The 42,681-nt window shown below is 69.2% G+C and carries 34 protein-coding genes and 2 pseudogenes; 20 read left to right on the top strand and 16 right to left on the bottom strand.

The window, feature by feature from the left end:
* Together ABT085_RS10205 and ABT085_RS10200 are read left to right on the top strand one after the other, a co-directional pair.
* Nucleotides 1–1,882: pseudogene (locus ABT085_RS10205) on the top strand (D-alanyl-D-alanine carboxypeptidase); the annotation flags it as partial.
* 191 nt (nt 1,883–2,073) lie between these two features.
* On the top strand, nt 2,074–3,945 hold the full coding sequence (locus ABT085_RS10200) for a DUF8823 domain-containing protein (protein WP_351604266.1): 1,872 nt from the start codon (nt 2,074–2,076) through the stop codon (nt 3,943–3,945).
* 58 nt (nt 3,946–4,003) lie between these two features.
* Here ABT085_RS10200 and ABT085_RS10195 read toward each other — a convergent pair whose 3' ends face one another.
* Complete coding sequence (locus ABT085_RS10195) at nt 4,004–4,849, bottom strand: hypothetical protein (RefSeq protein WP_351604264.1); 846 nt, start codon at nt 4,847–4,849, stop codon at nt 4,004–4,006.
* Nucleotides 4,850–4,999: 150 nt separating this feature from the next.
* Here ABT085_RS10195 and ABT085_RS10190 point away from each other — a divergent pair, with 150 nt between their 5' ends.
* Both ABT085_RS10190 and ABT085_RS10185 read left to right on the top strand, forming a co-directional pair.
* Entirely contained in the window at nt 5,000–5,800 is an 801-nt protein-coding gene (locus tag ABT085_RS10190) for an SDR family oxidoreductase (protein ID WP_351604262.1), read from the top strand.
* 217 nt (nt 5,801–6,017) lie between these two features.
* The gene (locus ABT085_RS10185) at nt 6,018–7,598 is read left to right on the top strand and encodes a sodium:solute symporter family protein (RefSeq protein ID WP_351604260.1); all 1,581 of its coding nucleotides are present in this window, start codon (nt 6,018–6,020) and stop codon (nt 7,596–7,598) included.
* A gap of 129 nt (nt 7,599–7,727) precedes the next feature.
* On the opposite strand, the gene ABT085_RS10180 is transcribed toward ABT085_RS10185, so the two are convergent.
* The 4 genes from ABT085_RS10180 to ABT085_RS10165 all read right to left on the bottom strand — a co-directional run bounded on the left by ABT085_RS10180 (nt 7,728) and on the right by ABT085_RS10165 (nt 11,017).
* A complete protein-coding gene (locus tag ABT085_RS10180) occupies nt 7,728–8,630 on the bottom strand; it encodes a hypothetical protein (RefSeq protein ID WP_351604258.1) in 903 nt (300 codons plus the stop codon).
* A 110-nt stretch (nt 8,631–8,740) separates the two neighbouring features.
* Entirely contained in the window at nt 8,741–9,160 is a 420-nt protein-coding gene (locus ABT085_RS10175; protein ID WP_351604256.1) for a DUF1622 domain-containing protein, read from the bottom strand.
* 15 nt (nt 9,161–9,175) lie between these two features.
* Nucleotides 9,176–9,877 carry a cysteine hydrolase family protein gene (locus tag ABT085_RS10170; RefSeq protein ID WP_351604254.1) on the bottom strand — a complete coding sequence of 234 codons (702 nt, stop codon included), beginning with the start codon at nt 9,875–9,877 and terminating at the stop codon, nt 9,176–9,178.
* Nucleotides 9,878–9,994: 117 nt separating this feature from the next.
* Nucleotides 9,995–11,017 (bottom strand): LacI family DNA-binding transcriptional regulator, encoded by a 1,023-nt coding sequence (locus tag ABT085_RS10165; protein WP_351604252.1) that lies wholly within the window; start codon nt 11,015–11,017, stop codon nt 9,995–9,997.
* Nucleotides 11,018–11,156: 139 nt separating this feature from the next.
* Between ABT085_RS10165 and ABT085_RS10160 the strand changes: the two genes are divergently transcribed.
* Genes ABT085_RS10160 through ABT085_RS10145 form a run of 4 tightly spaced genes read left to right on the top strand, consistent with a single transcriptional unit; the run spans nt 11,157 to nt 16,617 of the window.
* The gene (locus tag ABT085_RS10160; RefSeq protein WP_351604250.1) at nt 11,157–12,461 is read left to right on the top strand and encodes an ABC transporter substrate-binding protein; all 1,305 of its coding nucleotides are present in this window, start codon (nt 11,157–11,159) and stop codon (nt 12,459–12,461) included.
* A gap of 7 nt (nt 12,462–12,468) precedes the next feature.
* Nucleotides 12,469–13,425 (top strand): carbohydrate ABC transporter permease, encoded by a 957-nt coding sequence (locus ABT085_RS10155; protein WP_351604248.1) that lies wholly within the window; start codon nt 12,469–12,471, stop codon nt 13,423–13,425.
* The gene (locus ABT085_RS10150; RefSeq protein WP_351604241.1) at nt 13,422–14,240 is read left to right on the top strand and encodes a carbohydrate ABC transporter permease; all 819 of its coding nucleotides are present in this window, start codon (nt 13,422–13,424) and stop codon (nt 14,238–14,240) included. The genes ABT085_RS10155 and ABT085_RS10150 overlap by 4 nt, the downstream gene beginning before the upstream one ends.
* 7 nt (nt 14,241–14,247) lie before the next feature.
* Nucleotides 14,248–16,617, top strand: a complete 2,370-nt coding sequence (locus ABT085_RS10145; protein ID WP_351604239.1) for a beta-xylosidase/alpha-l-arabinosidase — start codon at nt 14,248–14,250, stop codon at nt 16,615–16,617.
* Between the two features lie 132 nt (nt 16,618–16,749).
* Here ABT085_RS10145 and ABT085_RS10140 read toward each other — a convergent pair whose 3' ends face one another.
* Nucleotides 16,750–17,235 carry a VOC family protein gene (locus ABT085_RS10140; protein WP_351604237.1) on the bottom strand — a complete coding sequence of 162 codons (486 nt, stop codon included), beginning with the start codon at nt 17,233–17,235 and terminating at the stop codon, nt 16,750–16,752.
* A 200-nt stretch (nt 17,236–17,435) separates the two neighbouring features.
* Complete coding sequence (locus tag ABT085_RS10135; protein WP_351604235.1) at nt 17,436–17,795, bottom strand: winged helix-turn-helix transcriptional regulator; 360 nt, start codon at nt 17,793–17,795, stop codon at nt 17,436–17,438.
* A gap of 81 nt (nt 17,796–17,876) precedes the next feature.
* On the opposite strand from ABT085_RS10135, the gene ABT085_RS10130 reads away from it, so the two are divergent.
* Nucleotides 17,877–18,581, top strand: coding sequence for an SDR family NAD(P)-dependent oxidoreductase (locus ABT085_RS10130; RefSeq protein WP_351604233.1), 705 nt, complete (start codon nt 17,877–17,879; stop codon nt 18,579–18,581).
* A gap of 402 nt (nt 18,582–18,983) precedes the next feature.
* Complete coding sequence (locus ABT085_RS10125) at nt 18,984–19,592, top strand: superoxide dismutase (protein ID WP_351604231.1); 609 nt, start codon at nt 18,984–18,986, stop codon at nt 19,590–19,592.
* A gap of 139 nt (nt 19,593–19,731) precedes the next feature.
* On the opposite strand, the gene ABT085_RS10120 is transcribed toward ABT085_RS10125, so the two are convergent.
* A complete protein-coding gene (locus ABT085_RS10120; RefSeq protein ID WP_351604229.1) occupies nt 19,732–20,412 on the bottom strand; it encodes an NAD(P)H-binding protein in 681 nt (226 codons plus the stop codon).
* A gap of 20 nt (nt 20,413–20,432) precedes the next feature.
* Nucleotides 20,433–21,476 carry a zinc-dependent alcohol dehydrogenase family protein gene (locus ABT085_RS10115; protein WP_351604227.1) on the bottom strand — a complete coding sequence of 348 codons (1,044 nt, stop codon included), beginning with the start codon at nt 21,474–21,476 and terminating at the stop codon, nt 20,433–20,435.
* 111 nt (nt 21,477–21,587) lie between these two features.
* On the opposite strand from ABT085_RS10115, the gene ABT085_RS10110 reads away from it, so the two are divergent.
* Nucleotides 21,588–22,526, top strand: a complete 939-nt coding sequence (locus ABT085_RS10110; RefSeq protein ID WP_351604225.1) for a LysR family transcriptional regulator — start codon at nt 21,588–21,590, stop codon at nt 22,524–22,526.
* A gap of 127 nt (nt 22,527–22,653) precedes the next feature.
* Here ABT085_RS10110 and ABT085_RS10105 read toward each other — a convergent pair whose 3' ends face one another.
* Entirely contained in the window at nt 22,654–23,610 is a 957-nt protein-coding gene (locus tag ABT085_RS10105) for a GlxA family transcriptional regulator (RefSeq protein WP_351604223.1), read from the bottom strand.
* Between the two features lie 60 nt (nt 23,611–23,670).
* On the opposite strand from ABT085_RS10105, the gene ABT085_RS10100 reads away from it, so the two are divergent.
* Together ABT085_RS10100 and ABT085_RS10095 are read left to right on the top strand one after the other, a co-directional pair.
* Entirely contained in the window at nt 23,671–24,495 is an 825-nt protein-coding gene (locus tag ABT085_RS10100) for a crotonase/enoyl-CoA hydratase family protein (RefSeq protein ID WP_351604221.1), read from the top strand.
* 14 nt (nt 24,496–24,509) lie between these two features.
* A complete protein-coding gene (locus tag ABT085_RS10095) occupies nt 24,510–24,713 on the top strand; it encodes a hypothetical protein (RefSeq protein WP_351604219.1) in 204 nt (67 codons plus the stop codon).
* Between the two features lie 151 nt (nt 24,714–24,864).
* Here ABT085_RS10095 and ABT085_RS10090 read toward each other — a convergent pair whose 3' ends face one another.
* Nucleotides 24,865–25,536 (bottom strand): TetR/AcrR family transcriptional regulator, encoded by a 672-nt coding sequence (locus tag ABT085_RS10090; RefSeq protein ID WP_351604217.1) that lies wholly within the window; start codon nt 25,534–25,536, stop codon nt 24,865–24,867.
* Nucleotides 25,537–25,601: 65 nt separating this feature from the next.
* Here ABT085_RS10090 and ABT085_RS10085 point away from each other — a divergent pair, with 65 nt between their 5' ends.
* On the top strand, nt 25,602–26,570 hold the full coding sequence (locus tag ABT085_RS10085; RefSeq protein ID WP_351604215.1) for a hypothetical protein: 969 nt from the start codon (nt 25,602–25,604) through the stop codon (nt 26,568–26,570).
* Nucleotides 26,571–26,646: 76 nt separating this feature from the next.
* Here ABT085_RS10085 and ABT085_RS10080 read toward each other — a convergent pair whose 3' ends face one another.
* Together ABT085_RS10080 and ABT085_RS10075 are read right to left on the bottom strand one after the other, a co-directional pair.
* Nucleotides 26,647–28,143 (bottom strand): carboxylesterase/lipase family protein, encoded by a 1,497-nt coding sequence (locus tag ABT085_RS10080; protein ID WP_351604213.1) that lies wholly within the window; start codon nt 28,141–28,143, stop codon nt 26,647–26,649.
* Nucleotides 28,144–28,185: 42 nt separating this feature from the next.
* Entirely contained in the window at nt 28,186–28,833 is a 648-nt protein-coding gene (locus ABT085_RS10075; RefSeq protein WP_351604211.1) for a TetR/AcrR family transcriptional regulator, read from the bottom strand.
* Nucleotides 28,834–30,022: 1,189 nt separating this feature from the next.
* Between ABT085_RS10075 and ABT085_RS10070 the strand changes: the two genes are divergently transcribed.
* Nucleotides 30,023–30,580: an HXXEE domain-containing protein gene (locus ABT085_RS10070; RefSeq protein WP_351604268.1), complete on the top strand. Its 558-nt coding sequence runs from the start codon at nt 30,023–30,025 to the stop codon at nt 30,578–30,580.
* A gap of 521 nt (nt 30,581–31,101) precedes the next feature.
* On the opposite strand, the gene snpA is transcribed toward ABT085_RS10070, so the two are convergent.
* On the bottom strand, nt 31,102–31,866 hold the full coding sequence (snpA, locus tag ABT085_RS10065) for a snapalysin (protein ID WP_351604209.1): 765 nt from the start codon (nt 31,864–31,866) through the stop codon (nt 31,102–31,104).
* Between the two features lie 810 nt (nt 31,867–32,676).
* On the opposite strand from snpA, the gene ABT085_RS10060 reads away from it, so the two are divergent.
* The gene (locus ABT085_RS10060; RefSeq protein ID WP_351604207.1) at nt 32,677–33,282 is read left to right on the top strand and encodes a TetR/AcrR family transcriptional regulator; all 606 of its coding nucleotides are present in this window, start codon (nt 32,677–32,679) and stop codon (nt 33,280–33,282) included.
* Nucleotides 33,283–33,351: 69 nt separating this feature from the next.
* Here the strand turns inward: ABT085_RS10060 and ABT085_RS10055 are convergent, their stop codons facing one another.
* Complete coding sequence (locus tag ABT085_RS10055; RefSeq protein ID WP_351604205.1) at nt 33,352–34,686, bottom strand: MFS transporter; 1,335 nt, start codon at nt 34,684–34,686, stop codon at nt 33,352–33,354.
* Between the two features lie 466 nt (nt 34,687–35,152).
* On the opposite strand from ABT085_RS10055, the gene ABT085_RS10050 reads away from it, so the two are divergent.
* Nucleotides 35,153–36,076 (top strand): TauD/TfdA dioxygenase family protein, encoded by a 924-nt coding sequence (locus tag ABT085_RS10050; RefSeq protein ID WP_351604203.1) that lies wholly within the window; start codon nt 35,153–35,155, stop codon nt 36,074–36,076.
* A gap of 187 nt (nt 36,077–36,263) precedes the next feature.
* A complete protein-coding gene (locus ABT085_RS10045; protein WP_351604201.1) occupies nt 36,264–37,970 on the top strand; it encodes an aldehyde dehydrogenase family protein in 1,707 nt (568 codons plus the stop codon).
* Nucleotides 37,971–38,003: 33 nt separating this feature from the next.
* Here ABT085_RS10045 and ABT085_RS10040 read toward each other — a convergent pair.
* Nucleotides 38,004–39,217, bottom strand: a pseudogene (locus tag ABT085_RS10040) (RNA-guided endonuclease InsQ/TnpB family protein).
* Nucleotides 39,218–39,372: 155 nt separating this feature from the next.
* Here ABT085_RS10040 and ABT085_RS10035 point away from each other — a divergent pair.
* Both ABT085_RS10035 and ABT085_RS10030 read left to right on the top strand, forming a co-directional pair.
* Nucleotides 39,373–40,842, top strand: coding sequence for a long-chain-fatty-acid--CoA ligase (locus tag ABT085_RS10035; RefSeq protein ID WP_351604199.1), 1,470 nt, complete (start codon nt 39,373–39,375; stop codon nt 40,840–40,842).
* Between the two features lie 223 nt (nt 40,843–41,065).
* Nucleotides 41,066–42,681: SpoIIE family protein phosphatase (locus ABT085_RS10030; protein WP_351604197.1), on the top strand; the 1,616-nt coding region annotated here is incomplete at its 3' end.

The raw sequence follows: 42,681 nt of genomic DNA, 5'->3' as shown, positions 1-42,681 counted from the left end.
GGCGAGCCGACATCCACGAAGCGTTCCTGAAACTCGCCTGCTGCCTCATCGCCCCACCGACGCCGAGACCGACGCGGCCGACGGGGAGTCCGACGCACGGACCCCGGACGCCGAGCCGGACACCGACGCCGAAACCGAGCCCGAGGCGGAGGCGGACGCCGACGCCGACGCCGGTCCGGAGGCCGGTGACGGGTCCGGTGCCGCCGCCGAGCGCTTCGTCGACCAGCCCACCGCCGTCTTCAAGGCCGTGCGGCCCGCCCGGCCCGCCGTCGACCAGCCCACGACCATGCTGAAGCTGGGCGGCGCCACCAAGCGCCCCGAGCCCGGCACGGCCCCGGAGAAGCCGGCCGCGAAGGCCCCCGAGAAGCCGGCCGCGAGCGCCCCGGAGAAGGCCGCGGAGAAGGCTCCGGAGAAGGCCGCCGAGAAGCCCGCCGCCAAGGCCCCGGAGAAGGCCGCCGCAGCCGACCCCGAGCGCACCAGCAGGTTCGTCGCGCTCAAGCCGCTGGACGACGCGGAGACCCGTAGGCCCAGGCCCGCGGACGTGACCACCGTCGTGCCGCAGGTCGGGCCGGAGCGCACCACGCAGCAGCCGCTGCCGCCGAAGCCGCCACTGGATCTGCTGGCCGAGCTGACGAACACTCCGCCGCCGCCCGCGACGGCCCTGCGGACGACCTTCCGCCGGGTGAAGATCTGGACCCCGCTGGTCCTCCTGCTGGTGATCGTGTTTGCGATCGTGCAGGCCGTACGTCCGCTGCCGGCCGCGTCCCTGACGCTCACCGCCAAGGACTCGTACAGCTTCGACGGCGACAAGGTCGACCTGCCGTGGCCGAGCGAGGGCCAGGGCTGGATGGACGTCAACGGCATCGGCTCGATGGACGACTTCGGCAAGCAGACGCCGGTCGCCATCGGCTCGGTCGCCAAGGCGATGACGGCGTACATCGTGCTCAAGGACCACCCGATGAAGCCGGGCGAGGAGGGCGAGAGCATCCCCGTCGACGCCACCGCCGAGAAGGAGGGCGGTTACGACAAGGACGGCGAGTCCACGCTCAACACCGTCAAGGAAGGCGACAAGCTCACTCAGAAGCAGGCGCTTTCGGCTGTCATGATCCCGTCGGCGAACAACATCGCGCGGCTGCTGGCCCGCTGGGACGCGGGCAGCGAGGCGGAGTTCATCAAGAAGATGAACGCCACCGCCAAGCAGCTCGGGATGACGAACACCACGTACACCGACGCCTCCGGCCTGAAGGAGACCACCGTCTCCACCGCGCAGGACCAGGTGAAGCTGGGCCACGAGCTGGTGAAGATCCAGGCCCTCATGGACATCACCAAGCTGCCGAGCTGGACCGACCCGTCGGGCCAGAAGCACCGCAACTACAACACGCTCGTCCCCTACAACAACGCCCTCGGCATCAAGACCGGCTCCACCACCAAGGCCGGCGGCAACCTGCTCTTCGCCGCCACCCAGGACGTCGACGGCGAGACCGTCACCCTGGTCGGCGCGGTCCTCGGCCAGCACAAGGCGCCGATCATCGACACGGTCAACGCGGTCAGCAAGACCGCGCTGCTGGCCGCGCAGGGCGCGATGACCTCGGCGAAGATCCTGAAGAAGGGCGATGTCGTCGGGTACGTCGACGACCGGCTCGGCAACCACACCCCGGTCGTCGTCACCAAGGACGTCTCGGCGGTCGGCTGGGCCGGACTGAAGGTGAAGCTGACCTTCGACTCCGACGACGTGCCGCACTCCGCGAAGGCCGGCACCAAGGTCGGTTCGCTCACCGTCGGTGACGGCTCCGGCGACTCGGTCGGGGTGCAGGTTCCGGTGGCTCTGCAAACGGATCTGACCGAACCGGGCTTCATGGACAAGGTGACACGTCTCGGCTGATCCCGCCCGGCCGACCGGCCGCCCGCACGCCCGCGCACCCCGTCGCACGGCCCCACCCGGGAGCCCGTCGGCGGGGTGCGTGCTAGCGTCGCGAAACAGGACAGGTCGCCTGTCGTGGAAACGCCGCCGTGAAGCCGAGGAGAACGGCCAGCGGACGGGAACGGAAGACAGGACACGGGGAGTGCCTTCAGGTGGCCACAGCGGAGCCGACACGCGCCGACGACACCGGTCCGGGAGCGGACGACGTCCCGGGCTCGGACACCGACCCGCGAATACCGCTGTCCGGTTCCGGGTCCGGTAGGACCGGCTCCGGGGGCGACGTCGGCAACGCACGGCTGAGGATCGCCTTCTACCTTCTGCGGCAGCGCCTGCTCCAGCACCCCGTCCTGTACGTCACCGCGCTGGCCGGAATCCTGCACGTCGTCTGGTTCTTCACGTTCGCGAACAGTGGCGGGGACCTCGCGGCACAGGACGCGTGGGCCGAGTTCGTCGGCCGGCACCCGGACTCGGCGTACAACCTCGCCTGGTACGGCGGTATGCACGCGGTGTCCTACAGCGTGGTGTCGCCGTATCTGATGTCGGTGCTCGGCGTCCGGACGACGATGATGATCGCCGGGACGGTGTCGGCCGGGCTGCTGACGCTGGTCCTGCTGCGCAGCCGGTCGGTGCGAAACCCGCTGTGGGCCTCGCTGGCCGGTGTCCTCGCCTTCCTGTGCAACGCCATCTCGGGCCGGGTGACCTTCGGGCTCGGCACGATGTTCGCGCTGGCCGCGGTCGCCTCCGTGTTCTGCTGGCCGTACCGCTGGCGCCACAAACGGTGGGCGAAGGCCTGCTGCGCGGCCCCGCTGGCCGCGCTGGCCACCATGTCCTCGCCGGTCGCGGGTCTGTTCGTGGGGCTCGTGGCGGCCGCGCTGTTCCTCCAGAAGCGGCGCCCCGGCGCCTGGGCGCTGGGCCTCGGCCCGACCGCCGTGGTCGCGGTGTCGGCCTGGCTGTTCCCGTTCTCCGGCACCCAGCCGATGTCGTTCGGGTCGGTGATCCTGCCGCTGCTGTGCGCGGGGGTCGCCTACGCCGTCGTACCGGCCGAGTGGAAGACCGTCCGGATCACGGCCGCGGTGTACGGACTCGCGGTGCTGCTGGTGTGGCTGATCAGCTCGCAGATCGGCTCCAACATCACCCGGCTGGCGATGCTGTTCGCCGGGGTCGTCCTGGTGGCCGCGCTGCCCTTCACGGTCCGGCGCTCGCGCAAGTGGTACGCGCTCGTGCTGGCCCTCGCCTCCTTCACCGGCTGGATCGGCTTCAAGACGGTCGACGACATCATCCACACCACTCCGGCCGCGTCCTGGGCGCGCGAGCTGGCCCCGCTGGTCAACCAGCTCCAGGTGGCCGGTGCCGAGAAGGGCCGCGTGGAGGTCGTGCCGGCCCGCTCGCACCGCGAGGCCTCCGCCCTCGCCCCGTACGTCAACCTGGCCCGCGGCTGGAACCGCCAGGCCGACATGGAGCGCAACCCCGTCTTCTACGACGACACGCTCAACTCCGCCAACTATCACGAGTGGCTCCAGCGGTGGGCCGTGCACTACGTCGTGCTGCCCAAGGACGAGCCCGACGGGGACGGCGGGCAGCGCGAGCGGCAGCTGCTGCGGCGCGGGCTGCCCTATCTGAAGCAGGTGTGGGGCGACGACAACTGGCAGCTGTTCCAGGTGACCGACCCGGCGTCGCTCGCCGAGCCGAACGCGGTCGTGGACCGGGCCGAGCAGGGCGAGCTGACCATGGAGGTGAGCAGGCCGGGCCGCATCACCGTCCGGATCCCGTACTCGCCGTGGCTGAGCATCGTCGACGCCGACGGCAAGAAGCTGCAGCCGCCGCAGGAGACCAAGGCGTCCAAGCACCGGGCCGAGGGCGAGCCCAGGTCGTACCACAACGTCAACGGCTGTCTGATGGAGACCGAGGAGGACGCCCAGGGCGACCGGTGGACGGTGCTGCTGGCGCCGAAGGCGGGAACCTACCGGCTGGCGGCCCCGTACACGGTGCCGCGCGGGACGCCCTGCCCGGACGAGTGGAAGTGACGCCGGTCCGGACGGGTCGAGGCGACCCCGGTCCGGGGTCGCTCGGGGCCCGGAGCTCTCAGCGCAGCCGGTCGACGTACCGGTCCGTGCCCGGCACCGTGGGGACGAACGGCGCCACCAGCTCCACCCGGCCCAGACCCGACTCGGCGAGGGCCGTGTCGAGTCCGGTGAAGTGCTCCTCCCAGCAATCCCGCGGGTCCGTCTCCAGGAACCACAGCAGGGTCAGCCGGGTGTCGACGCCCTCGACCTGGCGTACGTAGGTCATGCGGTCGCCGGGCAGCGGGGTCGGGCGGAAGACGGTCACCATGGCGGCCGGGGAGCCCGCGAGGCGCCGGGGCAGATGGCGGGAGCGCAGCCAGTCGAGGAGTTCGGCGCGCCGGGCGCCGGACTCCGCGTCGACGACCTCCAGCACCAGGCCCGGGTAGGGGTGGTCGAGGGCGTGCTGGTCCCTCGGGCCGGCCGCGCCGTCGCGGTAGACGGTCGTCGCGTGGTCCTGGAACGCGGTGAGGACGTGGGTGCGGTCGTGGTAGACGCGGGCGTCCCGGTTGAGCCGTCTGTTGATCGCGACGGTCCACTTCATGTGCTCGTCGTAGCGGCCCTCGGTGATCCAGTACGTCGACAGGTAGCAGCCCGTGGTCACCGGCTGCGCGACCGCCGACTTCTCCGGGTAGCGCAGGAGTTGCAGGTCCCTGGTGGCGACCCAGCGGCGGCCCGCGTACATCCAGGGCATGGCCATCGCGCCGGCGTAGTAGTGGTCGTCCTCGTACCAGCGGTTGTAGGCGTACTCGTGGCCCGGGTGCGGCTCGACCATGGTGATCAGGGCGTGGCCGGGGCGGACGCCGTAGGGGCCGGTGGCGGCCAGTTCGGCGTACGCGTCCACGTCACGGCGGGTCTCCTCGCTCATGCCGTTCCCCTTCCTCGCTCCCGCGGCCCCTCCCGGAGCCCTGCGGCCGCTCCCGGCCCCTTCCGGAGCCCTCCGGCCTCTTCCGTCCGCTCCCGGACGCCCATACTCTGACGCTCCGTCAGACAATGCGCCATACCCGGGAGGTACGCGATGTCACTGCTGGACGGCAAGACCGTCGTCGTCTCGGGGGTCGGGGCCGGGCTCGGTCATCAGGTGGCGGCGGCGGTGGTACGGGACGGCGGCAACGCCGTGCTGGGGGCGCGCACGGAGGCGAACCTCGCCAAGAGCGCCGCCGAGATCGACCCGGACGGCGCGCACACCGCGTACCGGGCGACCGACATCACCGACGAGGGGCAGTGCGCGGCGCTGGCGGGGCTGGCCTCGGAGCGGTTCGGGCGGATCGACGCGGTGGTGCACGTGGCGGCCTGGGACTCCTACTTCGGCGGCCTGGAGGACGCGGACTTCACGACCTGGCGTTCGGTGCTCGACGTGAACCTGCTGGGCTCGCTGCGGATGACGCGGGCCTGTCTGCCGGGGCTGAAGGCGGGCGGCGGGGGCAGGGGCGGCGGGTCGGTCGTGTTCATCGGGACCCAGTCGGCGGTGGCCGCCCCCTCACAGGTGCGGCAGGCGGCGTACGCGGCATCCAAGGGGGCGCTGACGAGCGCGATGTACTCGCTGGCGCGGGAGCTGGGCCCGTACCGGATCCGGGTCAACACCGTGCTGCCGGGCTGGATGTGGGGACCACCGGTGCAGGCGTACGTGCAGTTCACCGCGCACACCGAGGGGGTGCCGGAGGGTGAGGTGCTGTCCCGGCTGACCGACCGGATGGCGCTGCCCGAACTGGCGACGGACGGGGACGTGGCGGACGCGGCGGTGTTCCTGGCGTCCGACCGGGCGCGGGCGATCACGGGGCAGTCGCTGCTGGTCAACGCCGGGGAGCTGATGCGCTGAACCCTTCCCGCACCCCTCACAGACTGTTCATATAGGTGAACCAAGGTCAGCTAGCAGAACTATTTTACCTGCTCTTGACCTACCGCTTGCTTGTCGTGCCCACGCACAGCCACCCACGATGAGCGGGCACTTCGCGGCCTGAGGAGCCCATTCCCCGCTCAGGCGAAGTGCCCACCAGCTGAGCGGAGTTCACAAGGCGGACCCTGGAAGGGGGCTCATGAACAGTCTCGACTGGGCCGTGCTCATCGGGTACTTCGGCGTGATGGTCGCGATCGGCGTCTGGTCGCACAAGCGGGTGGACGACGTCAGCGACTTCTTCACCGCCGGCGGGAAGATGCCGTGGTGGCTGTCCGGCATCTCGCACCACATGTCGGGCTACAGCGCGGTGATGTTCACCGGGTACGCGGGCATCGCCTACACCTACGGCGTGACGTCGTTCGTGACCTGGTCGTTCCCCATCGCGCTCGGCATCGCCATCGGGTCGAAGCTGTTCGCGCCGCGGATCAACCGGCTGCGCTCCCGGCTGCACGTGGCCTCGCCGCTGGAGTACCTGAAGAACCGCTACAACCTCCCCACCCAGCAGGCGCTGGCCTGGTCCGGCATGCTGCTGAAGATCGTGGACGTCGGCGCGAAGTGGGCCGCGATCGCGACCCTGCTGTCCGTGTTCACCGGGGTCTCGCTGAACCAGGGCATCCTGATCACCGGCGGCATCACCGCCGTGTACTGCACCATCGGCGGGCTGTGGGCCGACGCGCTGACCGAACTCGGCCAGTTCGTCATCCAGTTGCTGGCGGGCGTCTCGATGTTCGTCGCGGTGGTGCTGAAGCTCGACGACAAGGGGATCGGGTTCTTCGACGCGTGGGACGAGCCCGCGCTGCACGGCCACGGCGACGGGCTGGCCGGCCCGTACGGCACGGTGTTCCTGCTCGCCTTCCTGTTCATCAAGCTCTTCGAGTACAACGGCGGGATGCTCAACCAGGCCCAGCGCTACATGGCCACGGCCGGACCGCGCGAGGCCGAGCGCTCGGCCCGGCTGTCCGCCGCGCTGTGGCTGGTGTGGCCGGTGGTCCTGTTCTTCCCCATGTGGATGTCACCGCTGCTGGTGCACGCCCAGAAGCCGGACGGCTCCGACTCCTACGGCCTGATGACCGAACAGCTGCTGCCGCACGGTCTGCTGGGCCTGGTCATCGTCGGCTTCTTCTCGCACACCATGGCCATGTGCTCCTCCGACGCCAACGCGATCGCGGCGGTGTTCACCCGGGACGTGGCTCCGGTCCTGTCGACGCGGGCCCGGGCCTGGAACGCGCGGTCGGGGCTGGTCGCGGCCCGGATCACCACGGTCGTGTTCCTCGCCCTGTCGATGTCGGTGGCGACCCAGGTCAACTCGCCGACGTTCAAGGACATCATCACCGTCGTCATCAAGTGGGTGGCCGGCCTGATGGGGCCGATCGCGATCCCGATGATGCTCGGCCTGCTGCGGCCCTTCCGCCGGTCGGGACCGACGGCCGCGCTCACCAGCTGGGCGATGGGCCTGCTGGCCTTCTGGCTGGTCAACTACCCGATCAACTGGAACGTCGACGGCGGGGTGCCGTTGCAGTACCAGGTGTCGGTCCCGCTGGCGGTCTCCCTGGTCCTCTACGTCCTGATCGGCTTCCTGCGGCCCGAGGACACCCCGGAGCGGCTGGCCGTCATCGAGCGGATCAACTCCGACGGGGACTCGGCGGCGACCACGGCGGCCGTACCGGCTCCGGCGGCCGGGGGTGCCGGGGCGGCGGTGACGGACGACGTCGGCCGCTGAGCCCGGCGACCCGGGGGCAGCGGGGGGGCGGCCGGCCGGGAAGCCGGCCGGGGGGGGGGGGGGGGGCGGGCGCGGGGGGCGGACCCGGGCGGCGGGGGCCCCGGCGGCCGGTGACCGAGGCAGTGGGCTTCAGCCGTGCAGCGGGACATAGCGGCGGCCGGCGGGTGAGGGGGGCCACCGCAGGTGTACGCCGGTCATGCGGGCGATGAGGCGCAGATGGGCGCCCGTGTTGCCGACGTACCAGAGCGGGCGTTCCGCCCTGGTCCAGACGTACGCCGGCACGCCTGCGTCCAGGAGGGTCATCAGGCGGGGCTCTTCGAGCGTCGCGGCCGAGAGTGCGTACAGCACCGGCAGTCTGGGGGCGATCACGCCGTAGTCGAGCATCCGGGCGAGGGCGTGTTCGTCGAGGATCGTGTCCTCGGTGGGCAACGCGACGGGGTACACCGGCGGGAAGGACCGGCCGAGGTCGAGGAACCACTTCACGGTCGCGTAGCGGGGGTCGACCAGCCGTGGCCCGAACGGGGCCAGCCATCCCAGCATGAGCCGCGGTCGTACCAGCATGGCGTGGGTGAACAGGACGCGGAGCAGCGCGACGTTCATCATGAACCGCTCCACCTGTGCTTCCGGCGCGGCCAGCTTCTCGTGGCGCAGGTAGCCGGCGACGATGCTGGCGTTGTGGGCGCGGTACCAGGCGGCGGGGGACGGCCTGCGGATGCAGTCCACCCAGTACTCGACGCTTCTTGCGCTTGCCTCGCCCGGGGCACCGGCGCACAGCAGACGCGCCTCCACCTTGTCCCTGAGAAGGCCCTCGTTCACGGCACGCCACCATGCGCTGCCCGGGCGCGTACCGGACTCTGTGGCGAGCACTCCGCGTGCGGCTGACCATCGCAGAAAGCTCAGCTCGGCGTGACCGTACCGGCGCAGGGGCTCGCAGGCCTGTGCGTAGAACTCCTGCGCCAGTGCCAGGCGTGCGGCCACATCGTCCCGGACCTGTGCGATCCGCTGCTCGGCTCGGGATGCTGCATCGGACATGAGTTCAGGATCCGTGGTGGTGGCGCGTTCGGCCACCGGCTCGAGGACCTCGTCTTCGGCCCGGCGCAGCGGCCTTGCTCGCTCCGGGGCGTCGCAGCATGGCCACGGGTTCAGTCCTTGGCTTCGCCCATTGGTTTTTGCCACGGCCATCGTCCGGTGATCTCGAGCTCGAGAGAAAAGCTCAGGAAGGTTCGGATGACTACGATCAGGGCCAGCACTCCGACGCTTTCATACGTCGGCGCGACGGCGACTGTACGGATGATATCGCCGGCTACGAGAAACTCCAGCCCCAGCAGGATCGACCGCCCGACGCGACGGCGAAGGTCGCGGTACACACCCGCCTGTCGGCGACTGAGCCGGACAGCCGCGAGAACGGTCGCCCAGAGCATTCCCGCGATTATGATGGCCACGCCTGCGGCGTCAACGGCTCGACCGACCAGCTCCACGATGGGTTGGAACTCCACAGCATCCCTCTTGCGCCGACCCGAATCCGCTCGTTTGTGGTCCGCAACCTCAGTTGCTACCTGCACCAGGCCGTGAGCTCCTCAGTGCATTGCGTCGAGCACTTCGGCGGTCGACAGTAATGCATGCGCGAAGAAACGATAATTGATGATCGCCGCCTGATACCCGTCGCCCCAAACCGGGTGTCGGGGTCCAGCTGTCGCGTCCCTGACCACGGCGACTTCAAATCCCTCCTCGATGAGGTGGCGCATATGGGACTCGACGCACATGTTCGCCAGCATCCCGCCAAGAATGATCCTTTGAATTCTGCGTTTGCGCAGTTGCAGTACCAAGTCGTTGGTTTCCGGTCCAAATACCTTGTGCGGGCTGGCGACCACCGTTTTACCGTCTTCGATATAAGGTTTGAATCGGTCCAGCCAGTCTGCCCCAGAGTTTCGGAATCCCGTCAGATCGAGCTGCCCCGCCCGTGCGAAAGTGCGGGTCTCGAGCTCGCTTGTCTCGAGTGGCCCGTTCATTCGCCATCCGTCGTCGGTCGGGTAGAAGTAGTGAGGCGATATGAAGACCTCGTATTCACCTTCCTTCGCCGCCTCGAAGATTTTCTCCATGTTCTCGACGGTCTTGTTCTCCGTGACGCTCGCTCCCACCACGTCCCAGTTCGCCCCGTCCTCGCTCAGCACGTCGTTCTGTGGGTCGATGAACACAACCGCCGTGTCGGTCCTCTTAATTTCCATCTGCCGCTCCTCACGTAATGACACACCATTGGTGCGAAATATTTCGGTGCGCATCCTTTTGGAACAGCCTGACGGGACAAAGCGCCACGGCACGTGGAACGGGTGCGTTCGAGTGAATCGGCTCGCGCCACGCACCCGCTCGGCGCTGTGGCCGGGGCGGGGTCGGGGTCCTCACGACTTGTCGGGCGGGGCCGTGCTCTGTCGCTCCACCAGATGCGTGGCCAGCTCGATGCGCTGGGCGCCCTTAGCGGATTCATCCTGCTTGAACAGCATGCGCGACGCTTCCTCGGCCATCTGGCGAAGTGGCTGGTGCACCGTGGTCAGCGGCGGGCTCGACCACTGCGCGAGCGGGACGTCGTCGTAGCCGACCACCGACAGGTCCTGCGGTACACGCAGTCCTTTGAGCCGGGCCGCCTCGAGCACGCCGAGCGCCTGGAGATCGCTGCCCGCGAAGATCGCCGTCGGCCGGTCCGGTTCGTCCAGCAGGCTCATCGCGTGCTCGAAACCGCCCTGCACATGGAAATCGCCGAACCGTACCAGCCGCGGGTCCACCTCCAAGGACGCCATCGCCATGGCGGAGCGGTAGCCGTCGAGGCGGGCGCGTGAGCACAGCATGTCCTTGGGTCCGGTGATGATCGCGACCCGCTCGTGGTTCAGTGCCGTGAGATGCCGGGTGGCCGCAAGACCGCCGGCCCAGTTCGCCGAGCCCACCGACGGCACATCGGGGTCGGGGTCGCCTGCGGGGTCGACGACCACGAAGGGAATGGCCGCTGACCTGAGCTGCCGCTTGACGTCCTGCGGAAGCGTGGAGAAGACCAGGACGACGCCCAGCGGCCTTCGTTGCAGCACTCCTTCGAGCCATTCCGGCCCGGGTGTATGCCGTGTGCCGCTCACGGTGAGCACCACTGTCGCATGGTTCTCCCTCGCGACCTGCTCCACCCCCTTGACCAGCTCCATCGCCCAGATGCTGTCCAGCTCGTGGAACACGAGTTCGACAAGCCCGGGCCACGGTGCCGTCCGGGGGCGGCGGCGGTAGCCGTGGGCCTCCAGCAGGCCCTCGACCTTGGCCCGGGTCGCACGGGACACGTCGGCACGGCCGTTGAGGACCTTCGAAACTGTCGGAAGCGAGACTCCCGCAAGTTTCGCCACCTCAGCCAGGGTCACCCGGCCGCTCGTCTCGTCGTCATTGCCCATGTGTGCAGCGTATAGGCATCGACGTCGGTAACGGTTCAGACGCGTGCATGCATGACTGTTGACCGAGTCTCAGGCCTGACCTAATGTCCCCACCGCAGAGACTTTCGGTAATGAGGCCGAAACTTTCGAAAGGCGAACGATGAAGACACGCGCACGCTTGCCCAGACTGGTCGCCTGCGGTGCGACGCTTGCCCTGGCGTTGCCCCTGTCCGCCTGCGGCACCGGCAACGGCCAGGCGTCGTCGGACGACGGCAAGATCCATGTTCTGGTCTACGGGGACGCCAGCAACAAGGTTGAAAAGCAGATAGTCAGCACGTTCAACAAGACGTCCGACGTCAAGGCCGTCCTCGACACCATCCCCGGTGCCGACTATCAGCAGAAGCTCCAGACGATCATCAACACCCCGCAGGCGCCGGACATCTTCTTCAACTGGGGCGGCGGCAGCATCCAGCCGTTCGTCAAGGCCGACCTGCTGCTGCCGCTGGACGACTTCATCAAGAAGAACCCGGATCTGGACAACAAGTTCCTCCCCTCGGTCTTCAACAGCGCAGTGGTCGACGGCAAGCCCTACGGCGTGCCGATGCGTGGCACCCAGCCCGTCCTGCTGTTCCACAACAAGAAGGTCCTCGACCAGGCGGGAATCAAGCCGCCCCAGACCTGGGACGAGCTGCTCGCCGCGGTCAAGAAGCTCAAGGCCGAAGGTGTCACGCCCATCGCCCTGGGCGGCGGTGACAGATGGCCGACCCTCATGTGGTTCGAGTACCTCTACGACCGCGTCGCCGGACCGGGCCTGTTCCAGAAGGCCATCAAGGGCGACAAGTCGGTGTGGGAGAGCGCCGACAGCAAGAAGGCACTGAGCATGCTCAGGGACCTCGTGGACGCCGGCGCCTTCGGGAAGAACTACGACTCGGTGAAGTACACCAACGGCGCCTCACCGGCACTGCTGGCGTCCGGCAAGGCCGGCTTCGAGCTCATGGGCTCGTGGTACTACGCCCAGCAGCAGACGGACGCCAAGGACTTCGCGGAGAAGGACCTCGGCTACACCACGTTCCCGGCCGTTTCCGGCGGCAAGGGCGACGCGGCGAACGTCGTCGGGAACACCAACAACTTCTACTCGGTGCTGAAGAAGACCAAGCACCCCGAAGCCGTCGCCGAGTTCCTGAAGCTCATGTACTCGGATGAGTTCGTGAAGGCGCAGCTGGCCATCGGCAACCTGCCGACGACCACGAACACCGCGTCCTTCCTGGGCTCCTCGGCCAATCCCGACTACTCGCGCTTCCAGTACGACCTGGTCGCGAAGGCCCCCGCGTTCCAGCTGTCGTGGGACCAGGCGTACCCGCCGTCGGCCGGCACCCCGATCCAGCAGGCCGTGCAGCAGTTCTTCAACGGTCAGATGGACGCGGACGGCTTCATCAAGGCCATGCAAGCACTTCCGAACGAATGATCGGCTCATGACGACACAGATCACGAGCACCCAGCCCGCCGCCAGGTCCCGCAAGGAGGCCCGGCGGCGGCCGGTCGGCTCGTCCGCAGCAAACGTGGGAAGGCCCGGCTTCACCTGGGCTCTGCCCGCCACCTTGTTCTTCGCTGTCTTCGCGATCGTTCCGCTGGTCATGGTTGCGGTGCTGTCCTTCATGAGCTGGAACGGGCTCGGGTCGCCTCAATTCGTCGGCACGGACAACTGGTCACGGCTTCTGGACGACCCTGTGATGCTCAAGAGCATCTGGGTGACCCTGCTCCTGACGGCACTCGGCATCCTCATACAGACGCCGCTCAGCATCGTCCTGGGGGTCTGGGCTGCCGGCTACCAGCGCAATCGGGCCGTGCTGTCCGCCATCTACTTCGTCCCGCTGCTGCTGTCGGCCACCGCCGTCTCCGTCCTGTGGCGAGCGCTGCTCGACCCCAACTTCGGCATCCCCGCCGATGCCACCTGGCTCTTCGGTGACGGCAACCTGTTCGGCGAGCAGACCACGGCCATCGGGGTGCTGGCGTTCGTGAGCACCTGGCAGTTCACTCCGTTCCACACCCTGATCTACCAAGGTGCTGCCCGAGCCGTCCCGCAGGTGCTCTACCAGGCCGCAGAGATCGACGGAGCAGGCCGCTACCGGCAGTTCTTCCACATCACGCTGCCGCAACTGCGCAACGCGATGATCACCTCGATGATCCTGATGACGGTCGGCGGTCTGACCACGTTCGAGACGGTCCTCATCCTCACCCAGGGAGGCCCCGGCACCGACACCACGATCAGCGCCTACTACATGTACGAAAAGGCCTTCAAGAGCTTCGACTTCGGTACCGGGTCCGCCATCGCCCTCACCCTGGTCGTCGCGTCGACCATCATCTCGCTCATCGTCGTCCGCGTATCGGGCTACGACAAGATGCGCAGCTCCATGGAGGGTGTGTCATGAGGCGCCGTCCCAACTACCTGGCCGGCGTCGGCTCCGTCGTCTGGCTGTTCCTGGTCGGCCTGCCCCTGTACGTGATGCTCGCCGCGACCCTGCGCACCCGCGGCGACTATGCCTCGAACGGCCCGGTGTCGGTGCCTGACACCTTCACCTTCGACAACTACCTCAGCGCCTTCGACTCAGGCTTCGGCCGATACTTCGTCAACACCATTGTCGTCACGGCAGCCGTGGTGGGCCTGGTGCTGGTACTGGTACCGCCGCTCGCCTACGCCATCGTCCGCAGCCGCAGCAAAGTGACCTCTCTGGTCTTCCGCCTGTTCCTGCTGGGCCTTGCCATTCCGGCCCAGGCCGTCATCGTCCCGATGTTCTACCTCATCAGCCAAGCAGGCCTGTACGACAACCTGCTCGGCGTCATCCTGCCGACAGCCGCGTTCTGCCTGCCGATGTCGGCGCTGATCCTCAGCGGCGCCATGCGGGACATCTCCCCCGAACTGTTCGAGGCCATGGCCGTGGACGGTGCGACGCCGCGGCGCATGTTCTTCCAGTTGGTCGTACCACTGTCCCGCGGGGGCCTGTCCACGATCACCGTGTTCTCCGCGCTCCAGGCATGGAACGGCTTCCTCTTCCCGCTCGTGCTGACCCAGTCCGACTCCACCAAGGTGATCACGCTGGGTCTGTACAACTTCCAGACCGAACACGGCATCGACATCCCCGGCCTCCTCGGAGCCGTGATGCTGTCCATGCTGCCCGTCCTGCTCGTCTACCTGTTCGCCCGTCGTGCCCTGGTCCAGGGCCTGATGGGCGTCGGAGGAAAGTGACCGCCCCGTGGCCGTAGAGACCTCCCCCCGAACCCCGCCCTGGAACGATGCGGCCCGCCCCCTCGCCGCCAGAGTGGCGTCCCTGATAGACGCGATGACTCTGGAGGAGAAGACAGCCCAGCTCTACGGCGTATGGGTCGGCGCCTCCGCCCACGGTGGCGAAGTGGCTCCCCACCAGCACGACATGGAGGACCCTGTCGACCTGGACGCGCTGATGCCCACCGGACTGGGACAGCTGACCCGGCCCTTCGGCACCGTGCCCGTCGACCCCGCGCTCGGGGCCCTTTCCCTTCAGCGCACCCAGGCCCGCATCGTCTCGGCCAACCGCTTCGGCATCCCCGCTCTCGCACACGAGGAATGCCTGGCCGGCTTCGCCGCCTGGGGGGCCACCGCCTACCCCGTCCCGCTGTCCTGGGGTGCCACATTCGACCCTCAGATCGTGCGGCGCATGGCCGCGACCATCGGCCGTGACATGCGCTCGGTCGGCATCCATCAGGGACTCGCGCCCGTCCTCGACGTGGTGCGCGACGCCCGCTGGGGCCGCGTGGAGGAGACGATCGGCGAGGACCCGTACCTCGTTGCCACCATCGGCACGGCGTACGTGCAAGGACTGGAGACGGCAGGAATCGTCGCCACCCTCAAGCACTTCGTCGGCTACTCCGCCTCCCGCGCAGGACGCAACCTCGCTCCCTCGGCGATCGGACCCCGGGAACGGGCCGACATCCTGCTGCCCCCGTTCGAGATGGCCATACGCGAGGGCGGCGCCCGCTCCGTCATGCACGCCTACAACGACAACGACGGCGTACCCGCCGCCGCTGACAGGCGGCTGCTGACCGACCTGCTCCGCGACACCTGGGGATTCGACGGCACGGTCGTAGCGGACTACTTCGGCATCGCGTTCCTCAAAACCCTGCACGGCGTCGCGGCAGACTGGGCCGGCGCCGCAAACACGGCCCTCACAGCGGGCGTCGACGTCGAACTGCCCACCGTCAAGACCTTCGGTGAACCACTCGTCGAGGCGGTCAAGGACGGCCGCATCCCGGAGTCGCTCATCGACGGCGCCCTGAGCCGGGTCCTCCACCAAAAGGCCCAGCTCGGCATGCTCGACCCGGACTGGAGTCCGGTGCCGGCCGCACTGAGCGGTGCCGACCTCGACGACCCCGACGCACTGCGCGGCAAGGTCGACCTGGATCCTGCCTCGAACCGCGAACTGGCCCGCGAAATAGCCGAGAAGGCGGTGGTCCTCCTCAGCAACGACGGTGTGCTGCCGCTGGCAGCGCCACGCCGCATCGCCCTGATCGGCCCCAACGCGGCAGAGGCCACAGCCGTCCTCGGCTGCTACTCCTTCCCCATGCACGTCGGCGTTCATCACCCGGACATCCCCATCGGGATCGACCTGCCCACCCTCCACGACACCCTTGCGGCCGAGTTCCCCGACACGGACATCACCCTCACCCGTGGCACCGGCATCGACGACGGAGACCTCTCCGGGATCGACGAGGCAGTACATGCTGCCCGGAACGCGGACATCGTCATCGCTGTCCTCGGCGACCGCGCCGGCCTGTTCGGCCGTGGCACCAGCGGCGAAGGATGCGACGCGGAGTCACTCACCCTCCCCGGAGCCCAGCAGCACCTCCTCGACGCACTCCTCGACTCCGGCCGCCCGGTCGTCACCGTGCTGCTCGCGGGGCGGCCATACGCTCTCGGCCGTGCCGTGGGCGAGTCCGCGGCGATCGTGCAGTCCTTCTTCCCGGGAGCCGAAGGCACCCGCGCGATCGCCGGCATACTCAGCGGCCGCACCGATCCCTCGGGACGCCTGCCCGTCAGCGTGCCCCGGAGCCCCGGCGCCCAGCCGACCACATACCTCGGCGCCCGCCTGGCCCAGGCCAGCGATGTCTCCAATATCGATCCGACCCCCGCGTTCGGCTTCGGCCATGGCCTCAGCTATACGACATTCGCCTGGAGCGATCTCACGGTTCAGACGCAGCAGGCCTCAACAGAAGGCGAGTTCACCCTCGCCTGCACCATCCGCAACACAGGCGAACGGCCCGGCACCGAAGTCGTCCAGCTCTACCTCCACGACCCGGTCGCCTCCGTCGTCCAGCCGGTACAGCGCCTCATCGGCTACAGCCGAGTCCCGCTCGCACCGGGCGAAACCAGTCGCCTTCACATCACCGTTCCCGCCGACGTCGCTTCCTTCACCGGCCATGACGGCTACCGCATCGTCGAACCAGGCGACCTGGAGCTCCGTCTGGCGTCATCCAGTACGGCTGCTCGTCTGACGGCAACCGTCACCCTGACCGGCCCGAGCCGCATCGTGGACGAAACACGCCGATTCCACGCCACCTTCGACCAGCGATCCACCCACGACGCATGACCTGGACTGGAACCAAGCACGCGGGGACGCGCACGAAGTGAATCGCGTCCGGGTGACGTTCGGACGAGAGGACACCTGACGGGGTGGCTCTGCATCGCTGTGGAGCCACCCCGGGTGCCGCCCTCGCCGGAGTCAGCCAACTGCGGTCAGGCGGCGCCGGAGCTCCTCCTGCGAGACGTCCTCCACGTGGGTCAGAAATACCCAAATATGCCCCGAAGGGTCCTTGAGGATGACGGTGCGGTCACCGTGGAACATGTCCTTCGGAGGCTGGAGGATCTCGGCGCCGGCGGCTTCTGCGCGCTCCGCCAGGCTGTCGACATCCGGCACGAAGACGTGCAGCGTGACGGACGTACCTCCGCCGAGCGAGGTCGGTGCGGCGAAGGAGGCTTCCTCCGCCTCGTCCACGCCGGCATCGCCCAGCATCAGGGCCGACCGTCCGATGGTGATCTCGGCGTGCAGAATTCCGCCGCCCGGAGCATCGATCCTGAAGTCCTCACGGGCGCCGAACGCCCGCTGGTAGAAGTCGATCGCCGCGGCGGCATCGTCGACCATTATGTGCGGGATCACGGCATATCGGTACCGGTCGGGGATCTCGATATGGGCTGTGCGCTCGGTCATGGCGAACCTCCTGGAGAGGCACCGCTGGTCGGTTCCTGCGGCTCCGGAAGGAACCTAGAAGTTCAAGTCTGGTTGAGGTCAAGCGTCGGTGTGGCCCTGCACCCGCCTGCGGCCGAATCCGGGTGGCCGTCCGCCGCCTGAGCCTTTCCGTAGACGCTGTACGGCCGCGACCGGGTTCATGCCGGCAGTGGACTCATGGGTCAGAGCGTTGGTCGGCGGGATCGGGCCGCCTCGATGTCCGGGACGTGCTTCTCGGCCCAGAGTCGTACGGCGCGCAGCGGGATGAGCAGAGAGCGGCCCAGGGGCGTCAGGGCGTATTCGACGCGGGGCGGGTTCTCGTCGTACGCGTGGCGGCTGACCAGACCGTCGGCCTCCAGAGAGCGCAGGGTCTCGGTCAGGACCTTCGGGGTGATGCCCCGGATATGCCCCTTCAGTTCGCTGAAGCGGCGAGGTCCGTCGTCGAGGGCGTTGACGACGAACACGGTCCAGCGGGCGCCGATTCGGTGCAGCACCGTGCGACTCGGGCAGGTCGCTGCCATGACGTTGTATGCCTTGCCCATCGCTGCTCCCGGTTCCGTTGAAGATACCGGTATCAAATCCATACCGTGGTGCTCGATCCTAACGGAAGGGAGTCGAGAGACATGGAACGGATCCTGGTCATCGGCGGTGCACGGGCGCTGGGCGCGGCGGTCGCGAGGCGTGCGGCGAAGGACGGGTACGAGGTTGTTGTCGGTGCCCGCGATCTGGCCGCGGCCGACGTGCTGGCGGGCGAGATCGGTGCCACAGCGGTACGGGTCGATCTGCAGGACGAGTCGACGCTCGCGGCCGCGGCGGAACGGCTGAAGGACGGAATCGACCACATCGTGACGACCGGATCGGCGCCGCACGACGTCCGCGCGACCGAGTTGGACCGCGACAAACTGCTGGCCGCGTTCACGGCGAAGGTGGTCGGCCCGATGCTGGTGGCCAAGCACTTTGCGCCGGTCCTGCGGCCGACCGGGTCGATGGTGCTGTTCTCCGGTGTGGTGGGCTGGCGCCCTGGGCGGGGATCCCTCGTCAAGGGCGTCACGAACGGTGCGGTCGAGTACGCCGCGCGCCACCTGGCGGCGGATCTGGCGCCGGTACGGGTCAACGCCGTCTCGCCCGGTGTCGTGGACTCGGGCGCGTGGGATCGCCTCGGTGACAAGAAGGCGGCCTTGCTGAGCAGGAGCGCGGACGGGACCTTCGTCGGACGGCACGGTGAAGCCGACGACGTCGTCGACACGGTGATGTGGCTCCTGCGTGCGGGCTTCGTCTCCGGCGAGACGATCCACATCGAGGGCGGCGCCCGCCACAAATCCGCCTGATCGGCAACGGCGTTCATCGGGCCGTGCGAGGCGGCGCCCGCGGGCTCGAAAGCATTCGGCAGCGAGGCGGCGTGGACGGCGCCCTCTGCATGAGGGCGGCCGTTCCATTCCGGACCGACCGCCGACCGCCTCCCTGGCCAGGACCAGAGCGCTGTCTGTCCTCCCGGCAGAGCCAGGCCGCGAACGAGCGGGGCCGGCCGGAACCGGCGGACGCCGGGTGAGAAGACGATCACTCTCCAGGAAGGACACGCCGACGGACGGAAGGCGTTCTGGCACCGGAGACTGACGGGCCGACCCCGCCACCACCTATATTGATGCACATGCTTAGTTGTTGCAACCTCTTGGCAATAACAGCATAGGCTGTGCCCGGAAGATCACCCACGCGGAAAGGGGACGCGCCTGATGGGCACATACGCGCTTCCCGACCTGCCCTACGACTACGCCGCGCTGGAACCGGCCGTCACCGGGCAGATCCTGGAACTGCACCACGCCAAGCACCACGCCGCCTACGTGAAGGGCGCCAACGACACCCTGGAGCAGATCGCCGAAGTCCGGGACAAGGACCGGATCACCCCGACCTCGCTGGTCGGGCTGGAGAAGACCTTCGCCTTCAACCTCTCCGGCCACGTCCTGCACTCGATCTTCTGGCAGAACCTCTCTCCCGACGGCGGCGACCGGCCCGACGGCGCCCTCGCCGACGCCATTGACGAACACCTCGGAGGCTTCGAAGCATTCAAGAAGCAGCTCACCGTCGCGACCGCTTCCGTCCAGGGCTCCGGCTGGGGCGTGCTCGCCTGGGAGCCCCTGGGCAAGCGGCTGATCGTGGAGCAGGTCTATGACCACCACGGCAACGTCGGCCAGGGCACCACCCCGCTGCTGGTCTTCGACGCTTGGGAGCACGCGTACTACCTGCAGTACAAGAACGTCCGTCCGGACTACGTCACCAAGCTGTGGGACCTGGTCAACTGGGAAGACGTCGCCGCCCGTTACTCCGCGGCAACCGGCGCCTGAGCCGCGGCCGGCAACTTCGCTGGTCGGTCCGGGCCTGCACCGCACCCGGACCGCTCACCGCGAACCCCGCACTTGCTACCGCGGGTAGGCCGGATCTTCGGTGATCTTCATTTGCTGAGGGGCGCTTCGAGGGAAGGTGTCACGGGCATGGGGCGCCCGTGCGGTTGTGCGCGGCACGTGCCACCGCTTGCGCGACGGGATCAGGTCCTTGGGCAAGTTCCAGGACGAGCCCTGCGGTGACAGGTGTGACGAGCAGGGCGGCCAGGACCTCGGCGACGTCGTCGCGGGTGACCTGGCCCACGCTCCGCTCCGCGGTGAGACGCACCGTGCCGGTGCCAGGATCGTCGGTGAGGGCTGCCGGGCGCAGGATGGTCCAGTCGAGGTCCTGTGCCATGACGTGGTCGTCGGCGGCGGTCTTGGCGTGCACATAGGCGGCCCAGACCTCGTCGGCGTGAGCCGGGGGCGGACTGCCGGCGCCGCGGGTGGAGACCATCACGTACCGGCGGATCCCTGCCTGCAAGGCGGCCTCGGCCAGCAGCACGGCGGCCCGATGGTCGACGGTGTGTTTCCGGGCGGCTCCGCTGCCCGGGCCGGCGCCGGCAGCGAAGACCACGGCATCGGCTCCGGCCAGGGCCGCGGCGACGTCGTCGGACGTTGCCGCCTCCAGGTCGCAGACGATCGGCTGCATACCGTCGTCCGACAGTTCACTGCTGTGGGCGGGGTTGCGGATGAGCCCGACGACGCTGTCTCCCCGGGCGGTGAGCAGGCGGCCCAGACGCCGGGCGATCCGGCCGTGCCCGCCGGCAATGACGATCTTCATGAAGTTCCCCTATGGACCAATCAGAAGGTGATGCGTACTTTCAGCGCCGACCGGTCGTCCATGGCGCGGTAACCGTCCGGCACACCGTCGAGGTCGACGGTGCGGTCGAATACCGGAGCGGGATCGATGACGCCCGCCAGCACGTCGGTGAGCAGCTCGGATATGTAGGCGCGGGCCGGGGCGACGCCGCCCGCCAGAGTGATGTTGCGGTCAAACATCTGAGCGATATCCACACCGGCGCTGCCGCCGTGCGGTACGCCGACATAACCCACGGCACCGCCGTCGCGTGTGATGGAGATGGCGGTACGCATCGATTCCTCGGTGCCGACGGCTTCCAGTACGGCGTGTGCGCCCTGGCCGCCGGTCATTTCCCGGACCGCCTCGACCGCGGCCTCGCCACGCTCGGCGACGACGTCGGTGGCACCGAACGAGCGGGCGATGTCCGTGCGGGTGCGGTGGCGGCCGAGCGCGATGATCCGGTCGGCGCCGAGGCGGCGGGCGGCGAGTACGCCGCACAGGCCGACCGCTCCGTCGCCCACGACGGCGACCGTGGCTCCGGGACGGACCCGTGCCGAGACGGCGGCGTGGTGTCCGGTGCTCATCACGTCGGAGAGGGCCAGCAGACCGGGGTGGAGCTTCTCGTCGGTGACGGCGTCCTGGGGCAGTGCGACCAGGGTCCCGTCGGCGTAGGGCACGCGGACCGCTTCCCCCTGGCCCCCGTCGGAGCCGACCTCTCCCCAGAACCCGCCGTGCGGGCAGGAGGTCTGCAGACCCTGCCGGCAGTAGTCGCACGTGCCGTCGGACCAGACGAAGGGCGCGACCACGAAGTCGCCCGGAGCGAAACCGGTGACCGCGGAGCCGACCTCCTCCACGACGCCGAGGAACTCGTGCCCGATGCGCTGCCCGGCCACCCGCGAGGCCACCCCGCGGTAGGCCCAGAGGTCGCTGCCGCAGATACATGCGCTGACCACACGCACCACAGCGTCCCCAGGGTGCTGGATCCGGGGGTCCGGGACCTCCTCGATGCGGATGTCGTTCGGTCCATGGATCACGGTGGCGCGCATGCGGGGGACTCCTGATGCTGCTGAACGGGGTGGGACAGGCCGTCCAGCGTCGTCGCACGAGGTCGCTTCTGTCCAGCTACATCAGGTACATCATTCATTTAAGCTGAGCTAATGCTCGATGTTCGACGACTGGTCCTTCTGCGTGATCTGGCCGCACACGGCACCGTGACCGCTGTGGCGGAACTGCACGCCGTCACCCCCTCCGCCGTCTCGCAGCAGCTCCGGCTCCTGGAGGAGGAGACCCGCACGCGCCTCCTGGAACGCACGGGCCGGTCCATCTACCTGACGCCCGCCGGGCACCGGCTGGCCGAAGACACCGAGCACGTTCTCGACGCCCTCGAACGCGCGCAACGCCAGCTGCGCAGCCATGCCGCGGAGCCGATCGGGCCACTCCACCTCGCCGCCTTCCCCAGTGCCCTCGTCCCGCTGGCAGCCCCGCTCAGCCAGGCGCTGGAGGACGCCCACCCCGGGCTGAGCCTGCACATCACCGAGGCCGAACCCGAACGCGCCGTGCGCCTGCTGCTCCAGCGGCGCGTCGACCTCGCGCTGGTCTATCGCTACACGAACCTCGCTGATCCCGTGCCCCTGGGCGTCGGGACCCACCAGTTGCATGTCGACCCGCTGACCGCTGTGGTCCGGCGTGATCACCCCGCGGCCGCCGCAGAAGGATCTCCCATCGCGTTGCGGGACCTCGCGCACACACCGTGGATCATGGCCCCCGCGGACACGGCCTGCGGCGCATCCGTCCTCCAGGCCTGCCGGTCGGCGGGATTCACCCCGCAGATACAACACACCTGCTCCGACTTCAACGCCATGATCGCCCTCGCAGCGAGCGGCGGCCACCCTGTCGTCCTCCCTCGCATGGCCGCGGTTCACCTCCCGCCCACGCTTGTCGCGCGGCCGGTGGCCGACCCCACGCTCGCTCGCACGATCGAGATCGTCACCCGAATCGACGCAGGCCACGAGCCCGCGATCCGAGCCTGCCTCGATGCACTGCGGTCCCTCGCGCCGAGCAGTGCGGATGACCGAGGAGTACGCATGACGGTGTGAGTCAGTGAGCCGCAGGTGCTCCCGGGGCACACTGACCGCCGAGATCCTCCTGGCCTTCGACGGCAGCTGCCGTTGCTGCCCGGGGCAGGCCGTCGAAATCAATCGCCTCGACGGGCGCGCCGCCTGATCATCTCGGGGACTGCTGCCTGCCGCCCCGGAGCCGGCGCACCGTGGTGGCGTCCTGGTAGCCGACCTGCCGCGCAATGTCCGCGGTCGGCATCGCCGTTGTGACACGAAGATGTTCCGCCCGCTCCGCTCGCAGCGACCGGATGAAGGCGTAGGGGGACGTTCCCAGCCGGTCCCGGACACGACGCTCCAGGGTGCGCCGGGTGACTCCTAGGGCCAGCGCCGCGTCAGCCACTCCGACCGGACTGTGCAGATGCGCACGCGCCCATGCCTCGAAGTCGCTGGTCAACTGATCATGATCCTCGAGATGGTCAGACATCGCCCTGGTGCTCGGCGTCGGACGCTCCTCGATGAGCAGAGCGCCGGCTGTCTCGGCCGCCAGTCGGGGACTGGCCTGCGCGACGATACCGAGAGCGAGATCGATGTGCGCGAAGGCCGCGCCCGCTGTGACGACGCCGGCATCGCTCACCACCATCCGCGACATGTCCAGCCGCACAGCGGGGTAGCGATGCCGGAAAAGATCGGCCAGCCACCATGTGGTGGTGGCCTGCCGCTGATCCAGCAGTCCGGCCTCGGCGAGAACGAAAGTGCCCGTGCAGGCCGCCGCAAGGGATCCGCCATCGTCCGCCCAGCGCCGCAGCGCCGTGCGTACCCCGCGGACGTCCTGTCGCATCAGGAAGTCGACGACGGTCGCCGGACTCTGCGCGGCCAGCGCGGGAACGAGGAGCAGATCCAGATCCGCTGCGGCCACACAGTCGTCGATCAAGCGGCCCGCCGGTATCAGCAGGCCACCCGCCGTGCGGACCGGTTCGTCCGTCGGGGTCACGAACACGCACTCCAGCGCGGGGATCGTGGCATCGACGCGCTTCCGGGCAGCATCGGCCGTCCGCAGCACATCGAGCACGGAAGTGACCCCTGAGTCCCAGCATCCGTCGAGTGCCACCACACCGATCTTCATGTCGCAAACTCCCCTGCCAATGTCGCATCGCGCACCAGCGTGCTTCCTACGGTGAACCACATGGCACCCACGCAGCAGACAACGGGCGGCTCGCACACCGCTTCCGTCAAGGTACTGGTCGAGCAGGACGGCCCTGTCCTGCGCATCGCGCTCAACCGGCCCGAAAAGGCCAACGCCGTCGACGCGGACATGATCACGGGCCTGTCCCGTGCCTTCACCCGACTCTCGGACAACCCCGACCTGCGCGTCGCGGTCATCCACGGCAACGGCAAGCATTTCACCGGAGGACTCGATCTGGCCTCCCTCGCACCGAGACTGGCCGTCGGCGACGACGGCATCATCCCCGAGGGCGGACGTGACCCCTGGGGTCTGTACCGGGAGTCCGCAACCAAGCCCGTCGTCACCGCCGTCCACGGCCGCTGCTTCACCGCGGGGTTGGAACTCGTCCTCAACAGCGAGATCTGCATCGCAGCGGACGACACGGTTTTCGGTCAGCAAGAGGTCACGCGCGGCATCCTGGCACTCGGCGGAGCGACGATACGCCTGCCCCACCGCGTCGGCTGGGGCAACGCCATGCGCTACCTGCTCACCGGCGACGAGTTCGATGCCCAGGAAGCCTGGCGCATGGGCATCGTGCAGGAAGTAGTGCCGGCAGGCCAGGAACTGGGTCGCGCCCTGGAACTGGCCCACCGCATCGCCGCCCAGGCCCCGCTTGCCGTGCAGGCCACCCTGGCCGACGCACGCACCGTACTGGCTGCACACATCGAGGCGTCCGGCGCCGGCCTGCGCGACGATGTCGGGCCGCGGCTGTTCGCGACCGCTGATGTCACGGAAGGCATCGCCTCCCTCATCGAGCGCCGATCCCCGGTCTTCAAGGGCATCTGACAGCCCCGGGATCCGTGAGCGGCAAACCGGCCGTCGACGGAACCACCCGGCGTCTCACCGGCAGCGGGTACCACGACCACAACCCCAACCGAGTCCTCACCGTTGGACGCGCACCGGTCGAACACGGCTTCGCCCACCTCAAGAACTGGCGGATCCTCACCAAGCTCCGCACCAACCCGACCGCGCCACGCGCTTCCCGCATGCCCTGCTCGTCCTGACAAACCTTGAAGTCAACCGCTGACTGGCTCTGTCTGAGAGATGGACAGGACATGACCAAGGGTTTGGGAGGAAGGTGGTACCGGGGAGCGAATCGAACTGCCCGCGGGTTTCGGCCGCGCCTTTGTCAGCAGGGCTCCGCTTCGGGCGCTCTTACTGCGGGAACTGCGGCTCCTGGGACGCCCGTCCTCCACCTGCGTGAAATCCGGAGCAGAGCAGGTTGAATGCCTGGAGGGCCGCCGAGGCGACGGCATCGCGGGCGGGCGCGGGCGGATTGCCGGACATGATGCGTCGTCGGAGCTCGCGCAGAGCGGCGCGGTGCGCTCCGGCGATGGCTCCCGCGACGAGCACGGGCAATGCGTAGCCGGCAACGCCGGGTGTGTCTGCGGCGTTCGGCGGATGTTCGGTCAGAGCCGTCGCCAGGGCGGCCTCGATGCGTTCGCCGATCTCGCGTTCGCGGGCGCGCAGGGCCGGGCTGTCCTCGATGACCTGCCAGAACGCGGGCGCTCCGGGCTGGAGTCCGAGCATGGGGTGGTCCTGCCGCAGGGCGGAGAGCAGGTCGTCGCGGACGGCCTCGATGGGGCAGGTTCCCGGGGTTCGGTCGCGTACCAGGGCGGCGAGGTGGTTCTCGACCTCGGCCTGGCGGTCAAAGATCAGGTCTTCCTTGGCGGGGAAGTAGTTGAACACGGTGTTGGTGGATACGCCCGCGTGCCGTGCCACTTCGGCGACCGTGACCTGGTCGAAGCCGTGCTCCAGGAACAGCGGCAGGGCCGCATCGGCGATCGCCGTGCGGGTCTGCTGTTTCTTGATTTCACGAAGGCCCATGTCTCACATGGTAGTGTCGCCACAAATTTGGTGTGACACCAAGATTTTTGGGGGAGCTCATGGCCATGACCTTCGGTATCTATCCCGGCGGCATCCTGGGTGACGACCAGGGCATCATCCATCCGGTCCGACCGGACGAGCCGGACCGCATCAACGAGGCTCTCGACGAACTCCAAGGCGACGCGGACACGCTGGCGGTGCGCGCCTACCGCTCGTTCACCGCCACCGTGACACCGCCGCCGCCAACGCCCGCCGATCCGCGTGCCTGCCTCCAACGGGGGCGCACCCTGGACCTCGTGCTGCAGTTCCGCGAGCCTTCCGGCGATCTGGACGGCTGGCCGGAGTTCGTCCGCGAGGCGGTCCGGACCGGCGGACCCGAGCTGGCATCCGTCCAGATCTGTGAGGAGCCCAACCTCAACCTCCCCGCCGTCGACGGCAGCACCCCCAACGTCCTGAACGCGCTCGCCCAAGGTGTCATCGCCGCCAAACAGGAGGCCCGCTCCCTCGGCCACCATGTCGCAGTCGGCTTCAACGCCGTACCGACCTTCGACCCGTCCGACACCTTCTGGTCCGACCTCGGCACCCTGGCCGACACACGCTTCCGGCAGAGCCTGGACTACGTCGGCCTGGACTTCTTCCCGGACGTGTTCCGGCCCGTCGCCGCCGACCAGTTGGCCGGCGCGGTCACCGCGGTGCTCACAACGTTCCGCCGTGCCAGCCTGCCGCAGACCGGCATCCCGGACACCATCCCGATCCGCGTGTGCGAGAACGGCTGGCCCACCGGCCCCGGCCGCGCCGAGCAGCGACAGGCCGCCACGCTCGACACCGTCATCCGGACCGTCGCCGGCCTCGCCTCCGACCTGAACATCGACGGCTACTCGCTCTTCGCGCTGCGGGACGCCGACAGCAACGCCGAAGGGCTCTTCCACCACTTCGGCCTGCTGCGCGACGACTACACCCCCAAGCCGGCCTTCGCGACGTACCGGCAGCTGATCAAGGAACTGGGCAGCCCGTCGGCCACCTCGGCTCGGTGACGCTGCGGCCACCAGGAGACGCAGTGCTGTCGATTCTCAGGTGAACGAGCCACGTGAAGGCGGGCGGCGCGTGCCCTCAGCGCAGCCCGTCCCACAGGGTCCGAAGACTGCTGTGCGGGTCGTGACCGGTGGTTGCCGTCGCCGCGAAGCGACGGACGATCCGCTGCGGAGCACCGTAGGCGGGCCAGCCGGGATCGCCGGTGGTCGCGAAGGAGACCCAGGCGGCGTGCATGCTGTCGGCGATCGCCTGCGGCGGGTGGTCGCCGAGCAGGGGTACGAAGGCCGGGTCGGCCAGGTTGTCGAAGACGAAGGGGACGTCCAGCGCATGGCACGCGCCCAGCGCGCCGTCGAAGGCGGGGGAGGGCCAGGCGAACTCGTAGACGAAGGCGCGAGCGCCGTGGCGTGTCTGGGCCTCGGCCAGCCGCAGCGCGGGCAGGCGGTAGAACCAGTCGGTGGCGATGTCCGCGAACACCTCGCCGGGGCTCGCTCCGGGGACGGCCGCGCGGTAGGCGGCGACGCCGCTCCCGGGCGGCAGGCCGTACTCGGCGGCGGTGCGTTCCACGAGCTCGTCGGTCACCAGAGCGCTCAGCCCGGAGGGTACGGTGAACAGGCGGAACTCGTCACTGGTGCAGCCCATCAGGACGTCGACACCCACCGCCGCGCCCGCGGCGATCGCGTCCATCGGTGCGCGGGGGAGGGTGTCGTTGTCGACCACCGGTTCGAAGGGCATCAGGTTGCGTGCCGCCTCACCCCACAGGGCCGGGTCGGGGCGGGCGGAGATCTCGCCGCGTAGCCGGAGCTGCGCGGCCAGCAGCCGGTCGACGGGCACGGCGGCGAGGGCGGGCCGGGTCGGCGGTACCTCGAGGATCGCCGCGAGGCGGGCGGCGACCAGGGCGGCGCTTTCGGGGGAGAGCGCGTGATGGGCCGCTCCGCTCTGCAGCGCCGCGCGGTGGAAGAGGCCCTTGGCCGCAGGCATGGCCAGCAGGGCGCCGATGCTCATGGCGCCGGCCGACTGGCCGAAGAGGGTGACGCGGTCGGGGTCGCCGCCGAAGGAGGCGATGTTGTCGCGGACCCACTCGAGCGCGGCGATCTGGTCCAGCAGACCGAGGTTGGCCGGTGCGGGGTCGCCGGGACCGAGGTGCAGGAAACCCTCCACGCCGAGACGGTAGTTGAGGGTGACCAGGACGACGCCGTCGCGGGCGAACGCGGTGCCGTCGTAGCCGGTGAGTGAACCGCTGCCGTTGGTGAAGGCCCCACCGTGGAGCCAGACCAGGACCGGCAGCCGTCCGGCCGGTTCCGGGGTCCACACGTTGAGGTTGAGGAAGTCGTCGCCCGGGACGAGTGTCTCGGGGAGCAGGCGGTCCATCGGCGGCGGGTACGGTGCCTGGGGCGCGGTGGGGCCGTACGCGTCGGTGTCACGGATCCCGTCCCACGCGGCCGGCGGCCGTGGCGGTGCGAAGCGCAGCGGCCCGGTGGGAGCGGCCGCGTAGGGGATGTTCCTGAAGACGGCGATCCCGGCAGGGCCGGTGACACCGCGGACCAGGCCGTGGCGGGTCGCGAGGACCGGTCGCATGGGCACTCCTTCGCGCAGAGGGGGTACGGGGAGCCGGTTCGCTCAGTGTCCGGCGCCGGCGATGCGCAGGGCGAACTGCGCGTACTGTTCGACGACCTGTTCTCGGGTGCGCTGGAGGGCGGGGCCGAACCACTGCGCGACCTGCACCCCGAGGCCGCCGATCGCGGTGACCGCCAGCAGCGGGTCGTCGAGCTCGAACTCGCCGTTCTTCATGCCCCGTTCGAGGACGTCGGCGAGCAGGCGGCGGCATTCCTCGCGCAACCGGAGCGAGGGCGCGGCCAGTTCGGGTGACAGGGCATGCAGTTCGCTGTTGGTGACCACCGCCAGCAGCGGATAGTCGGTGTGGAGCAGCACATGAGCCCGGACCAGGGCGGCCAGCTGCCGGGCGGCGCTGTCGTCACGGGTGCCGTCGGCCGCTGCCGTCAGCCGGGTCCGCATCTCGTCGTGGCCGATGCGCACCAGCTCGGCCAGCACGTGCCCCTTGGAGGGGTAGTGCGCGTACAGGGTCGCGGAGTTGATGCCGACGATGCCCGCGATCTGCCGGATCGAGGCGCCGGCGAAGCCGGACTCGGCGAACAGTTCCAGCCCTGCCTCCAGGATCTTGCCCCGGGTGCCCGGCGGTGTGACGCCTTCAGGGAGGACCACCCCCATCGCGACAACCCGGCGGGGCTCCCAGTCGGGAAGTTCCACGGCTGCTCCTGAGGACTCGACAAGATGTCCAACCAATCGATTGGTTGACACCGTAACCCGGAAGCCGGATGGTGTCTCGCAACGTTCGTAAAACAACCAATCGATCGGTTGGCAACCCGGTTGCGCTGTCCGCTCCCGCAGCCCGCCGCCATCCCCGGAGGAGCCCGCCCGACATGGCATCCATGACGGGCTGCACGCAGAGGCGGTCGCAGGACACCTATTCAACGCTGCGGTGCAATGGACCAGCACGACGATGTGGCGGTGCCGGTCATTCGACAGGTCGATGAGTGGAGTCTCGCGGCCTGCCGGCCGGTAGTCAGCGGCCGAGATCGGCACGTTCCACGCCGACCTTACGGCCGTACAGGACCTATGGCCCGGCGACGGCCTGCTGCCTTCACTCACCGGCACCGCACAGCAACAACACCACTGCACTTTGCGCATCGCCCGCCTGCTGGGTGACTTGCCGTCGAGATCCCCGGACGATCGAGTGTTGCGGCGGCCGCACCGCCGAAGTCCGACGCTCGCTCAGGCTGGCCGACCACTCAAGTACGGAGGCGCGTTCGGTCTTGGCGACACCGCCCCCGGTCGCCCACGTCCGGGAACATCACCCCGGGGCCCTCGACACCGGGGAAACCCGGATGCCCGACACCGGCCCGGTCCGCTACCGTCCTCGACGTGCAGGTGCGCAGGCTGCGGATACTTCGCCTCTCAAGCGGGTGACGCGGGTTCGAATCCCGCCGCCGGCCCCGGCCGGTGTCGTCCAGCGGCCCAGGACACCTACGTCTCCGCCGCCGACCCTGATCTCTGCACACACGGCGTGAGCCGCCCGCCCGGGGGAAGGCGGGCGGCTCTGCTCCAGTCCAGCAATCTGAGCCTCGCGGAACTGCGCGACCCGGCCGAGACGGTCCACCCGCTCGGTCTCGCCGACCGGCATCACTGCGTCGGTGGTGTCGTGCGTGCGGGTCAGCGCAGCTGTGATGCGAGGCGGGGGACGTCGCCGGGGGGAGAGGTCGTGGCGGGCGCGGTGCCAGCGTGCGGGGTGGCGCTACCGGCCAGAGGTGTCACGGGCGACGTCGACACCGACCTGGGGGCGGAACTGCTCTCGCGGCGTCCGGCCTTTTCACCCACGTCGGAGCTTGTCGCCTGCGTCTCGTTCGTGGAGCCGGCTGTGCTGCGAGACTGTCTGTCCATGAGGGGACATGAGGGCGGGCAGAGTGGCATCGGTACGGGTGTGACATTCGGGTTACTGGCCGCGTGGGCAGCGCACGATGCGGAGGAAGTGACTCTCGTACCGCGGTGGCGTTCTCACGTGCCCGGGTTGCGGGGACGGTTTCCACGGGTACCGGATCGGATATGGCGGCATCTGGAGTCCGTCGACGAGCGCGAGTTCGCGACCGCCGTTGCCGGGATGGCCGTCGTGGTGGCCGCAGCGGCCGCCGACGGATACCGCACCGGCGGGCGCTCTGCCTTCTATCAGGGGGCCCTCAACGGATTCGGACTGCATGGTCTGGTGCACCTCGCACAGGCCGCCGTGGTCCGCGGATACACACCGGGCTCGGCCACCTCTCCTGTGGTGGTCATTCCCTTCACGCTCTGGGCCCGCGGCCGTCTGCGGCAGGCCGGGGTGCTGCGCCCGGCCCGTCCCCGCGACGTCGTGCAGGGCCTTGCGCTGGCCGCGGCTGCCACGGTCGCAACGCACGCGATGGCACGGTCAGTTGGCCGCAATCGCACACCACCCCGGGCTTGATCGCCTGGACGAGATTCATCGCACGTGAACACGGCCTTCACCTGGCCCCGGGAGAGGAGGAGCGGCGCAATCTCCGGATCGACGACGGGGCGATCGTGTGACGAATCGTCGGCCGACGGAGCCACGAGCGGAGAGGCGTGTGGGAGCGGATGCTGACAGCGCTGCGTGAGCACGAACGTGTGCAGCCTGGCCGCGATCACACTCCCAGCGCGGCCGTCACTGACAGCTTGGGCATTCGGGCCGGCGAACGGCCGCGGGATGCCGGCCGGGGTGCACGTGGGTGGTCACAGAGCCAGCTTCTGCTGATCGTGGCCGGGCCGGCAGTGTCGGCCCCCGGTCCGGCCCTGCGGGTCACGTTCGAGGCCACCATCCAGTCGGCCGTCGGCTTCCCCGGCTCGGCCGTGCCGGGACGGCCGTAAGAGCATCAGCGCCTGTCGCCGTTCCGCGAATGCTCAGACGACCGTCCTGGGCATGTGAGGGAAACCACCCTCGACTATGAGAGGTTTCCCACTGGAACGCGATCAGTTCCAGGGCGTGTGGCGGTGCGGGTGCCACGGGCCGTGGTTCGGCGTCACGGTCCCTGTCGACGGTGCAGCGGTCGGGCCGCCGACAGGCTGACCCGCCGTGGCCGGGGCCTGCGCGCCGCCGCTGGCCCACAGCTCGTCGACACGCGCGCGCTCAGTGGCATCGGGGTAGCGGTTGGTGCAGGACGGGCCGGGGCCGCCGCCCGACATCAGCTCACTGCACGGCCCGCTGTAGTCGTCCGGCAGGCCCAGCACGTGCCCGGTCTCGTGGGTGACGACGCGGATCGAGTCGTTCTGCCGGGTCTGGGTGTAGTCGAGGAAGATCTGGCCCCTTCCGTGCCCGTCGGTAGAGGCGTGGGACCCGCGCGCGTCGTTGCCCTCCTGGTAGGAGAAGTCGGCCCCGCTGGAGACCTCTTCGAGCTTCACGTTGGACTCGGAGCTGTTCCAGATCGCGGCCGCGCTCGATATCTGCGAACGGAAGCTCGGCGCCTGGGAGGCGTCGTAGTGAAGGGTCACCGCCTGTCCGCTGGGCTGGGCGGCGGCCTTCTCGGTGGCCGACTTGAGCACGGCGTCGAAGAACGCCTTGTTGTTCGCAGCCTCCTGTGCCGACCCGACGTACCCCGCTGCGAAGGTATCGGCGGAAGCGGACGCAGGAGCGGCCGGCTGGGCGCTCGCCGGCACCGTGGCCCCCAGCGCGCTGGAGGCGAGACCCAGGCCGAGAGCGAGGGCGAGGAGTCGCGGGGACATGCGGAACGAATTCATGTGGGGGGCTCCTACTGACTCGGTGACGCCGAGGCCGCAGCGCGCGGTCGACTCGGTGTGAATACCGGTTCCGAACTGCAGCGACGTCCTGTGGGTCGCATTTTTAGAACGGCTCGACAGGACGCGCAATGGGTCCCACTACTACGACGCTTCGTAGGCTCCAAGGCCTCGCCGGGGCGGTGCGAGGGTCTCCGGTCCGCGCATGGCGGCAGGAGGAGGTGCTGCCGCAGCGTCAGAAGCCTTACGGAATAGGGCGATGGGCGCGCGGGCCGGCGGGGCGGAATTGCGGGATGCTCAGCCCTATCCACATTCGGACTAAATCGGACAAATGCCCAGATGTTCACTGTGTCGCATCTACTAAGTGCGCCAGTTGTTTCGCGGAGCCCTGTGACCGACGTCATGGAATATGGGCTTTTTGCTGCTTTCGCACCTGATCGTCCAGGCGTCGTCCCCGCCGAGTCGCTCGCGACGCTGGGCGCCTGGGCAGGACCTGCACGCATCCGTCCGGGCGTCGTCGACTGCGACGAGCGCGCGATCCGCTTCTACCGACGCCACGGCTTCGAGATCACAGGCGAGCGATACCTGTGGCGAGGCATGCTGCCCCGCCTCGCCCGTGACGCGCGAGGCTCCGCCGGCCGCCGACCGCAGCTCAACACCGACATGGGCCCGCGGAGTGTGCCGGGGAGCGAGCGGACCCGCAGCCAGGTGTCGAAGCTCTTCGGTGGATGGCGTCGTTCGCGGGGGTTCGACCTCTGTCCGACGGTGACCTCTCGCACGCTGGGGGCTCTGCGAGCCCGGTATTCTCGGAGCATGGTCGGGGCACAGACGCAGAGGGCCGAGCGCGGACCGGGGCGGCCGCGGCAGGAGCGGGTCACGGAGGACACCCTCGAAGCAGTGATCGAGTTGGTGACCGAACAGGGTGTGAAAGCGGTCACGATGGATGCCGTGGCTGCGCGTGCCGGGGTGAGCAAGCCGGCCATCTACCGGCGGTGGCCGTCCAAGCAGGCGTTGATCATCGCAGCGGCCGAGTCACGTATCGGTCCGCTGTCGGTTCCGGACCTCGGTGACATTCGGGCCGAGCTGCGTGAGGTGCTGGCGGCGCGCTTGGTGGCGTACCGCCAGCCGGGTACGGCGCGGCTGCTGACGGAGCTGATGGCGTCGGCCGCCGAGGCGGACGGGACCCGCGGTGAGTACGTGGACTACACGGAGCGGATGATGGCCGAGACGCGCCGCGTCCTCCAGCGGGGCATGGCCCGGGGCGAGGTGCGGCCCGAGGTCGACATCCGGTCGGCCGCCACGCTGGTGGCGGCACCGATGGTGTACCGCTTGCTGGCGGAGCGCGAACTGCCCAACGAGCGCTTCGTGGAGGACTTGGTGGACCTGGTCGTCCGGGCGGTCGGTCACTCGGAGGCCTGAGGAATCGCGGGCTGTGGGTGCGGGGTGCCTGCGGACCTTTCCGCCCGTCGCCAGGGTTGACTGCGCGGTTCAGCGGTCGGCGACGACCGTCGAGGGGGTCAGCAGCCGGGCGTCGCGGGCTGGGTCCATCAGTGTCACAGCGGCCGTACCCCCCACGAGGAGCAGAGCGGCTGCGAGGAGTACGGCGTGCTGGTAGCCCGCGCTGCCCTGGGTGTCGACGAGGTATCCGGTCAGGGCCGGGGCGATCAGACCGCCCGTGGTGACCGCAGCGTTCATCAGGCCCAGTGCGCCTCCGCGCCGCCGGGCCGGTACGAGTTCGGCGACCGTCGTCACCGCGACGGTCGACATCGCACCGCACAGGCCGAAGCCGACGAACAGCAGGAGCACGGCGACCGGTCCGCGAGCGGCCTGCGACAGAGCGCCGCAGCCGAGCGCGGAGACCAGCAGGCCGACGCCGCCGACGCGGCCACGGGCCCACCGGCTGCTCACGCCACGTCGCAGCAGCCAGCCGGTCAGCCCTGCCTGACCCAGCAAGGCGATGGCGTTGATCGCCCAGAGTCCGGCTACCAGGGCGGCGGCCGTGGTGGTGGAGTAGCCCAGGCCGTCGTGCAGGTAGGAGGGCACCCACACCAGTGACAGGGCGATCATCCAGTAGGTGCTGAAGTAGCCGATCGTGGCCCCGATCCAGGTCCTGGTGGTCAGGATGCGGCGGTACGAGGGGGCGGGGGAGCTTTCTTCCTCGTCGTTGCCGGGTTCGGCAGTGACACTGTGAGCCGCGGCCTGCGATGGGCGGTCTGTTCCGAAAGCGGTCCAGATCGCCGCCCAGATCACGCCGGCGCCGGCGACGGCGGCGAAGGAGGAGCGCCAGCCGTGGTGCTGGATCATCCAGGTCAGGCTCGGCGCGGCGAGCACCACGCCGAGCGCGATACCTACGCTGAGCAGTGCTCCGGGCAGGTTGCGCCGGTTGTCAGGGAACCATGCCAGGGCGCTGTGCTGGGCCACCGGAAAGGCAGGTCCTTCCGCGGCGCCGAGCACGATCCGCGAGACGACCAATGCGGCCAGCCCTCCGCCCAGGGCCATCGGTATCTGGGCGATCGACCACAGCAGTGCCATCCCCAGCAGCACCCATCGTGGTCGCACCCGGTCCGCCAGCAGCCCGCCCATGGCGCCGCACAGTGAGAAGAGCAGGAAGAACGCGCTGTTGGCCAGTCCGAATCCGGTCGCCGAAAGGCCCAGGTCATGGCGTATCGGATCGGCCGCCAACCCGAGGACGGACTTGTCGGCGAAGTTGACCATCATGAAGACCACCAGCAACCCGGTGATCGTCCAGGCCTGTCGTCTGTGGCTGCGGCTCGTCGTGCAGGGGTCGATGAGCGTGGCGGGTGCGAGATCGGTATTGGGCACGGGGGCTCCGCGAAAGTAGCTGTTCCGGGGTACGGGTGGTCGGCGTGCGGCACGGGGAAGAGGACGTGACCCATCGGAGGTGCGTCAGTCCGCGCCGATCGCAGCGACAGAAAAAGTTACGTGCAGTATCGATACGGTTGGGCGTGACGGCAAGACCCGTGCGTTGCGATTGGCCGATGGTGACCCGAGTGGGTCGCTGGGCGCATGAGCGGCCGCGACTCGCACGGCCTCGGCGAATGAGCTCCCTTCGGGCGACTGGAGTTCGGTATGCCCGCTTTTCAGTGCGCGCAGGAGACTCGCGAGGGTTCGTCGCCCGCCTGGCGGCCGCCTTCTGCTTCGGTCACCGGGTCGAGGCCGCAGCTCTCGAGGTGGCCCAGCGAGATGATCATGGAAAGGCTCTTGCGGTCGGGTACTTCGATATCGATACTTCCGGTAACGATTTTTGGATGCGACCGTGGAGGAGCGCATGGAGATCACCGGAGCCGACAAGAACCCCCTGCTGGAGAAGCCGCTGATCCACTTCGGTCGGCGTGTGCTGGAACGGACCACGCCCGGTACGGCACCGGCCGAGTACCGGCTGCTGCAGATCGCTCCGATGACGCAACACATCGGGGCGGAGGTCAGCGGGGTGGATCTGTCGAAGCCGATCGACGCGGTGCTGGCGCAGGAGCTGCGGCAGGCGCTGCTCGAGTGGAAAGTGATCTTCTTCCGCGACCAGCACGACTTCGACGTCGACACCCACCTGGCCCTGGCCGCGGTGTGGGGCGAGCCGGAGCCGAACCCGTTCTTCCCCAAGGGCGACACCGTCGGCGTCTCCCGACTGGCGAAGGATGCGACGGCCATCGGGCAGGAGAACATCTGGCACAGCGATCACTCGTTCATGGCCGCGCCCGCCCTGGGGTCGGTGCTCCGCTCGGTGGAGGTCCCGGCGGCAGGCGGCGACACGATGTGGGCCGACATGGGCGCCGCATACGACAACCTCAGCGACGAGATGAAGCAGCGCATCGAGGGCCTGACCGCCGTACACGACTGGGAGCCGAGCTGGGGCACGTTCATGACCCCGGACCAGATCGCGGCCCTGCGCCTGACCCTGCCTCAGGTCGAGCACCCGGTCGTCGTGCGGCATCCGCGCACCGGGCGCAAGACCCTCTACGTCAACGAGCCCTTCACCACCCGCATCGTCGGACTGCCCGAGGACGAGAGCCGGAGCCTGCTGCACGAACTCGGTCTGCAGGCGCGCATTCCGGAGCTCCAGGTGCGCTTCCGCTGGCAGCCCGACTCGATCGCGATCTGGGACAACATCGCCGTCCAGCACTACGCCATCAACGACTACTACCCCCAGCGCCGGGTGATGGAGCGCATCGCGATCGCCGGCGTCCCGCTGTCCTGAGCGCCCTTCTCCTCGACCGGCACCACCCGAGCGCTGTCGGTCCACCGCAGTAACGGTCCCTGGTGGCCGTGCCGCCCCGCTCGGTGGCACGGCCACCGTCACCCTGACCGTCCCCGCCGCGACGCTCGCCGTCGCACCGCCCGAAATCCCTTTCCGACTCTGCTTGTTGGCCCCGCCAGGGAGTGACGTGAACAGCCCCGCCCTCGATACGACCGTCCTCGACCACGCTCTGGGGGAGCTGCGCCAAAACGCCGCGTTCTGGGCGACCGCGCCACTGGCCGAACGCGTCGGACTGCTGGAAAGACTCCTGCCCAGGATCCGCGACGGCGCGGCCGACCTGGCCGCGGCGGGCGCACGAGCCAAGGGATACGGCCCTGGCTCCGCGTGGGCCGCGGAGGACTGGGCCGGCGGTCCATGGGCGCTGGCCCAGCACGTCACCGCGCGGCTGCACGTGCTGCGGCGCCTGGCCGCGGACCTCGAACCACTGCACGCCGACGCGGTCCACGAACGGGACGGCCGTACCCGGGTGGACGTCTTTCCCGCCACCGGCTGGGACCGCGTGCTGCTGGGCGGCTACTCCGCCCAGGTGCGGATACAGGCGGGGATCACCGCCGAGCAGGTGCGAAGCCGCGCGGCCGCACCGTACCGGGACGGCGTGCAGCAGCCCGGTGTGGCGCTGGTCCTGGGCGCAGGCAACGTCGCCGCGCTCACCGCGACCGACATCCTGCACAAGCTCTACACCGAAGGCCAGGTCGTCATCGCCAAGATGAACCCGGTCAACGCCTATCTGCGGCCGCACTTCGAGCGGATCTTCGCCGAGTACATCCAGCGAGGCTGGCTGCGGTTCGTGGACGGCGGCCCGAACGAGGGCGCCTACCTCACCACCCACGACGGGGTGGACGCCATCCACGTGACCGGCAGCGACCGCACCCACGACGCCATCGTCTGGGGCACCGACGAACACGCCGAGCGGCGTCGCCGCGAGGACACCCCGCTGATCGACAAGCAGTTCACGAGCGAGCTGGGCGGGGTCAGCCCGTGCATCGTGGTGCCGGGACGGTGGAGCAGGGCGGACTTCCGCTTCCAGGCCGAGCACATCGTCACGAGCAAGATGAACAACTCCGGCCACAACTGCATCGCCAGCCAGGTGCTGGTGCTGCCCCGCTCCTGGCACGGAACCGACCTGCTGCTGAAGGAGATCGGACGGGTACTGCGTGCCCTGCCGGCGCGCACGGACTATTACCCCGGGGCCCACCACCGGCTTCAGGCCGTCCTCGCGGCTCATCCGGAGGCCGAACGCCACGCCGGCGACAGCCGGATACTGGTCCCGGACATCACCGACCACGACGACATGCTCCTCACCGGCGAGGTCTTCGCCAGCGCGCTGGGCGTCGTACGCCTGCCCGGAGAGACTCCCGCGCATTTCCTGCGCCACGCCGTCGACTTCGCCAACACCGTCCTCCCCGGCACACTGGGCGCGACCCTGATCGTGCACCCCCGCACCGAGCGGACCGGCTCCGGTGCGGTGGAAGCGGCCCTGGACGAACTGCGCTACGGCACCATCGGCGTCAACACCTGGTCCGGCGTCGGCTTCCTGCTGGGATACACCCCCTGGGGTGCCCATCCCGGCCACACCCGGCAGGCGATCGGCAGCGGCATCGGCTTCGTCAACAACGCCTTCATGATCGAAGACATCGAGAAGACCGTGCTGCGCGCCCCCTTCGCTCCCGCCCCGCGCGGCCTGTTCACCGGCTCGCCCTCGCTGTCGCCCAAGCCGCCGTACTTCGTCACCAACCGCACCGGTCGCACCACCCTCGAACACGTCACACGCTTCACCACCACGCCGCACCCCGCCCGACTGCCCGCCGTCCTCGCCTCCGCCCTGCGCGGGTGACCAGAAGGAAACCCGATTGACATCCTCCCTCGCCTAAAGGCGGGGGATTCCAGCGGTCGCCCGCTGGGTTTCCTGATTCATCGCCGACTGCCCGCCCGGAGAACTCCGTTGAGGTCTTACATCAGCTCCACAGGCAGACACCGCCAGCCCGGCGGCCAGCAGATTCTTCGCGGCGTTCACGTCACGGTCGTGGACCGTGCCGCAGTCGCACGTCCACGTGCGGACGTCGAGCGGCATCCTCCCCTGGAGGGTGCCGCAGGCCGAGCACAGCCTGGAGGAGGGGAACCACCGGTCCACGGCGATCACTTCCCGTCCGTACCAGGCGGCCTTGTACTCCAGCATCATCCGGAAGTCTGCCCATGCCGCGTCACTGACGGCGCGGGCGAGGCTCCGGTTCTTGACCATGTTGCGGACGCTCAGGTCCTCGATCACGAGCGTTTGGTTCTCACGCACGAGTCGGGTCGTCAGCTTGTGCAGGTGGTCGCGGCGACGGTCGGTGATCCGGGCATACACCTTGGCGACTTTGCGCCGGGCCTTGGCCCGGTTGGCGCCATCCCCCTTCGCCTTCCTCGCCAAGCGCCGCTGGGCGAGCGCGAGGCGGGCACGGTCACGACGCCCGTGCCGCGGGTTGGCGATCTTTTCACCGGTGGACAGGGTGAGCAGGTGCGTCAGACCGACGTCGATACCGACCGCCGTGCCGGTGAGGGGCAGGGGCTTCACGGTCGGATCCTCGACGAGGAGGGACACGAACCAGCGGCCGGCCGCATCCTGCGACACGGTCACCGTGGTCGGCTGCGCGCCCTCGGGCAGCGGACGCGACCACACGATGTCCAGAGGCCCGGACATCTTGGCCAAGGTCAGCTTCCCGCCGCGGAAACGGAACGCACTGGTCGTGTACTCCGCGCACCTGCGGGACTTCTTGAGCGACTTGAAGCGGGGATACTTCGCCCGCTTGCCGAAGAAATTCGTGAACGCCACCTGCAGTGCAGGTGCCGCAACGCCTGCTGGAGCGGAACACTGGACACCTCGTTGAGGTAAGCCAGTTCCTGCGTCTTCTTCCAGACGGTCAGCATCGCCGACGTCTGGTTGTAGCTGACCCGCTCCTGCCGCGCCCACGCCTGCGTACGAGCTTCGAGCGCCATGTTGTAGACCTTCCGCACACACCCGAACGTGCGCGACAACTCGGCCGCCTGCGCATCGTCCGGGTAGAAGCGGTACTTGAACGCCCGCTTCACACGAGTGGCCATACCTCACAAATTAACACAACAGCCCGTGAATCCACGGGCGTTCACCGGGGTGCACGCCGAACCGCCCTGGAGGCGATTCGGCCTTCCCTGCCCTGCTCCGCAAAAGTCCGATTCCTCCCCGGCCTGAAGGCCGGGGTATCCCCGGAGGTATCCCGATGAACCTCAACGACTTCCTCACGCGCGCTGCCCACGCCCACGGCGACCGGGTCGCCGTCGAACTCGATGACCAGCAGCTCACCTACGCCGAACTGCACGCCCTTGCCGGCCGCAGCGCCGCGCTCCTCACCGCGCGCGGCGTCCAGGCCGGCGACCGGATCGGCCTGATGCTGCCCAATGTGGTCGAGTTCCCCGTCCTCTACTACGGCATCCTGCGCGCCGGCGCCGTCGTGGTGCCGATGAACCCGCTGCTGAGGCAACGCGAGATCGCCCACTACGTGCGCGACTGCGACATGACCCTGCTCCTCGCCCACCAGGACGCCGCCGACGAAGCGCGGCGGGGTGCCCAGGGCGCCGCGCCCCCCATCGTGCCGGTCGCACGCGGGAGCCTGTCGGACCTGCTCGCCGAATACCCCGCCATGGCGCCGGTCACCGGCCGCAGGGACGACGACCTCGCCGTCATTCTCTACACCTCCGGCACCACCGGTGTTCCCAAGGGCGCCATGCTCACCCACGGCGGACTGGCCCGAAACTGCGAGATCACCGCGCGCCTGCTCCGCCTCACCCCCGACGACGTCATGATGGGCTGCCTGCCGCTGTTCCACGCCTTCGGGCAGGCCTGCGCCATGAACGCCGCCGTGATCGCGGGCGCTCGGCTGACCCTCCTCTCCCGCTTCCACCCGGGCCAGGCTCTGCGCCTCATCGCCGACCGGAAGGTCACGGTCTTCGAGGGCGTACCGACCATGTACGCCGCCCTGCTCGCCGAGCACCGGCTCGACCCCGGTGGCGAGGCGGCCTCGCTGCGCCTGTGCGTCTCCAGCGGAGCCTCCCTGCCGGTCGAACTGCTGCACGGTTTCGAAGCCGCCCTCGGCTGCTCGGTGCTCGAGGGCTACGGCATGTCCGAAACCTCTCCGGTGGTCTCCTTCAACCACCTGGACCGCCCCCGCAGACCAGGCTCGGTGGGCACCCCCATCGAGGGCGTGGAGATGCGCATCCTCGACCCGCAGGACGGCGTGGGGGAGCTGTGCGTGCGCGGCCACAACGTGATGGCCGGCTACTGGGGACGCCCCGACGCGACCGCCGAGACCGTCGTGGACGGCTGGCTGCACACCGGCGACCTGGCGCGGATGGACGAGGACGGCTACTTCTACATCGTCGACCGCAAGAAGGACCTCATCATCCGTGGCGGCTACAACGTCTACCCCAGAGAGATCGAGGAGGTCCTCTACGAGCACCCTGCCGTCGCGGAGGCGGCGGTGATCGGCGTTCGCCACGACCTTCTCGGCGAGGAGGTCGCCGCCGTGGTCGCCTTGCGTCCCGGCAGCCGGGCCGGCGCCGAAGAACTGCAGGACTTCGTGCGCCGGCGGGTGGCTCCGTACAAGTACCCGCGTGAGATCCGGCTCGTCGACGCCCTGCCCAAGGGGCCCACCGGCAAGATCCTCAAGCGTGAGGTCGGCGCCGACGTCTGAGCAGCGCCCGAACACGACCCCGCCCGGCCGATCTCCGAAACCGATGCTCGGCCGGAGTGGCGGCCTGCCGGGGGGACGGCATTGATCACCGGGCCGGACCTCCCCGTGCCTGCCTACCCTGGGACGGAGAGGGATGTCGACAGCGAACGACGGGACCCATGGGATGGGCGTTCCGGCCGAAACACCCGGTCGCAGCTGGAGGGCGTATGCGCCGGCGGGGCCCATGCCGCACGAGGTGGACCTGGCGATGCTGGACGCGCTGTTCACACAGTCACCGATCGGCGTGGCCGTGTTCGACACCCAGCTGCGCCTGGTCCGTGCGAACCCTGCGCTGGAACGCATCCATGGTGTGCCCAACGCCGAGCTCCTCGGCCACCGGCTCAGTGAGGTCCTGCCCGGGCTCGACGTCGCCGCGATCGAGAGCCGGCTCGCGCGGGTCCTGGAGACGGGCCTGCCCGTCGTCGGCAGGGAGCACCGTGGTCGTACGCCTGCTGATCCGGGCAGGGACCACGTATGGATGACGTCGTCGTTCGCGCTGACCGGACAGGACGGCAGGCGTCTGGGCGTCACAGACCTGGTCATGGACATCACCGACCGTCACCGGGCCCGTGAGCGACTGGCCCTGCTCGACGAGGCCAGCGCCCGCATCGGAACGACACTCGACGTCAGGCGCACGGCACAGGAACTCGCCGACGCGCTCGTCCCGGGCCTGGCCGACCTCGCCTCGATCGACCTCCTGGACGACGTCGTCACGGGCGAGGCGGCCACGTCCTCGGGTGCCGGCGACAGGGCGCTGCGCCTCGTGGCCCGCAAGGCCGCCCGTCCGGGGCTCACCGAAGGGCTCCGGCTGCTCGGGGAGCGTCAGGAGTTCGGTCCCGACTCACCCCATGCCCAGACCCTCTCCGATGGGCAGCCCCGATTGCTGACGGCCGTCGGCCCCGACGTCGACTGGGTCCGGAACTCTCTCGATCCCAGGACCCAAGCCATGCTGGCGCACGGGACCCACTCCATGATGGTGGTGGCCTTGCGTGCCAGAGACACCGTCCTCGGGCTGGCTCATCTGTACCGCACGGCGGCCTGCCCGGACGCTTTCGAGCCCGACGACCTGGTCTTCGTGCAGGAACTCGTCGTCCGTGCCGCCGTCTGCGTGGACAACGCCCGCCGCTACACCCGTGAGCGTGCCGCCGCCGTGACTCTCCAGCAGAGCATGCTTCCGCACAGCGTCCCTGATCAGAGTGCCGTCGAGATCGCGCACCAATACCATCCGGCCCACGCGCACGCCGGGGGGAGCGGCTGTTGGTTCGACGTGATCCCCCTCTCCGGCGCCCGCGTGGCCCTCGCGGTCGGCGACATACCCGCCACGGGTGTCGAGGCCGTTGCCTGCATCGGGCAGATCTGCTCCGCCGTACGCACGCTCGCCCACATCGACCTCGCCCCCGACGAAGTACTGGCGCGGCTCGACGACATGGTGCCGCGGCTGGTCGAACGCGAACATACGGCGGGGTCCGCAGCCATTTTGGAGAAACTCGTCGGGGCCACCTGCCTGTACGCGGTCTACGACCCCGTTTCCCGCCGCTGCGTCATGGCGAGCGCCGGACATCCTCCGCCCATCGTTTCCGATCCGGCCGGCCAGGTCCACTTCGCGGATCTGCCCTCCAACGAGCCCTTGGGACTGGGCGATCCCGTCTTCGAGCCGCACGAGATCGAACTGGCCGCGGGCAGCACCCTCGTGCTGTACGGACGAAGCCTGCTGGCAGCAGCACGCCACGCAGACCGGGCACTGCAGGAGCGGCTCAGCGCGCTCATCGCACAGAGCCGCCTTTCGCCGAACGACATCGG

The organism is Streptomyces sp. NPDC002265, from assembly GCF_040296125.1.
GTDB lineage: Bacteria > Actinomycetota > Actinomycetes > Streptomycetales > Streptomycetaceae > Streptomyces.
This window is presented reverse-complemented; position numbering and strand designations above follow the sequence as displayed.

Excerpts from the sequence above, each read along its gene's own strand:
- ABT085_RS10180 (WP_351604258.1), bottom strand. The coding sequence starts at position 8,630 with ATGTCCGATGCAGCATCCCGAGCCGAGCAGCGGATCGCACAGGTCCGG.
- ABT085_RS10100 (WP_351604221.1), top strand. The coding sequence starts at position 23,671 with ATGGCACCCACGCAGCAGACAACGGGCGGCTCGCACACCGCTTCCGTC.
- ABT085_RS10150 (WP_351604241.1), top strand. The coding sequence starts at position 13,422 with ATGAGGCGCCGTCCCAACTACCTGGCCGGCGTCGGCTCCGTCGTCTGG.
- ABT085_RS10170 (WP_351604254.1), bottom strand. The coding sequence starts at position 9,877 with ATGCGCACCGAAATATTTCGCACCAATGGTGTGTCATTACGTGAGGAG.
- ABT085_RS10060 (WP_351604207.1), top strand. The coding sequence starts at position 32,677 with ATGGTCGGGGCACAGACGCAGAGGGCCGAGCGCGGACCGGGGCGGCCG.
- snpA (WP_351604209.1), bottom strand. The coding sequence starts at position 31,866 with ATGAATTCGTTCCGCATGTCCCCGCGACTCCTCGCCCTCGCTCTCGGC.
- ABT085_RS10160 (WP_351604250.1), top strand. The coding sequence starts at position 11,157 with ATGAAGACACGCGCACGCTTGCCCAGACTGGTCGCCTGCGGTGCGACG.
- ABT085_RS10195 (WP_351604264.1), bottom strand. The coding sequence starts at position 4,849 with ATGAGCGAGGAGACCCGCCGTGACGTGGACGCGTACGCCGAACTGGCC.
- ABT085_RS10130 (WP_351604233.1), top strand. The coding sequence starts at position 17,877 with ATGGAACGGATCCTGGTCATCGGCGGTGCACGGGCGCTGGGCGCGGCG.
- ABT085_RS10105 (WP_351604223.1), bottom strand. The coding sequence starts at position 23,610 with ATGAAGATCGGTGTGGTGGCACTCGACGGATGCTGGGACTCAGGGGTC.
- ABT085_RS10110 (WP_351604225.1), top strand. The coding sequence starts at position 21,588 with ATGCTCGATGTTCGACGACTGGTCCTTCTGCGTGATCTGGCCGCACAC.
- ABT085_RS10185 (WP_351604260.1), top strand. The coding sequence starts at position 6,018 with ATGAACAGTCTCGACTGGGCCGTGCTCATCGGGTACTTCGGCGTGATG.
- ABT085_RS10190 (WP_351604262.1), top strand. The coding sequence starts at position 5,000 with ATGTCACTGCTGGACGGCAAGACCGTCGTCGTCTCGGGGGTCGGGGCC.
- ABT085_RS10120 (WP_351604229.1), bottom strand. The coding sequence starts at position 20,412 with ATGAAGATCGTCATTGCCGGCGGGCACGGCCGGATCGCCCGGCGTCTG.
- ABT085_RS10115 (WP_351604227.1), bottom strand. The coding sequence starts at position 21,476 with ATGCGCGCCACCGTGATCCATGGACCGAACGACATCCGCATCGAGGAG.
- ABT085_RS10135 (WP_351604235.1), bottom strand. The coding sequence starts at position 17,795 with ATGGGCAAGGCATACAACGTCATGGCAGCGACCTGCCCGAGTCGCACG.
- ABT085_RS10165 (WP_351604252.1), bottom strand. The coding sequence starts at position 11,017 with ATGGGCAATGACGACGAGACGAGCGGCCGGGTGACCCTGGCTGAGGTG.
- ABT085_RS10035 (WP_351604199.1), top strand. The coding sequence starts at position 39,373 with ATGAACCTCAACGACTTCCTCACGCGCGCTGCCCACGCCCACGGCGAC.
- ABT085_RS10080 (WP_351604213.1), bottom strand. The coding sequence starts at position 28,143 with ATGCGACCGGTCCTCGCGACCCGCCACGGCCTGGTCCGCGGTGTCACC.
- ABT085_RS10050 (WP_351604203.1), top strand. The coding sequence starts at position 35,153 with ATGGAGATCACCGGAGCCGACAAGAACCCCCTGCTGGAGAAGCCGCTG.
- ABT085_RS10070 (WP_351604268.1), top strand. The coding sequence starts at position 30,023 with ATGAGGGGACATGAGGGCGGGCAGAGTGGCATCGGTACGGGTGTGACA.
- ABT085_RS10125 (WP_351604231.1), top strand. The coding sequence starts at position 18,984 with ATGGGCACATACGCGCTTCCCGACCTGCCCTACGACTACGCCGCGCTG.
- ABT085_RS10090 (WP_351604217.1), bottom strand. The coding sequence starts at position 25,536 with ATGGGCCTTCGTGAAATCAAGAAACAGCAGACCCGCACGGCGATCGCC.
- ABT085_RS10085 (WP_351604215.1), top strand. The coding sequence starts at position 25,602 with ATGACCTTCGGTATCTATCCCGGCGGCATCCTGGGTGACGACCAGGGC.
- ABT085_RS10155 (WP_351604248.1), top strand. The coding sequence starts at position 12,469 with ATGACGACACAGATCACGAGCACCCAGCCCGCCGCCAGGTCCCGCAAG.
- ABT085_RS10140 (WP_351604237.1), bottom strand. The coding sequence starts at position 17,235 with ATGACCGAGCGCACAGCCCATATCGAGATCCCCGACCGGTACCGATAT.